Source organism: Petrotoga halophila DSM 16923, from assembly GCF_002924615.1.
The window spans coordinates 1-42,516 of sequence record NZ_JALY01000045.1; the positions used below are offsets into that span (position 1 = coordinate 1).

General features: G+C 33.4%; 30 protein-coding genes. 20 read left to right on the forward strand and 10 right to left on the reverse strand.

The genetic code is table 11. The features are described 5' to 3' along the window. Window positions 1-47: 47 nt before the first annotated feature. From AA81_RS01980 to AA81_RS02015, 8 genes are all read right to left on the reverse strand, one after another. Window positions 48-719: an FAD-dependent oxidoreductase gene (locus AA81_RS01980; protein WP_245863368.1), complete on the reverse strand. Its 672-nt coding sequence runs from the start codon at window positions 717-719 to the stop codon at window positions 48-50. Further along, a complete protein-coding gene (locus tag AA81_RS01985; RefSeq protein WP_103078056.1) occupies window positions 716-2,143 on the reverse strand; it encodes an NAD(P)/FAD-dependent oxidoreductase in 1,428 nt (475 codons plus the stop codon). Before AA81_RS01985 ends, AA81_RS01980 begins: the two co-directional genes overlap by 4 nt. 170 nt (window positions 2,144-2,313) lie before the next feature. Continuing rightward, window positions 2,314-3,810, reverse strand: a complete 1,497-nt coding sequence (gene glpK / locus AA81_RS01990) for a glycerol kinase GlpK (protein WP_103078057.1) — start codon at window positions 3,808-3,810, stop codon at window positions 2,314-2,316. 333 nt (window positions 3,811-4,143) lie between these two features. Continuing rightward, window positions 4,144-6,204 (reverse strand): alpha/beta hydrolase family protein, encoded by a 2,061-nt coding sequence (locus AA81_RS01995; RefSeq protein WP_103078058.1) that lies wholly within the window; start codon window positions 6,202-6,204, stop codon window positions 4,144-4,146. Between the two features lie 702 nt (window positions 6,205-6,906). Then, entirely contained in the window at window positions 6,907-8,325 is a 1,419-nt protein-coding gene (locus AA81_RS02000; RefSeq protein WP_103898021.1) for an MFS transporter, read from the reverse strand. A 45-nt stretch (window positions 8,326-8,370) separates the two neighbouring features. Then, the gene (locus AA81_RS02005; protein WP_169999581.1) at window positions 8,371-11,826 is read right to left on the reverse strand and encodes a DEAD/DEAH box helicase; all 3,456 of its coding nucleotides are present in this window, start codon (window positions 11,824-11,826) and stop codon (window positions 8,371-8,373) included. A gap of 84 nt (window positions 11,827-11,910) precedes the next feature. Beyond that, window positions 11,911-12,921: an ABC transporter ATP-binding protein gene (locus AA81_RS02010; RefSeq protein WP_103898023.1), complete on the reverse strand. Its 1,011-nt coding sequence runs from the start codon at window positions 12,919-12,921 to the stop codon at window positions 11,911-11,913. Between the two features lie 235 nt (window positions 12,922-13,156). After that, window positions 13,157-14,149, reverse strand: coding sequence for an Rpn family recombination-promoting nuclease/putative transposase (locus AA81_RS02015; protein ID WP_103898024.1), 993 nt, complete (start codon window positions 14,147-14,149; stop codon window positions 13,157-13,159). A gap of 286 nt (window positions 14,150-14,435) precedes the next feature. Between AA81_RS02015 and era the strand changes: the two genes are divergently transcribed. Then, window positions 14,436-15,362, forward strand: a complete 927-nt coding sequence (gene era / locus AA81_RS02020) for a GTPase Era (protein ID WP_103898025.1) — start codon at window positions 14,436-14,438, stop codon at window positions 15,360-15,362. A 14-nt stretch (window positions 15,363-15,376) separates the two neighbouring features. On the opposite strand, the gene AA81_RS02025 is transcribed toward era, so the two are convergent. Then, window positions 15,377-15,964 carry an ANTAR domain-containing response regulator gene (locus tag AA81_RS02025; RefSeq protein ID WP_103898026.1) on the reverse strand — a complete coding sequence of 196 codons (588 nt, stop codon included), beginning with the start codon at window positions 15,962-15,964 and terminating at the stop codon, window positions 15,377-15,379. Between the two features lie 19 nt (window positions 15,965-15,983). Then, window positions 15,984-17,855, reverse strand: a complete 1,872-nt coding sequence (locus AA81_RS02030) for an ATP-binding cassette domain-containing protein (protein ID WP_103898027.1) — start codon at window positions 17,853-17,855, stop codon at window positions 15,984-15,986. Between the two features lie 1,198 nt (window positions 17,856-19,053). Here AA81_RS02030 and AA81_RS02035 point away from each other — a divergent pair. The 19 genes from AA81_RS02035 to AA81_RS02120 all read left to right on the forward strand — a co-directional run. After that, complete coding sequence (locus AA81_RS02035; RefSeq protein ID WP_103898028.1) at window positions 19,054-20,160, forward strand: substrate-binding domain-containing protein; 1,107 nt, start codon at window positions 19,054-19,056, stop codon at window positions 20,158-20,160. Between the two features lie 592 nt (window positions 20,161-20,752). After that, complete coding sequence (locus AA81_RS02040) at window positions 20,753-22,837, forward strand: beta-galactosidase (protein WP_103898029.1); 2,085 nt, start codon at window positions 20,753-20,755, stop codon at window positions 22,835-22,837. A gap of 32 nt (window positions 22,838-22,869) precedes the next feature. Further along, window positions 22,870-23,703: a hypothetical protein gene (locus AA81_RS02045; protein WP_103898030.1), complete on the forward strand. Its 834-nt coding sequence runs from the start codon at window positions 22,870-22,872 to the stop codon at window positions 23,701-23,703. Window positions 23,704-23,977: 274 nt separating this feature from the next. After that, window positions 23,978-25,486 carry a sugar ABC transporter ATP-binding protein gene (locus AA81_RS02050; protein WP_342750110.1) on the forward strand — a complete coding sequence of 503 codons (1,509 nt, stop codon included), beginning with the start codon at window positions 23,978-23,980 and terminating at the stop codon, window positions 25,484-25,486. Continuing rightward, window positions 25,467-26,432: an ABC transporter permease gene (locus AA81_RS02055; RefSeq protein ID WP_103898031.1), complete on the forward strand. Its 966-nt coding sequence runs from the start codon at window positions 25,467-25,469 to the stop codon at window positions 26,430-26,432. The genes AA81_RS02050 and AA81_RS02055 overlap by 20 nt, the downstream gene beginning before the upstream one ends. 359 nt (window positions 26,433-26,791) lie before the next feature. Continuing rightward, on the forward strand, window positions 26,792-26,932 hold the full coding sequence (locus AA81_RS14110) for a hypothetical protein (RefSeq protein WP_169999582.1): 141 nt from the start codon (window positions 26,792-26,794) through the stop codon (window positions 26,930-26,932). 304 nt (window positions 26,933-27,236) lie between these two features. After that, window positions 27,237-27,875, forward strand: coding sequence for an L-ribulose-5-phosphate 4-epimerase (locus AA81_RS02060; protein WP_103898032.1), 639 nt, complete (start codon window positions 27,237-27,239; stop codon window positions 27,873-27,875). 32 nt (window positions 27,876-27,907) lie between these two features. Beyond that, window positions 27,908-29,440, forward strand: coding sequence for an FGGY-family carbohydrate kinase (locus AA81_RS02065; RefSeq protein ID WP_103898033.1), 1,533 nt, complete (start codon window positions 27,908-27,910; stop codon window positions 29,438-29,440). Between the two features lie 33 nt (window positions 29,441-29,473). Further along, the gene (locus AA81_RS02070; RefSeq protein ID WP_103898034.1) at window positions 29,474-30,874 is read left to right on the forward strand and encodes an L-fucose/L-arabinose isomerase family protein; all 1,401 of its coding nucleotides are present in this window, start codon (window positions 29,474-29,476) and stop codon (window positions 30,872-30,874) included. A 36-nt stretch (window positions 30,875-30,910) separates the two neighbouring features. After that, window positions 30,911-32,818, forward strand: a complete 1,908-nt coding sequence (locus AA81_RS02075) for an ABC transporter substrate-binding protein (protein WP_103898035.1) — start codon at window positions 30,911-30,913, stop codon at window positions 32,816-32,818. Window positions 32,819-32,902: 84 nt separating this feature from the next. Beyond that, window positions 32,903-33,919 carry an ABC transporter permease gene (locus AA81_RS02080; RefSeq protein ID WP_103898036.1) on the forward strand — a complete coding sequence of 339 codons (1,017 nt, stop codon included), beginning with the start codon at window positions 32,903-32,905 and terminating at the stop codon, window positions 33,917-33,919. A gap of 15 nt (window positions 33,920-33,934) precedes the next feature. Then, window positions 33,935-34,783 carry an ABC transporter permease gene (locus AA81_RS02085; RefSeq protein WP_245863370.1) on the forward strand — a complete coding sequence of 283 codons (849 nt, stop codon included), beginning with the start codon at window positions 33,935-33,937 and terminating at the stop codon, window positions 34,781-34,783. Further along, window positions 34,784-35,770 carry an ABC transporter ATP-binding protein gene (locus AA81_RS02090; protein ID WP_103898037.1) on the forward strand — a complete coding sequence of 329 codons (987 nt, stop codon included), beginning with the start codon at window positions 34,784-34,786 and terminating at the stop codon, window positions 35,768-35,770. Then, on the forward strand, window positions 35,757-36,737 hold the full coding sequence (locus AA81_RS02095; RefSeq protein WP_103898038.1) for an ABC transporter ATP-binding protein: 981 nt from the start codon (window positions 35,757-35,759) through the stop codon (window positions 36,735-36,737). The genes AA81_RS02090 and AA81_RS02095 overlap by 14 nt, the downstream gene beginning before the upstream one ends. A 60-nt stretch (window positions 36,738-36,797) precedes the next feature. After that, complete coding sequence (gene arfA, locus AA81_RS02100) at window positions 36,798-38,297, forward strand: arabinosylfuranosidase ArfA (protein WP_211292628.1); 1,500 nt, start codon at window positions 36,798-36,800, stop codon at window positions 38,295-38,297. Window positions 38,298-38,505: 208 nt separating this feature from the next. Next, a complete protein-coding gene (locus AA81_RS02105) occupies window positions 38,506-39,567 on the forward strand; it encodes a GntR family transcriptional regulator (RefSeq protein ID WP_146050323.1) in 1,062 nt (353 codons plus the stop codon). Window positions 39,568-39,576: 9 nt separating this feature from the next. Beyond that, the gene (locus AA81_RS02110; RefSeq protein WP_103898040.1) at window positions 39,577-40,746 is read left to right on the forward strand and encodes a sn-glycerol-1-phosphate dehydrogenase; all 1,170 of its coding nucleotides are present in this window, start codon (window positions 39,577-39,579) and stop codon (window positions 40,744-40,746) included. Window positions 40,747-41,228: 482 nt separating this feature from the next. Then, window positions 41,229-41,978 carry a GntR family transcriptional regulator gene (locus tag AA81_RS02115; protein ID WP_103898041.1) on the forward strand — a complete coding sequence of 250 codons (750 nt, stop codon included), beginning with the start codon at window positions 41,229-41,231 and terminating at the stop codon, window positions 41,976-41,978. Between the two features lie 29 nt (window positions 41,979-42,007). Beyond that, window positions 42,008-42,516: nucleoside phosphorylase (locus AA81_RS02120; protein ID WP_146050324.1), on the forward strand; the 509-nt coding region annotated here is incomplete at its 3' end.

Genomic DNA, 42,516 nt, shown 5'->3' on the forward strand with positions numbered 1-42,516 from the left:
GTTTTTGGAATGATCTCTCTTTTTCCCCCATCTTTAGTTACGTAAACTTAACTAAATTTTTTTTTCCCATCGCCTCTTTTTATGTTATGGGAAAGTTTCAATGGAATTTTATAATCTCTTAGACACTGTTGAACGTTTCTTTCCAACCCACCTGGGTATGGCAAAATTTCTACAACACCTTTTACTTCTATTCCCTCTAAATGAAGCCGGCGAGCCATTATCAATCCAATATCTCCTGAACCAACTATTAAGGCGCTATTGGCTGGCTTGAGATTTTGAAGGTTGATGTATTTTTGAGCTACTCCTGCGGTAAAAATACCAGCAACCCTATCACCCGGAACCGCAAGTGAATTAAAATGTCTTTCTCTTGCCCCTGTTGCCATAACTAAAGCCTTTGTTTTTATCTCGTGTATCCCTTTATGATTCACAAAAGTCAATTGTTTATCTTTATTCACATTCAACACAAAGGCACTGTTCAATATTTTTATATTCGTATTGGCTAATTCTTCTTGAAGCGTTTCTTTGAATTCTGGGCCAGTTAAATCTTTTCTATAATAATGTATCCCAAAACCATTGTGAATACATTGATTTAAAACTCCACCGTTTTCTTCTTCCCTTTCTATAAGAATAACGTTTGCACCATTTTTATCTGCAGCCTTAGCAGCGGCCATTCCTCCTCCGCCACCACCTAATACAACAACATCTGTTTCGTATTTCATATCGCTCTCACCTCGGAATTTATTATCCACGAACCTTTTTCATTTTGAAGTACTTCTTCTGGTTTTAACCCTGTTTCTTCGGAGATTATTTTCAATATCTTTGGTATGCAAAAACTTCCTTGACATTCTCCAAAGGAAGCTCTCGTAGCAAATTTAACATCATCTAAAGTTCTTGCACCGTTTTTTATAGCCTCTTTAATCTCTTTTTTTGTTATTTTGTTACAATAACAAATCATTTCTCCAGCATCTGGATCTTCTTGAATGACTCTTTCCCAGTAGTCATAATCCTTTTCCACTAAATGTGGAACTTTTTCTATTTGACCGATGTAATTTTTCCTTTTTTGTAAATTAATATGTAACTTTTCTTGAATAAGATATTCTACAACGTATTTAGCGATCGCAGGTGCAGCGGTTAATCCAGGGGATCTTATACCAGAAACATGTATAACATTCCCTCCACCTACATCGATATGAAAATCTTTTTCCTTTGTTTCAGGTCTTAGACCGGCAAACGTTTTAATTACATTCCTTGAAAAATCTAAAGTTGGAACCAACCTCAAAGATTTTTCTCTGACTTCTAAAAGCCCTTCTTGAGTCGTAGAAAGATCTTGTTTTGATTTCACACCATGAGCAGTAGGCCCAGCTAAATAACCCCCATCCACAGTCGGAACCACCAAACAACCTTTCGTCAACTTAGAGGGAGTTGGAAAAATGACAGCATTTGCATACTTTATGTCCTTTCCTAAAAGATAATACTCACCTTTTACAGGGAAAATATAAGGTACCTCATCTCCAAAAAGTTTTGCTACTTCATCTGCATATAATCCTGCAACATTAATAACTAAATCTGCTATATAACTGCTCCCATCTTCAAAGAACAATTCAAACTTGTTATCTTTCTTTTTTACTTCAACAAGTTTCTTATTTTTTAAAACTTTTCCTCCATTGATCTCTACCGATTTTGTAGCTTGCATAGCTACTTCCCATGGCTCAGTCACACCTGCTATAGGGCAATAAAAGGATTTTAAAGCACTCTTATTTAAATTTGGCTCCATTTCTAATAGTTCTACCTTATCTAAAATCTCATATTCTTTGACCCCGTTTTGAATTGCTCTTTCTTCCAACTCATCGATCGCTTTTAACTCATCTTCGTTTAATGCAACAACATGTGATCCAACTCTTTTCACTTCTACAGAAAGTTCCTGGGATATCTCATCGTACAATTTATTACCCTTATAACACAGTTCTGACCTTAAACTTCCAGGAGTATCGTCATACCCCCCGTGAATTATTCCAGAATTTCCTTTTGTGACACCTGTTCCTATTCCGTTTCTTGCCTCAAATATGAAGACATCTTCTATATATTTGTTAATTTCTCTTGCGATTAAACTTCCTACTATTCCAGAACCTATAACCGCTATCAACTTTTACCAACCTCCTGATATTATAAAAAAAACCATACCCTTTACGAAATAATTTCGCTTTAGGATATGGTTTTCTCTTATTCTCCACCATTTTATTATTAACTTTTATTTCACCACACATTCTAACATACTTAAATTAAGTGAAAGTTAACAGACTTACAATTATTTGATTATTTTTCTTCAATCCAATTTTTTGCCCTTTCAACGGCTCTTTTCCAACCAGCGTACAATCTTTCCCTTTCATCCTCATCCATTTGAGGAGTAAAAAGGGCATCCCGTTTCCATTTTCTTAATAATTCCTCCTGACCATTCCAATATCCTACTGCCAAACCCGCCAAATATGCTGCACCTAACGCTGTCGTCTCATTAACTACGGGCCTTTCAACCTCTACACCAAGAATATCAGATTGAAATTGCAAAAGGAAATTATTTAATGCAGCACCACCATCTACTCGGAGAGTTTTAAGTTTTATACCCGAATCGGCCTCCATAGCTTCAAGAACATCTCTTGTTTGATATGCTATAGATTCCAAAGTAGCTCTAATAATGTGTGCTTTTGATGATCCTCTTGTTAAGCCAACGATTGTACCCCTTGCATACATATCCCAATAAGGCGCTCCAAGCCCTGCAAATGCCGGCACAAAATAAACACCACCATTATCTTTGACTTTAGTTGCATAATATTCAGTATCTGCAGCACTATCAACTATCTTTAACTCATCTCTAAGCCATTGAACAGCAGCACCTGTAACGAAAATAGATCCTTCCAAGGCATAGTTAACCTTCCCATCAATTCCGTAAGCTATTGTAGTTAATAAACCATGTTTAGATTCAATAGGATCTTCCCCAGTGTTCATTAACATGAAACAACCGGTGCCATATGTGTTTTTTACCATACCTTTTTCATAGCAAACCTGACCAAACGTAGCAGCTTGCTGATCTCCTGCTATTCCAGCAATGGGTACTTCTGCGCCGAATACATCTACATCGGTATTACCATATATTTGACTCGAAGGTTTTACCTCTGGTAAAAGAGAAAAAGGTATATTTAACTCTTTAAGAAGATCTTCATCCCATTTAAGATCGAAAATATTGTATATCATTGTTCTGGATGCATTGGTATAATCAGTAACGTGAACTTTTCCATTAGTTAGCTTCCAGATTAACCACGTATCTATAGTTCCAAATCTAAGTTTTCCAGCTTCTGCTTTTTCTCTGACTCCTTCAATATTATCCAAAATCCATTTAATTTTAGTTCCAGAAAAGTAAGCATCTACCATAAGACCTGTCTTATGCTTAATAGCTTCTTCTAAACCTTTTTCTTTCAAATTATCACAAATTTTTGAAGTCCTTCTATCTTGCCAAACGATTGCATTGTGAACAGGTTTCCCCGTTTCTGCATCCCAAATAACGGTTGTCTCCCTTTGATTAGTTATACCAATCGCACTGATCTGACTACGTTTAATATTCCCTCGAGCCATAGCATCTGCTATAACTCCCATTGTAGTTGCCCAAATTTCATTGGGATCATGCTCTACCCATCCGGGTTTAGGATAATACTGCATAAATTCTTGCTGTGCTAAACTAACAACATTCCCATCGTGATCAAAAATTATAGCCCGAGAACTTGTAGTCCCTTGATCGATTGATAAAATATACTTTTCCATTACAGTCCTCCTAAAAACTTTTTTATACTCATTTTAGAAATTCTAAAACACGCATTTTAACTAACTTTTAAAATTTTCAATTTTTGTACATTTACTTCCTCACAGTATAATTTATTCGATATCACATCATTATTGTCTCATAAGAGGTCATACAATTGTCGTTATTCAGAAACTCTTTTCAGCTGTAATTCTTTCATGCGTTTTTTTCCAATAATAGTCTAACCACAGAAAGGCGTACTAAAGAAGTTTATCAAACCAACAGGCATATATATAATACATGCCTGTTGGTTTGGTATATACTCCATAATATTAAAGACTCAATTCCCTCAATATTCAAATTAAACCACTATATAAGGTAGTGTTGGCAACCGTAATCATTGTAACTAGGAATGTATTTAAAAATACTCCCGTATATATATTACCAGTTCTTTTAAAAAGAACTTTAGAATAAATAGTGGCAACAAGCAGAGTTGGAATAAGGGCAAACAGTAAGATGCTGCTGAGTGACTGGGAAGGGAAGAGTGCTGTTCCAGTAATAAAAAGTTTCCCGTACTGTAATATCAGATACAGAACCAGACCTCCAACATTCAATACAGAGGCAGCCACGTAACCCTTCCATCCCTTCATATGTCCAGTATTAGCATTAACCGTAATCCCGGTCACATAAAAATACAGGAAAAAGAAAGGAGCATATTTCAAAGCAGCAACCAAATGACTGCTTCCAAAAGTCTTTACAGCCCATGTCCAGATTCTAAAGTCAACTTTGAATACTGTATCAATGATAAACAGAATTAGATATGCAATTAGCACCGCAACCAGGGCTGCTACTAAACTAGCTAAAATAGATTTCCAGTTAACAACAAAACCATACTGCTTGAGAGAAATACTCTGTGAATTTTTATTTAAATAATGGGTGAACAGGCCAATTATTGCTACTACAGATGTTACTACCATGGCCCAATAGAGAATTTGATTTGTAGCTGGTTCATTAAAATAACTGTTCAATTTAAGGACATTTGAAGAATTAATCAAAATCAATAATAAAATAATAGATACGGCAGATAACAGTGCTGGTCCTGTGATGATTGCCTTAAACCCTTCTTTATCTTTCTTTACAAACCCCATAATTACCTTAACTACAGAAAGGGCAATTACAAGCACTGAGAACACCTTAAGAACTGTCATACCCGTTCCGGCTTTATCCATCAGAGTGGGAAAGAATAATGCCGGGAATAAAGCGGAGATACTAAATATAATCCAATAGATGATCTTATCCTTTTTGGTCCCAGGACCTTTAATTTCTGGATTTATCTCTGTTTTTAATTTTGAGAAGAAAGGTAGATCTGATATAAGTAAGACTAACGGGACAAGAAGCAGGAAGAATCCAATCATGGCCACAAATGAAAATAGTTCTTTTAAAAACCATATTTGATTACCAGATGGCAGATTTGCTGAATTCTGATTAGTTGATGTATACTCCTCAAAAGCAACATTATAAAAATCTATCGCATGACCGGTTGTGGTAATTGAAAAATGATTTCTAGGATGAATCTCGCGAGGTGTATAGATAATTCTTTTTCCCCCATTTTCCAGATTATACCAGGTTTCACTCTGTGGCTCAGCAGGATTTCCTAAGAATTTTCGCCCTTCTTCAGTATTAGTATAATCTTTATAGACTACCGTCTCTCCTGATGCAAAAGCTTCCTGATCAAAGAAGAATTCATCATAATGAGCTGCAACTTTACCAACTATTCTGGGACCATAAGCCTGGAAAGCTACATCACCAGTTACACCTAAATAACTCGACCAACTATAATCCGAACCCATGGTTAAACCAGCATGTATTTTTCTTATCCCAGTAGTTGCATAATCCTGTTCATCCTGCACCATAGCCATTGTGGATGAAAATCCACCCATAGAATGACCACCAACAGCAATAATCCCATTCCCTGCCTCATCTTTTAATACATAATCTTGTTCATACATATACTGTACTGCATCATAGATACTAGTGGGCCAAAAAGAGAAGAAGGCGCTAGAGCTAGAAAATTCTGTATTGTTTATTGAATGACCGTGGTCATACATATCCAGAGCCAGGACAACATATCCCCTTCTGGAAAGCTCTATTGCCACTGCATCCTGCATTTCACTAGAATTTAAATACCCATGTGTAGTAATAATTGTCGGTCTTGGATCCTGACTATTAGCACCCTTTGGAATATAAAGCAGACCAGATAATTCACCCTTCTCAGTATCAAAACTTATTCTGCTTACCTTAGTAGAATAAAATGAAGTATTAAATAAATGGGCAAGAACACTTCCAAGCAAAATTAAAATTATGGACAGCATAAGTAATTTTTGATACTTCTTTTTCTTAGCAACAACATCCTTCATCATCTTATCCTCCTTAAGAGAAAATTTTTTTAAACTTCCCTATCTTCACCGTTGTTTCCCCTGCTTCTGCCCATGACAAGAACAATGCTTTGGGCCTTTTAGAAAAGGTTGTTAAGTATTTTGGCTCTTTTTCTTCTTACTTTATTTTACTCTACCTTTCGTTAATAATTGCTTTTGCCCATTTCTGAAGTGGGCATTAAAATGTACCTTCCCAACTTTTCCTGGCGCCAGAGGATACAAATGCTACGCTTTCAGCTACTAACTTTGTTAAAACATCATACTTTCTGCTTTATTGAAACTTTTCTTTACGCGCAAAGAAAATAATTTCATTATTCCCTATTTTTATTGTACTCTTACCCTACTACAAAACAAAAAACCTCAATAAATACTGTTTTTTATCCTCGAGTGGTTCCCCACTTTTAGATATACTAATATTTACTAAGGTTTTCTCTTCTTCTCCACCTTATCACTTTTATTAACTTTAAGTCTTAAGCCTAATTTCAATGTTTCATTATTTTACAAATTACATGATTTAGAAACTTTTGAATTAATTATATATTAATATTTTTCTATTGTCAATGTCAATTATAACCATTTACAACCAATTACAGTCATTTATCTCTGATTAGAGACATTTATCTACTAAATACTTAGTTTTTCTTTCTTTTTATAATTTATAAAAACTGGCTACAACCATTTGCATTAAATCAATTCTTTTTTTAATTCAATTATTTCTTTTTCTAATTCTTCTTTTATTGTTTCATTCTCTCTTTTTGCCTCTAGATATTCTCTTAATTTTTCATGTCTTCGAGGATTTAAAGGATATCTAGCAGCCGCAATTATTCCTAAAACCAATAAAATTATCGGAACGAAAGAGATTATAAATCTCAACGCAAACAAAAAACTCTCAGGTTGAGATTGTTCTATACCGTCTATTGGGTTAACAAATCCCGCTATTCCTAATGAAAAAGTAACTCCAGCAACAGCCAAGCCAGATGCCACTTTCCTCACAAACGTCATCAAACCACTTAAAGTACCCTCTTCTCTTTTACCGAATTTTAATTCAGCAACATCGGTTACATCCCCAAATATAGTATGAGGCATAACTGCAACCCCTGAAACTCCCGCACCTATTGTTGCCGCCATTAAAATTATGTGGAACATAGTTACATCAGGAGGCAACGTAAAAAGAATGAATCCCGCAACACACCATACTAATGCACCTAAAATATATGAGATATTTTTGGATGTCTTTTTAGCAATAAAGGCATAAAATGGGATAAAAACAATTTCGGTTATGAAAAGAGCACCTAACGCTATGGGAAGTAGGCCTTCATTTCCAATATAATACTTAGTATAATAGGCAAAGATAGTTGAAACTACATCTATCGATAAGTATGCAAAAAGATACATAGCGATAAGAAGTCGAAAGCTCTTGATTTTAAAAGGTTCAAAAAACATATTGAAAAAGTTGAAGGTACTTTTTTCTTTAGAGAACTCTTTTCTTTCCTTGGTGAATAGAAAAACACCTATCCATGGAATTGAAAAGATCAAGCCAAAGGTTATTGCCATCATTATATAACCTGTTCTGATATCAGAAAAAGCATTCACAATTAACATTGGAAGCACTGCACAAACCAGCCCCGCCGCCAATGAAAAGGCAAGCCTATAGGAATTTAAAGATGTTCTTTCATGGTAATCTAAGGTTAGTTCTGCCCCTAAAGCAGTGTAAGGAGTCATCACCATTGTATAAACGGTTGTAAAAGCTATGTATGCAATTAGTGCGTAAATGAATTTCCCCAATTGATTAGGAAAACTTGCCGGATACCAAAGAATGAAAAAAGATATAAAGATCAAAAAGGTTCCTGCCAACAAGTAAGGTCTTCTTCTGCCAAACCTAGTTCTTGTATTATCTGTGATGAATCCCATCAAAGGATCTGTAATGGCATCCCAAATCTTACCAATCAAAAGAATGGGAGCAATATACTGCATCTTCAGACCAATGACATCAGTAAGGAAAATAGCGTAGAAAAAATTTATTATATTGAAAGCACCGCCACCAAAAATATCCCCCGATGCATAAAACAACTTAGTTTTCAAAGGTAGTTTTTCACTTTTCACTTTTCCATCTCCTTTATGGAATTAATAAGAAAAGATTTTTAAACCTTAATTACCCAATTTAAATAAGTTCTTTATCTCCTGGTTAGACAACTCAGTTATCCAGCTTTCTCCTGTTTTTATAATATTTTTAGATAACTCTTTCTTTTTTTCCAACATCTCATTTATTTTTTCTTCAAAAGTTTCTAACGTTATGAATCTGTGAACTATGACGTCTTTTGTTTGACCAATCCTGAAAGTTCTATCGGTTGCCTGACTTTCCACTGCCGGATTCCACCAAAGATCGTAATGTATAACATGATTTGCAGCCGTTAAATTCAATCCCGTACCCCCAGCCTTTAAGGACAAGATCATAATTGGATATCTATGCTTTGTTTGAAAATCGTTTATCATTTCGTCTCTCTTTTTCCTGTTGAGGCCACCATGAAAAAATAAAGGTTCTATCTTAAGGTTATCTGTAAGTATCTTCGATAATATATCTCCCATCTCTTTGTATTGAGTGAAAAGTACCGCTTTTTCGTTGTTACCTATAATATTTTGAAGTAGATCCAATAATTTCTCTGTTTTACCAGAATCATCTGGTAAAGGAGTTCCTTTTTTAGTGTAGTTAACAGGATGATTGCAGATCTGTTTGAGTGAAGTCAACATTTTAAGTATCAATCCTTTTCTTTGTATTCCGTCAATTTCTGTTTTTTCTAACTCCTCTTCTACCTGTTCAACAACCTCTTTGTAAAGCGCAATTTGTGATGGTTTCAAGTATACATATTCGTCGTATGTGAACTTTTCTGGAAGGTCTTTTATAATATTTTTATCAGTTTTAACCCTTCTTATTAAAAATGGATTTATCAGACTTTGTAATCTTTTGTTTGCTGTTGTATCCCCATATTTTTCAATAGGTTTTGCGAAGGCTTCAACAAAACTATTTTTCCTCCCCAAATATCCAGGCATAAGGAAATCATATAAACTCCACAATTCGGTTAATCTGTTTTCTACAGGGGTTCCTGTCATTGCGATCCTCTTTGGCGAGCGGAGAGCTTTTACCGCTTTGGCTTGTTGTGTATCAGAATTTTTTATGTTTTGTGCTTCATCTATAACAACCATCGAAAATTCTTTTTGTGTCAGAAATTCAACGTCGTTTCTCACAACACTGTAAGTCGTTATAATCACATCAGAATTATCCTCAAACTTTCTATCACTTCCATGGTAAATACTGATATTCAAAGTAGGTGCAAATTTTTTACACTCTTTGTACCAATTCCCAACAAGTGTCGTTGGGCAAACCACTAAAACCGGATTTTTTAACGCTTTTTCTTCTTTCATTTTGAGAATTACCGATATAACTTGGACAGTTTTACCCAATCCCATATCATCCGCTATACAGACGTTAAAACCTTTTTCCAGGTTCGTGTACATCCATCTGAATCCTGTTTTCTGATAATGCCTTAACTCTGCATTAAGATTTTTTGGCAATATTACTGGAGAAGCCTTTCTAAGATCTTCTAAAAACTTTTGAAGGTTGTTATCCAATATCACGGGAAGACCGTTCATCTCTTGTGAAAGTATAATTTTTAAAGTTTCAAAGTCTGAGGTTAAGTCTATATTCTTGACTTTTTCCATAATAGACTCAAACTCGTTGGCATCTAAAAACACGTAATTTTCTTTTATCTTAACTATCCCTTTTGATTTTTCTGCTAGCTTTTCAAATTCTTCAAGCGAAATTTCTGAATCTCCTATGAGAACAGTGTAATTGAACCGTATGAGATTGGACAAAGATAAAAAGGATACCTGGCTAGTTTTAGAGTTTGCTTTTAGAACAAGTTTTGGCCTTGAAATCTTTTGGAGCCCTTTCGGAGCTAGTATTTCAACGTTCAAAAGCTTCAATATGGGCATAGCTTTTATCATTATTTCAGACAATTGATGTGCATTGACAATTATTTTAGAACTTTTCTTTTTTAAAAACTCTCCAAAAAATTCTGCGTATTTTGCAATAGTTACTATCTCTTTCAAGACCTCTGACTTTCCATCTTCTTGACTTTCAAAGAAACTTTTTATACCTTGGTAAGTATCAAAAGGTTCATCTTTTCTGTAGATATCGAGTGATAGGTTGAAAAACAATTCTCCCATATCCTCTATACTAATAACCAATTGATACTTGCTTTGCCTCAAAAGTAAAGGTTCAAGATAGTTCTTTATACTTTCGTAGGTTCTTTTTTCTTCAAACTTTTCAGCGTTGTAAACTTTGGATTCAAAGAAAACTTCGGTTATTTTATTCTTCACTTCTGATTTGTAATACTTTTTTATGAGAAATTTAATGTACTGGGATACAAGGTACTCAACGATTTTATCTCTTTTCATATATTGACCTTTTTCGTTTATTACTAAGCCCCATGGAACGATAGAACTCAAATAATTAACGTAATCACTTACATAATCATTAAAGTAAACAGGTGTGTAATCGATAACGAATTCGTCTTCGCTTATCTTTTGTGGGGTGGGGATAAATGCCTTCATATCGATAACCCTGTATACGAAAGAAACCAATCTTTTTAAAAATATTGATGCTTCACTATCCTCATTGGTTTCCACAAGGGGGACCGATCCAAACAAATTGAATAAATCCTCGTAATGTACCGTATAAAGGTCATTTTCTTTTTCGCATTCTAATTCTTTTAGCGGTTCACCTTTTAAAATAATATTAGGAGTAATGGGAGAATAAATGAATTTTATCTCTGTCTCTTTGAAATATGGGGTAAACTCTTCATCTACACTTCCATCTTCTTCGTTTATAGCTTTTGATAACTGATTGTACATCCTCAACAGAAGGCTTTTAAAGTTTTTCCCATCGTAAAAATAAGCCTCGCCAGGTAGTAGGTTTATAACCTTTTCTATTTCATAATTTTCATACGAAGGATCTGGTTGTTCCATCGGTTTCGAAGGTTCTTCTTTATCTGTAAAGATAGAATCAGAAGTTTTTTCTGTCTCTTTAGCAATTTCTATCAAATCTTTCTTTTTCATACCGTGCATTTCGAAGATCAAAAAAGGGTCTTTGTCTATCTCATCTGCTATGATATAGTAAACAGCTGCCAAATGTTTACAAGGATTTGCCCAATCTGGACATGAACAATATGCGTATATATCATTCCAACTTTTTGGGAACAACTTTATTCCCATTTTGTCTGTGATATCTAAAAGTTCTTCAGGAAGGTTTCCGCCAATTAACATAGCAGAAAGGTCTAATCTTTCGTTTAGTACCTTTTTGATTTTTTCTTTTTCTTCTTGCGTAAAAGAAGGTAAAGCTATTTTCTCTCTGTAAGGATATGGCCTCGTACCTTGAACCCTTGATGATATTGCTGAGTCTTTTTGAATTTTAATCTCCAAAACCGCCCCTTTTTTTGCGTAACTTCTACCTCGTGGCAACCTGTTAGTATCTCTGTCAATATTTTCTAAAGCCTCTACCCATTTTTTGCCCCACCAGCTTTTTCCAAAAACGTATTTCCCACCCATATTACTTTTATTACCTTCTTTCGCCATACTTTTTAATAAGGGATTTTGGAGAGCAACCTCCAAAATCCCTTATTTTAGCTTTTGTCAATAATATTTAGGATTAGTCGGAATAAAATTAAACTTTTCAGGTGTATTTTTATGTACTAAGAGCCTGACCGGATTTCCATGAAAATCGCATTCTACAAGATTATGTGAAGAATCATAGATATGACTGTCTACCGTTTGAACCTCGAATCCTTCGTCTTTAATAGCTATTTCTTCTGGCCTAAAACATAACTTGTATTTGCCATCTTCTTTATTTACTTTTAGCTTATTTAATACGTTGCCATCTTTGATTTCAACGTCTATTGTGTTCAATCCTAATCTGGAAGTAAGTTCCATAACTTTTAAGTTCGATGGGTTTTTGTAAACATCAAAGGTTTCTCCAAATTGCAAAATTTTTCCATCATCCAGTATAGCAAGGTATTCACTTACCGACAAAGCATCTTCAGGATCACTGAAAACCACGATCGTTGTTTTACCTAACTCTTGTATAAACCTTTTGAGCAAAGCTCTCATTTCTACGTGGATCTTTCTATCCAACTGACTTAGTGGTTCATCAAGGAGCAGCAACCTACAGTCGTGTAATTTTTCTCTTCCAAAGGCGATCAATTGCTTCATACCTTCGGGCAATTCATTGGGCTTTATTTCTAAATAATTTGGTAAGCCATCTAACTCTTCTGCTGCTTTTATCGCTGTCTCATACACTTCTTTTTTCTTTTTTCCACTAATGTACAAAGGAAAACCCAAATTCAATTTGGTATCTAAATGAGGAAAAATGGCATAGTTTTGAAAGACAAAACCTACTTTTCTTTCTCTTGGAGAATACTCTTCTATCCTTTCGTCTCCAAAGATAATTGCTCCAGACTCGGTTTTATTCAAACCAGCAAGGGTTCTTAATAGTACCGTTTTACCCGAACCAGAAGGACCTAAAATAGCTAAAATTTCTCCACCTGGCAATTCAAAAGAGATATTCTTTAGCCTGAACTTACCATTACCAACTTGGGAATTTAGGTTTTCAACCTTTAAAAAAATGTCACTGGTTACTTCAGCCATTATTTTTCACCTCCTTTGCTAGATAATAGAGCAAAGATTGAGGTTACTTTTTCATTAAAATTATACCATATTTAATTGAAAATTAATCATTATCTAACAAGAAATAAAAATTATTAATGAAATACTTGAAAAAAGTATAAAAAAATATCACCCCTTATCTTAAGAGGAGTGATACCTTCAACAACACAATTACGGTACAAATACTTTGAATGAGTAACGGATCAGCCTATTACAACTATTTTAATAGCTCTTTTAGTTCTTCTATTGTTATTTCTAATAAATTATCTCCTATGTAATCTATCGTTTTTTCATCCGCCTTTCTTATCTTACCTTTTATCTCTTCTGTTAATCGGTTACCAAATCTTTTATTGAGGTTTTTTATGATGAATTCTATAAATCTTCCCCTTTCTTCAATTTTTCCTTCCAATTTAGCTTCTTCTCTGTCCCTTTTTGCTATCTTTTCTAATGTGTCAAACATACTTGGCACCTCCATTTTTTCTAACTCTTTGTACCTTTCTATCTCTTTGTACCCGGTCTTCTTTTTGAACAATTCTATAAAGGCATTCCTGTGTTTTTTAAATTTCTCTTGCTCTCCTTTTGGTAAGTTCGGTATTATTTCTTCCCTTATTATTTTTAGCAACTCTTCTATACTTTTTACCCTTATGTTTGGTTTGTCCGTTAATAAAATTATTCCTAGTGCGTTCTTCATGTTTATTAGTGTTTCTTCTTTTATATTATTTAAACTTATTAGTTCATAATCCGCTTTTATTAAATACTCTTCCATGTTTTTTATCTTTGTTATCTTGTCTTTAACATCCCTTGCGGATGTCCATTTCGCTTCCCCATCGTAAAAGACTATTCCTAATATGACTGGTAGCTTGAATCCTTTGTGTTCTGATTCTTTTTTGTGATTCTTTACATATTGTTCCCATATTCTTACCTTGTATGCTAACATCCTGAATGCCATCAGTTGGTCAACCTTACTTTGATGCTCCAATAATAGGTATATGTATACATCTTCCCCGTTTTCCTTTTCTATCTTGTATAGTATGTCCGATCTTTTTGTAGAGAAGTCATTGTTTATTAGTTCAGTTTGCTCACGTTTTAAGTTTGTCTCTTTTATTTGTTGTATGATTTCTTTTGGTAGAAAGGCTTTTAGAAAGTCATAGAATATGGATCTGTCTTCGAATAATTCTTTGAATATTGAATTTTTTATTGGATTAGACATAAGCTTCTCCTTTTGGTTTATTTTTTTGTTGTATGGCGAAGCGTCTTCTTTGTTAATTTAATTATACCATTTATTTGTTTAATTATACTATCTTATTGTAGAAATTTTGATTTGAAAGAACAGCAGGGCGAAGCCATCCCTCCCGCAGTGGACGCGAACTACTATATAACTCTATTTGAGAAAGTGTCGTTCATAACTTGACTTTTACATAACACTACACTACAATAGAAATAGAAGTATAAATAATGAGTGTGAGATTATCAAATATAGTTTTTTGGAGGAAAATATGGAAAACAACGGTTTTAAAAGTGGTTTTGTTGCCTTGGCTGGGAAACCCAATGTTGGGAAATCAACATTGATAAACGCTTTTATGGGTCAAAAAGTGGTTATTGTTTCTGACAAACCACAAACCACAAGAAATAGAGTAAACTGCATTTTAACTGAAGATGATTATCAAATAGTCTTTGTCGACACCCCAGGTATTCACAAACCAATAAGAAAAATCGGGGAATATATGGTTAATATTGCAATTAACGCATTGAGAGGCGTTGACTTGATACTTTTTATGATAGATGCCAAAGATGGGTTAAGAAATTCAGATTTAAGAGTTGCCGAAATAGTTGACAAATCAAAAATTCCTACCATTCTTCTAGTCAACAAAGTGGATCTAATAAAAGACAAAGAAAAAATTAACTTGATGACAGAAAAAATACAAAGTTTGTGTTCAAACATACTTAAAACTTTTGAAATCTCAGCCTTGACAGGTAAAAATCTTTTTGAATTAAAACAAAGTATTATAGATTTACTGCCTGAAGGGCCACAATACTATCCAGAAGATATGATCACCGATAAACCCTCAAGGTTTATCATTTCTGAATTAATTCGGGAAAAAATCTTTCATTTAACAAAGGAAGAGATTCCCCATTCAAGTGGTGTAGTTATAGAAGAACTTAAAGAAAGAGATAATGGCGTTTTATATGTTAGAGCAGAAATCTATGTTGAAAAGAAAAGCCAAAAACCTATTATAATAGGTAAAAACGGAAGTATGATTAAAATGATCGGTCAATTGGCTAGAAAAGACATTGAAGAACTTTTTGAAAGTAAAGTTTACCTTGATCTTTACGTAAAGGTTCGAGACAAATGGAGAGATGACGAAAATATTTTAAATAATACTATGGAATACAAAATTGAAGATATAAAAGATGGAAAATAATCTTCTGTAGCACCTTAATCAATTCTAAAAGCCTTGTCAGCTTCTATAATCTCCTTTGCAACTTCAACTAATTTTTTGTTGGAATTTCTACTCTTTTTTTGCAAAAATTTCATCGATTCCTCTTCGTTCAATTGTAATCTTTCCATTACGATACCTTTGGCTTTTTCTATTAACTTTCTTGATTCCAAAGTTTCTTTCGTTACTTCTAATTCGTCCTTTAAATTCTTAATATCCTCAAATCTAGAAAGAGCAACTTCAATTTCTGCTTTCAAATCTGATTCATCTATGGGCTTTATTAAATATCCCAACACTCCCAATTTTTTTGCTCTATCAATCAATTCTTCATCATCATAGCCACTTACAATCAATGTGGGGATAAAAACCTTCTCACTTATTCTTCTTAATGCCTCCAAACCATCCATAACAGGTAGATTAATATCAGCTATAATCATATCAGGCTTTTTTTCTACAGCTAATTTGACCAACTCTTTACCGTTTGTAGCTTCGCCAACCACTTTACAACCTAGATTTTCTAAGTTACTCCTTAACCCCATTAAAATTAGAGATTCATCCTCGGCAATTAGTACTTTCAAATCTTTCATATTTCAACCCCCGACTTCTTCAAATTTTTTCCAATTCCTCGTCGAAAATATTCGTACCAATCTGTTTTACTGGGATCTCAATTCGTATTTTCGCACCGTTAGAACTTTCTAGATATATTTCTCCTTTTAGTTGTTTAGTAACTATAGAATATACAATTGATAATCCAAGGCCTTGGTTTTTTTTAATATCAAAATTTTGTGTGAATCCCACTCCATTATCTGAAATCTCCAGTCTTATTGATTCGTTATGAAATTTTGAAATAATAGTTATTTCACCGCTTTCTTTACCAACAAATGCATACTTTAGACTGTTATTAATTAGCTCATTGACTACTAAAGCTAATGCGGAAGCCTTGCTATATGAAACAAAAATATCGTCCAAGTCAAAGTTAAATTTGATTTCTTCTCTAGTGCTACTCATAAATTTGACTATCTTAATTATCATTTCTTTGAGATTGATAATACTCCTGCCTAATTTATCTTTCGACAACAAATCATGTACTGCTGCGATACTTTTTATCTTTGACATTAACTCATCTAGCATCCCTATTATGTCTTTATTTGAATCTTTTTTAATAGACATTTTATACAAAGATATCAAACTAATTATAGACTGTAGATTATTCTTGATTCGATGGTGACTCTCTTGCAACAATACAGAACTTCCAACCAACCTTGTATCATGAATTGCTAACGCAGCTTGATGAGCAATAGTTTCTAAATATTTTATCTCTTCTTCCGAATATATATACACTTCTTTATAATATATATGGATTATACCGCTCAACCTTGACCTTATGTATAAAGGAATACATATAAAACTACAGATATCTTTGTTAATTTTGAAGAATTTTTCGAATCCTCTATCCCTTTTTGAAAAATAATAGACTTTTTCATCACCGATTAAATTCAAAATTTCTGATTCATTAGGTACAAATTCGACATTTTTATTTCTTTTGTAAAAAGCCTTGTCTATTATTGAGCTTGTGTCCTCATCCATCAGAGATATTCCACATGCATCTGCTTTCATGGCCTTTGCAACATTTTTCGCAAGTAAATCCATAAGGTCACCTAGCTCATATTCCGAGGCTAAATATTCTGCAGCTTGGAAGACTGATTCGATTAATTGAGTTTCTTCTGAACTAGCCTTATTGTCATCAGTGTTAATTCCCATAATCTTATTTATCAATTTTTTAGGATTATTTTTTGCCTCTTGGGAGTCTAGAATTTCAGTGATCTCACCTTCATTCAATATTGCGATCTTATCGGCGATTCTCAAGGCATTCTCCCATTGCTTGGTTATGTAGATTACACTTCTGCCTTCTTTTTTGTGTGTTCTTATCATACTATGCAGATTCATCAAAGAACTTAAAGAAATGTTTTCAGCTGGTTCGTATAAAATTACAACATCTGGATTGACCGAGAAAGCCCTAGCAAACGCCAAATTTTTCTTTTCTTCTAATGTGAGATCCCCTACTTTCATATATGGTGATAAGTTCAAATTATACTTTTTTAAAATTGCCTCCACTACTTTTTGAATTTTTCTTTTAAAGTAAAAAATTGGTAGCTTTTTCTTAAAAGAAGTGTCTAAAAACAAATTCTCTAAAACTGAAAGATTCTCTAATAACTTAGGTTTTTGAACAATAATTTCAATCTTATTTTTCTTTAAATCATACAAATTGAAAGGGACAAGTTTCCCCATGTGAAACAATTTTCCTTCTGCAGGTAACTTACCAATTAATCCATTGATAATGGCATTCTTACCTGAACCCTCTTGACCAACAATGACTATAATTTCTCCCTTTTGCAATTCTAAAGAGAAATTTTTTAAAATTTCTATGTCTTGTTCTTTTACATAAAAATTATGAATTTCAAAAATTTTTTCCGACATTTATTATCACCACATAATTTAACAATTTCATATTTTATTATATCAAATTTCATATTTATTAGAAAAACCAAGGATTTTCTTATTATTTGGATCTATTTGCTTCTAATTGACTGTAATTGCCTATAATCAGATTTGACATAAAAATGATAATATGATTAAATTATTAGTAAGTCATCCTTAAGAGTGGGGTGACAATATTCAATAAAAAATTTAATAATAAAAGGTCAAGGATGCCTTAATATCTCTGTATAGAGATATTAAGGCATTTTTTGTTTCGATCTACTCTCTTTATCTGGATATGCATATTTTTCTTTAACTAAACACTAACTCTTTTAAAGTTATTTAAATTATTACTTATATTAGTTTACAGAGAAAGAGTAGAAATCTTGATCAGAGAAATAAAAAAACGTGATGTAAATTCAACCATTAAGAAGTTTTGAGATAATGAAGAATTTTAGAATTTTTTAAAGGAATCAAAGAACTTTATAGTCTCCTAGAAATTCAAATTTTTGAAAATTGAACAATGAGTTTAAAAAAATTATAAGTAGAAACGCCTTTCTCAATTTTTTGAAAATTTAATTTTTGAAATTGAGAAACTATGTGAATCTTAAAGATTTAAAATGTTTAAAATACATTACTTAAAGGAGGGTAAAAATTATTTGAATTAAGTTATCAAATAAATATCTAAGGTAGAGACTTAAAAGTGATTCTAAAATAACATCAATAAAGAATGCAGTCTATTTACTTAATAGTTATATAAGAGGAACAGAAAAATTTTCGCATCAGTCAGGTATAAAGGTTTTGAATTATTTCAAAGGAATTTAATAGAGTAATAAAACTAACCTTAGAAGTAATGGTTACCAGAATCATAGTCTTTGATATTTGATTTACACTTGAATTTAATATTTACGAAGCTAAAGTAGAATCTTAGTTAGTAAGAATTATTTGAAAACACTAAAATCTAGACATATTAGAAATCAAAAATTTTCGAAAAGAGAAGGTGGCTTTTATGAGGGTGAGAGGATGAAATAAAACGTCTTGTTTTTCTGAGAATTAATCAAAAAGAGTTTTAAATACTGGAAAAAGCCCATAAGGGGAAAGGAGGTGTTTTGGAAAAATAGCGTTTTTAAAACTAGTATGTAATGCATGTTATAAAGTTTCTAAAGGTAGTAACTAAAATCTAGAAGGAGGTAGGATTATGAAGAGTATAAGTAAGATAAGTTTTTTCGTCTTTTTTGTTTTAACTATTGCATGTACTATAGCTTTTGCTGAAGGAATTTCTGTGAGCCAGGATTTACCTGAAAACCCGGTTATGAGCACAGGACCCTTAGGCGAACAAGCTGTATCCGCAAAAACACTTTCTCTTACCGCTGCGGAAGTTGATAAAATAAAAGCTGGTAATTATACTGCAGCTATTTCTTTTCATTACTCGGGGAATGACTGGTCGAAAGCCCAGGCTCTCGCTTTGCAGGAAACCTTTGAAAAAATGGGTATAAAAGTAGTTGCTATTACTGATGCCCAATTCAAACCGGAAAAGCAGGTATCAGATATTGAAACTATTATGGCTAAAAATCCAGACATTATCGTCAGTATTCCAACAGACCCAACAGCTACCGCACCTGCTTATAAGAGAGCAGCAGAAGCTGGCATAAAGTTAGTATTTATGGATAACGTTCCTGCTAATATGAAACCTGGAATAGATTATGTCAGTGTCGTTTCTGCTGATAACTATGGTAACGGCGTAGTTTCAGCCGAGATTATGGGAGAAGCCTTGAATGGTAAAGGTAAAATAGGGATAATATTTCACGACGCAGACTACTTTGTAACAAAGCAAAGAGCTCAAGGCTTTGAAGATACAATTAAAAAAGAGTTCCCTGATATAACAATTGCAGCGCGTGGAGGATTTGTAGATCCTAATGACTCTGCTGGTGTAGCATCAGCGATGATCACCAGAAATCCAAATTTGGATGGCATTTGGGTAAACTGGGATGTTCCAGCTGAGAGTGCAATTTCTATCTTAAGATCATCAGGAATTAATGATGTTATAATTACAACTTGTGATTTAGGAGAAAATGTAGCAATAAATATGGCACAAGGTGGCATGGTTAAAGGAATAGGAGCTCAGTTACCTTATTGGCAGGGAGTTGCAGAAGCAATAATTGCTGGGTATTCGTTGCTAGGTAAAGATGTTGCCCCATATTACGCTGTCCCTGCTTTGAAAGTTACTAGAGATAACTTACTTGAAGCTTGGAAAATTGTTTACAATGCGGAACCACCTAACACAATAACACGTTATTTCAAATAAAGTCAAAGATAGTCATAACTTTTTTCAAAAAGATCGATTTAATGAGAGCGTTTCCCTTGTAAACTTCTTAGAAGAACTCCTAAGAGGGATGAAAACGATTGAATTGGTTTTCAAATGAACATAATCTTGAATATAGATTAAATCATGTGAGAGATCTGCTGGATCAAACTACCTAATAACTTTTCTAATAGGTTGAAACTATGATTCTTATCTTAGGCAGAGACAGGGGAAAAGAACTGTAAAGATAGGGGCGTTGAGGGAGAATTACTTAAAGAAGTGAATCGACTTCCTTACCACAAATCTCTTAGCATTTAGAATGAAGATAGCCTTAAGCAAAGCTTCACGGAAATACCCTGTTCTGCCTACCTTATTGCTGAAATCTGAGGCAATGGACTAATCTATCATATCGATTAAATCGAGAATATATTTAAATTCAGAATTTTTTATAATAAGATAGTAAAAATGTTGAATCAAATAAATAATATTTGTAGGAAGTAGATGTTTAATATTTAATGTATTAAAAGATGTTTTAAAATACGTATTTTTGAGTTTCTAAAACGGTACAAATATACAAAAAAGGAGGAATACAGTTATGGCTGAACATGTTCAAATCAATGATGGAAATTTTGTTGTTGACGGAGAAGTAATATCCATGTACAGTGGTTCTGTACACTATTGGCGCATTAAACAGGAAAGATGGAACGAAATATTGGATAAAGTAAAAGAATTAGGTTTCAATGGAATAACAACCTACATTCCTTGGGAAATTCACGAAATTTCAAAGGGTGTCTTTGATTTTGGCGAGATTGAACCAAGCAAAGATATTGACAAGTTTCTTTCGTTATGTGATGAAAAAGGAATAACTGTTTCGGTAAGACCCGGCCCACAGATTAATTCGGAATTAACTTGGTTTGGTTTTCCTGAAAGAATCATAAAGAATCCCAATTATCAAGCAAAAAATTCAAAAGGCGGCAAAGTTATTCTTAATCAGGTCCCCAAACCAATACCTGCATTATCTTATACCAATGAAAACTTTCTTGCAGAAGTAGACATTTGGTACGATGCTATTTGTCCAATTTTAGAAAAGCATCAACCTCCAAAAGGTAATCTTGTTGCTGTGCAAATAGACAATGAAATGGCATACTTTTTCCACATTAATCCTTATACAACAGATTACAGTGAAAGTTCAAAATCTTTTTACAGAAACTTTTTGAAAGAAAAATACGAAAGTATCCACAAACTTAATAATAAATATCATTCAAATTACTTGTGTTTCGAAGAAATTGACCCACCCGTTCGTTTCGAAGGATCTTCAAAAGATGATTTGCCATATTATTTAGATTGGATTGAGTATCGTGAGTACTATCTAATAAGTAGTATAAAAGATCTAGGAAATCGGATGAGAACGAGAGGTATAAATGTCCCTCTTTTTCATAACTACCCCCATCCTTTAGGGCCAGGAGGTGCGGCAGGTGCTCCTTCAACTCCTTTTAACCTCCCCAAATTAGAGGAAGAAATAGATTTTGTCGGTTTTGATATTTATTCCAAAAAAGAATTATATAACCATGTGAAAACTATTACCTCATATGTTGCAGGATGTAGTAGATTTCCTTATATACCTGAGTTGGGAACTGGTGTATGGCCATGGTATATAAAACCAGGAAATATTGAGGATGAAGTTTTTACAACAAAAGCAGCATTAATGCACGGAATAAAGGAATTCAATCGATATATGTTGGTGGATAGAAATAAATGGTTAGGCTCTCCAATTTCACATAAAGGAGAAGTCAACAAAAAACCCTACTCTGCTCACGAAAAGATTACTAGGAATTTGATGAAAATTAGATGGAATAACTTTGATAAGCAAACAGATGTGCTTCTGATGGTCAACCGAGACTACGATAGACTCCAAGCAGCGACGACACTACTTCCAGTAGAAGGAGATTTCCTTGAATCAATCTTCGGATTTTCTGAATATCCAGATTCTAGAATCGTGTCAACCAATACTTTTGGTTTTAAAAAACCAATACAAATAGAAAAAAGTAACTGGTTTGATGCTTTCTACAAAGCCTTGAGTACTGGAGGTTTTTCATTCAACCTCGGTGATACTGCCCAGGCTTTTGAAGAATGGAAGAAATATAAAGTCGTTGTAATAACATCATTTGAATATCTAAGTGAAGATATTAGTAAGAAGTTAATTAAATACATCGAAAGTGGAGGGAATCTGATAATTGGTCCAAGTGTTCCTCAATTAAATGAGAGTTTCAAAGATTCTTCATCTTTAAAGTCATTTGTAGAAAAAGCTTCAAAAGACATTACCCAACATTCAACGAATAAAGCTATTGAAAAATTCTCTATGGAGAAAGGAAACTTATTCGTAATTTCCGAAAGAGAAGCTGTTAAAAATTCAATAGAAAATATATTAAATAATTTAAAGGTCTCAAAAATCAAAATGAATAACGAAAAGCTAGACACTGTTCTGTATAAGCACAAGTCAAAGGATGAATTTATTCTTTTTATCGCAAATCCTACTATTGAAGAGATAATTGCAGAAATTGAATTACCATTTGGTACAAATGTGGTGACAGATCTATGGGAAGAAAAAGAAATCAAAATTGGAAATGGAATATTCAAAGATAAATTATCACCTTATGAAATTAAAATATTAAAGCTATAATAAACGAAAATGATCGAAAGGGAGGAATTGAGATGCTAGACAAAAACCCGTTAATGATTGATCTGGATATTGATCAATGGTCAAGGCTTCATAATGAATTTCTGATGGGGGTTAGAGAGAAAAAAAGAATTACTGTAATCCATGAAAAAGGTACAGTTCTGAACATCAGTCATTCGCATGATGAATCCATTAACAGACCAATAAGCGTAGTTGTAGATCCACAACGAGATGCTAAAGAATTGTTTGAAGCAAATAAAGAGACTACAGAACTAGTTATAATTTTAGATAGATGCAGTGTTGAAACCTACTATGATGAAGTTCAATCCGTTTGGACAGCTGAAGAAGATCTCGATAATTACATGTTCAGAATGTATTCAACGCTTGATTCCTATTATCCAGGAATAGTGACATATCCAAGTCCAGCCAGCAGACAACTTGGTCTTCAATGGTTACTTCCAGGAAGGCCGGGTTTTATTGAAGCAAAATCAATAATCAATAATTTTGTTGAGAAAAGTAGTGTTGTTACTGTGGCAATTTTTGAAGATTCTACAAAATTGTGGACTAGTTTAATCCTTGGATTCAATGAAAAAAAGAAGGTATCTTTAATAACATCCGTTAAACAGGGACTGATAGAAAAGTACTGGAGAAATGAATATTCAAAAATTAGCAACTGGGTTAATAACAATTATTGGAAAGTTGGACTTGGCATCTATATGAGTAAAGAAACTTATCAAGAAATTTCACAGAGTAAAGACTGTGGATACAAGTTCAAGCAGCTTTGCTCTGATAATACCATAATTGTGGATCCCAGCAATAATAATCTAGATACATTCATTGCAAAATACAAATTGCACGAATTAAGTTAAGAAAACTCATTAACTTTGATATATCTTCTTCAGAAATTACTAAAAGTAAAGGTTAATGAAGGTTACATAAGTTGTTAAAGTAAGAAGAAGAAATAAAATGATTACAGACCAAGACAAAAATTGACCCGAATTTTTATGATAGAGACAGCTACATTAGTTAGTAGAAGGTAAAATTCTGTAATTTATCTTAAAGAAGCAATACATAAAAATTACTGAAAAAACTAGTTTTAATCTAAGAGACAACTTTTTTCAAAGTTGTCTCTATTTAGAAAGGATGATTAAGGTGAGCGAAGTATTTTTAAAAATGGAGAATATTTCTAAATCATTCAACAAAATAAAAGTCCTCAAAGAAGTAAACTTTGAGTTAAGGAAAGGAGAGATCCATGCTCTGGTCGGAGGAAATGGGGCAGGAAAATCTACTTTAATGAAAATTCTAACTGGAGTTTATAAAAAAGACAGTGGAAAAATATTAATTAATGGCACAAAAGTAGAAATAAACGAGCCAAAAGATGCAAAAGCCAACGGTATAGCAATGGTATTTCAGGAATTCAGCCTTGTACCTACTTTAACAATTGCCCAGAATATATTTTTAAATCAAGAGCCAAAAAGCAGATTAGGATTTATAGATGATAAAAAGTGCCTTAAAAGAGCTCAAGCATTACTAAATAATTTAAACATTGATGTGCCACCAGCAGAAACTATAGACAAATATAGTGTAGCATACTGGCAATTGTTTGAAATTGCAAAGGCGTTGTCTTACAATTCTAAAATTTTAATAATGGATGAACCAACTTCTTCATTAAGTGAAAGTGAAACTGAAATTCTATTTGATTTTATGAAACAACTAAAAGATAAGGGAATTTCAATTATTTATATTTCACATAGAATGGAAGAAGTTTTAAAGATAGCAGATAGAGTAACAATTTTACGAAATGGAGAAAATGTTTTAACCGAAAATAGTAGCAATTTAACTCTTGAACAAATTATAGAAAATATAGTTGGTAGAGAATTAGAGCATTCATTTGAATGGCAGAAAAGAGAAATTGGGAGAAAAGAGCCAATCTTAAAAGTTAAAAATCTTAATTCAAAAAGGTATAACCTAAAAAATATTAGTTTTGAATTATATCCCGGAGAAATTTTAGGTATAGCTGGTTTAATGGGAAGTGGTAGAACAGAGATTGTAGAATCTCTTTTTGGGATAAAGTCATATGATTCAGGAGAAATAATGATAAACAATAAGAAAGTAGGTATCGAGTCTCCTCAAGAGGCTCTGAGGGAGGGCCTAGCATTAGTACCTGAAAACAGAAGAACACAGGGATTGATTTTGGATCATAGTGTAAAAAATAATATACTCCTTCCTATACTTAAAAAACTTAAAGGAAAATTATTTATAAATGATAAGGAGGGAAGAAATATAACAGAAAAATTAATTGAGACAATGAGTATTAAAACTGATGGAATTAATCAGAAGGTAAAATTTTTATCAGGTGGTAATCAACAAAAGGTAGTAATAGGAAAATGGATTGCTCATCAACCAGAGATTTTTCTTATGGATGAACCTACCATAGGGGTAGACATAGGTGCTAAAACTGAAATAATAGAACTAATAAGAAGTCTTGCTAATGAAAATAAAGCAATTATAATCATATCGTCTGAGTTACAAGAACTTATGGCTATTAGTGATAGAATTATAGTTTTAAAAAATGGTAGTATTTCCAGAACTATTAATAGAGAAGATATTTTTTCAGAGGAGGAATTGCAATATGCAATACAAAAAGGATAATAAGTTAGCTATTAAAAATTTCAATTGGCGACAAAATATTGTTTATATTGCCTTTGTAATTGTATTCTTGTTTTTTTCTATTACACTTTTCGATGCAGGGTTTTTATCAAAAGTTAACATCCTAAATATATTTAGACAGACAGCGATAATTGCAGTAATGGGTGTCGGTATGACATTTGTTATATCTACTGGAGAAATAGATTTATCAGTTGGGTCAATTACTGCTTTATCATCTTTAACCACTGCTCTTTCTTTAGAAGCAGGATATGGCATAATTCTTTCCTCAATAATTGGTTTAGGTACAGGTTTACTTATTGGCCTTGCAAATGGATTTTTAACTTCTTCAGTTGGCATTCCTTCTTTCATTGTTACTTTGGGGATGATGGAAGCTGTAAGAGGGGCCGCAATGTGGATTACAAATACTGCACCAGTGCCCATTATGAATGAACGTTATAATTTTTGGTTTGGTTCTGGTAATATTCTTAGTATACCAGTTTTACTTTTTTGGATGCTTTTGATAGCGATAGCAGGAGATTTAGTATATAGAAAGACTGTTTTTGGTAGGTATACCTTAGCCACAGGAGGAAATGAAGAAGCAGCAAGATATACGGGCATTAATACCAATAGAATAAAACTGCTGACTTTTGTGCTTTCTGGTACCTTGGCTGGTTTGGCAGGTATGCTATATGCGGGGAGAATGCAGTCAGGAAGGTTTTCATTCGGTGATGGTGACGAATTAAATGTTATTGCTGCTGTAATACTTGGAGGAACGAGTCTTTTTGGTGGAAAAGGTACGATAGTGGGAACAATTTTTGGCGCCCTGATAATGGGGGTAATTAATAATGGATTGATTCTTGCCGGTTTAGAAGTTAGCCAACAAATGATGGTCAGTGGTTTCATTATAATCTTAGCAGTAGCATTTGGAAGTAAGAAAGAAAAAGAATAACATCACATCAAAAATAGGTAAAACAATGATTAACAAAAGGTAAAATAGGTTAAAAAAGTGATAAGGATTCTCTTCCAAAAAGCGTGATTAGAAAAAAGCGAAATATGATCAGAGAATGAAATAAGATAGCATCAGCCAGAAAAACACAAAATATACCAGTTAAGGAAAGAGTTATTCAAATCCTTTGAACTGATGGTGAATATAAAATATTCACGGTACTATCAAGCATAGATCAACAAGAGATACAATCAACATATATGTGAATTTCAAAACAATTGCAAAGTTAGAATACAATGGTTACTATTAGAGTGTATGCGATATGGTTCAAAGAAGCTTTTGACACCTAAACTTATTGTGATATGAAGTATACATTCGGTGAAGCTAAAGAAAGAATAGATGATGAGGCAAAGAGTGTAGAGATAGCTGAAAAGATGCCTTATTTCACATGCACAATTGGCCCTTATTTTCGTGAGAAATCTAATTTTGAACCACAAAATTGACTTCATAACCTGGTTAGAGGAAAATTCTAACCAGGTTTTTATTTTTTTACATTTTTTCAAAAATTGAGAATTAAGTTGTTAATCCAATTTAATTTCCTCTAAACAGATCAGATCGTCTGTAATTTCTAATAACTGTATTTTGTTTTCAAGAAATATAGATATATAATTAGTATGTACAAATTTAAAATTTACTAAGAATCATATATACATGTTGTAATATTTTTATCATACAAGTTAACCTCACAAATCTTATTTGTAGCAGTTTTGAAATATAAATTTTTATATCAAAAGAGGAGAGTTGAAAATGTACGAAGATTTGAAAAAAGAACTATACAAAGCTCACATGAATCTTGAAAAATACAGATTAGTCGCCTACACCAGTGGAAATGTAAGTGTAAAAGTGAATAATCATGTAATAATCAAACCTTCTGGAATACCATATGATGAATTAAAAGCGGAAGATATGGTAGTTCTAGATATGGAAGGAAACACGATAGAAGGTAAACTAAAACCGTCTGTTGATTCTGCTACTCACCTTTACCTTTACAAAAATTTACCAGATGTAGGGAGTATTATTCATACTCATTCACCTTATGCTTCTGCTTTCGCATTGTTATCACAGCCAATACCTGTTTACAGCACTGCGCATGCTGATGTTTTTGGTGTACAAGTGCCTGTTTCAAACTATGCGCCTGTAGGCACTGAGGCAATTGGTAAAGCTGTGATTGAAGTTGTAAATCAAGCAAAAGCAGTTCTTTTAAGTAAACATGGAGTAATAGTCATGGGAAAAAATATCAAGGAAACTATTAGAAAAGCAATTTTCTTGGAAGAGGTCGCACAAACAGCCTATCTTGCTAGGACTATTGGAAATCCAGAATCTTTAGATGAAAAAGAAGCAAAACGATTATATGAATTTCATCACAGTAACTACGGTCAAAAGTGACAAAATAAATGGTTTAAGGAGGACAACATATTATGTACTTAATAGGCACAGATATAGGAACTACTGGGACAAAAACTGTTATTTTAGATGAAAAAGGAAATCTAATCTCAAAAGCAAGCAAAACATATAAAGTAAGCACACCAAAGGCCTCATGGGCTGAACAAAATGCAGATGTATGGGTAGACGCCTTCATTCAGACCTTAAAAGAAGCCGTAGAAAAAGCTAATATAAACCCTGCTGAGATAGTCGGAATATCTTTAAGTGGATTATATGGCGGAGCTGGTGTACCCGTAGATAAAAACATGAATCCTCTGTATCCCTGCCTTATTTGGATGGATAGAAGGGCATCAAAAGAAACTCAGTGGGTTAAAGACAATGTTTCAAAAGAGAAATTGTTTGAAATAACAGGAAACTATGTGGATTCTTATTTTGGTTTCACCAAAATAATGTGGATAAAAAATAACTTACCTAATGTTTGGAAAAACACTTATAAATTCGTTAGCCCTAAAGATTACGTTATATATAAGCTTACAGGAGAACTTTCAACTGATTACAGCTCAGCTGGGAATTTAGGCGGAGTTTTTGATATCAGGACAAAAAATTGGTCAGAAGAAATGGGTAAGATACTAGGAATCCCCATAGATAAACTACCAGAAAAAATACTAAGATCAAAAGATATTGCAGGTTATTTAAACAAAGATATGGCCGAACTTACTGGATTAAAAAAAGGTACTCCTATAATCTCCGGAGGAATAGATGCACCAATGGCACAATTGAGTGCTGGAGTATTGAACGAAGGAGAACATGTCTTTATGGCAGGGACTTCTACATGTTGGGGAACTCTTCTATATGATAAAAAACCAACTACTCCCCAATTAGTAAATTACCCTTACGTTGTCGATGAAGACCATTTACTCTACACATTTGGCGGTAGTGCCACAACAGGCGCATTAGTAAATTGGTTTATAGATGAATTTGGTCAAATGGAAAAAACTTTTAGTGAACAAACTGACTATTCCCCTTATGATCTTTTAGAAATGAAGGCAAAAAATGTACCGTTGGGAAGCGAGGGTCTCTTAACCTTACCATATTTCATGGGAGAACGATCCCCTATATGGGACCCAGATGCAAGAGGGGTTATTTTTGGAATCACATTGTACCACAAAAAACCGCATATTTATAGGGCTCTTATGGAATCTGCGGCCTTCTCACTAAGACATAACATGCAAACCGCAAAAGAATCTGGCATAAAATTAAATCCAGACTGTTGGATAGTTGGAGGAGTAGCTAATTCTGACCTTTGGACTAAGATATTTGCTGATGTCACGGGCTATAACATGATCAAATTATCCGACAACATTGAAGCACCTTTGGGAGATGCATTCCTCGTTGGACTTGGTACCGGAATATTCAAAAAACCTGAGGAAATTAAAAATTGGATAAAGATAGAAACAACCGTAAGCACAGATAAAAACAATTTCGCTAAATACAATAATTATTACAATCTATTTTTAGAACTATATAACAATACTAAAGAAATAATGCATAAAATTGCTAAATTATAACTTACGAAATAGAACAATCTTTGGAGGTGCAAGATGGTAAATAAGAAAAAACCTACAATTGGTGTATTAGGAATTATGCAACAACTGTACGACAAAACTTATCCAAACATAGTTGAAACTCAATCTAACTACGTTAAAGACGTTATTAAAGAATTAGGAGATATAGCGGTATTCAAATTCATTAAGCCAGCTAGAAAAAGAGAAGACATCGAAGAAATAGTTGAAACATATAACAACGATAAAGAAATAGATGGAATTATGATCATGATGCTAACTTACAGTCCATCTCAAAGAATTGTTTCTGCCTTAAAAAAGAATAATTTGCCAATAATGCTTGCAAATATTCAGCCTTTACCTTCCGTAACAAAAGAATGGAATATGAAACTTTTAACTTACAACCAAGGAATACATGGGGCACAAGATAACATGAATGCCATAGTTAGGTTAGGTATTACATGTCCAGTGGTTACAGGAAATTGGAAAGAAGAAGAATTCAAATGTTTTGTAAAAGATTGGAGTCTTGCGGCCCAAGCAGCAAAAGCTTGTAAAAATTTAAAAATCGCAGTTGTTGGAAGAATGCCAGGGATGGGGGATATTACCTTTGATTCATCAGCATTATTAAAAAAGCTTGGAGTTGAAGTGGTAGACGAAAGCATGGGAAAGATATATTCTTACTTTGAAAAAGTAACAAAGAAAGAAATCGAAGATGTTAAAGCAGAAAATGCCAAGAACTTTGAAATTGATCCTAAACTAAAAGAAGACCAATACGACTTTGCAGCAAAATTTCAGGTCGCCATCGAAAAGTTTCTCGAAGACAACAAATACGACGGATACAGTATCTATTTCGATTCTGTAAAGGATGACGGAAGGTTCAAACAGTTACCGCTAATGGCAGCCTCTAACTTGATGGCGAAAGGATATGGATATGGAGCAGAAGGAGATGCACTTGCAGCTACGGTAGTAAAAATAGGACACATCCTTGGAAATAGCGGTCACTTCACAGAGATGTATGCTATGGATTTTGAAAGGGATTCCGTTTTTATGAGCCATATGGGAGAAGGTAATTGGCAAGTAGCAAGGAAAGACAAACCAATAAAACTCATAGACAGATTTTTAGGTATAGGAGATTTAAACAATCCGCCTACAGTTGTATTCAACGTGCAGCCAGGTGAAGGAACCATAACTTCCTTAGCCCCCTTAAGTGAAGGAAATTTCAGATTAGTTGTTTCAAAAGGAGAAGTTATAGACAGCGAGAATTATCCGAACGTTGAAATGCCATATTTTCATTTCAAACCAGATACAGGAGTAAGGACTACGATGACAAACTGGCTCAAAAACGGAGGAACTCATCACCAATGCTTTAACATCGGAGACATTACAAGGAGGTGGGAACTGTTTGCAAAAATGGTCGGTACTGAGTATGTTAGGGTATGAAGAAGTTTCAAAAACTCATTAGGAGGTGGAAAAATTATGTTAAAGAAAAGTTTGTTTGTTTTAACGTTTTTGATCATTTTAAGTTCTTTTCTTTTCGCACAGACAGAATATATGCCAGGAGTACCGCGTGACCAACTAATAATTATTGAAAATCCCGACGGAAGAGCTACAGATCCAGGTAATTTCAATATATGGGCTCCAGGTTCTCCTTCATGGTCGAGAGGACTACAACAGATTTGTATGGATGCATTATGGTATATAGACCCAGATGCTGGAATTGAAGGAGATCCTTGGTTAAATTCCTTAGCAGCGGAACCACCTATTTATAATGATGATTATACTATGATGACCATTAAATTGAGAGAAGGGATTTATTGGAGCGATGGAATAGAATTTACTGCGGATGATGTTGTCTTCACAATTGAAACTTTAAAAGCTCATCCTACCATGGGTTGGGGAGCAAATTTTGAAATATATGTCGACCAAGTCTACAAAACTGATGATTACACAGTTGTATTGAAATTAAAAGAACCAAATTCTAGGATGCACGCTACGTTTACTGTAAGATGGTCTGGTTGTTACATAATGCCTAAACATATTTTTGAAAAAGTAGAAAATCCAGAAGCTTATAAATTTAATCCACCTGTTAGTTTAGGCCCTTATGTTTTGGAATCTTATGATCCAAACGGATACTGGAATTTATGGAAAAAACGAGATGACTGGGAGAGAACTACCTTAGGTAAATTATACGGAGAACCAGGTCCAAATTATGTTTTATATATTGGACTATCGCAAGAACGTAGATTTTTAGATCAAATGAAACATGAACTGGATATTGTTCACGATTTAGCACCCGAAGCTGCTATATCGTTAATACAAAATAATCCTTACTCTGTAACGTGGTTCGAAGATTTTCCTTGGGCTCATCCAGATCCAACCCTAATCGCTTTATTACTTAATCATGAAAAATATCCTTACAATATTCCCGAAGTTAGATGGGCTCTTACACTCAGTTTAAATATGCCAGAGATAGCGTTGGCTTCTTACAATGGTGCTGCAACTATTTCTCCAATTGCTGTTCCACCTACTGGTAACCATTTAAAATGGTATTTTGACCCATTAGAAGAATGGTTGAAAGAATTTTATATTGAAGTAGATGGTGAAAAGTTCTTTCCATATGATGAAACAATACCATTCCAGGTTGCTGATTTAGCGAAAAAACAATTTGGATATGAAGTACCTGATGATCCAGAGAAAATTAGAGGATCATTAGGGTACGGGTGGTGGAAATATTCGCCTGAAACAGCGGAAAAGTTACTTATAAGTCAAGGTTTTACTAAAGATAATCGTGGACGTTGGAGACTTCCAAATGGTGATCTATGGAGAATTAACATAATTTGTGAAGCGGAAGGAAGACCTATAGCAACAAGAGGAGCAGAAAAAGTTGCCGAACAGTGGAGAAGATTTGGAATTGATGCACAAATTCAAGGTGTTAGTACTGCGGTTCTTTGGCCAAACTATTTAAATCCTGGTAATTTTGAAGTAGGTTATGCTTGGAATATAGAAACTTGGGGAGGACATCCGGACCTTTCTTTCTTTCTCCGTACATGGCATTCTGATTTTTATAAAACAAGTGGAGAGCTAGCCTCAGGTTCTAATTATATTAGGTATAAAAGCGAAGAATTGGACAAAATAATAGAAGATCTTATAAAAACTGACTTTTTTGATTATGAAGAAAGCATATCTATTGGTTTGGATTTTCTAAAACTAATGGTTAGAGATATGCCTGAAATCCCCCTCATGTCTTATAATGTATTTACAATTTGTGATGGATATTACTGGACAGGCTATCCTACATCAGAAGATCCTTACACTAACCCCGTACCTAACTGGGCGAACAGTAAGTATATGTTCCCAAAACTTAAGCCCACTGGTAGAAAATAGAATTAATTTATTGCTTTTGCCTGCCTAAGATTTTCTTAGGCAGGCTATCCTTGAAAAGACTCATATGTTTTAGGAGGATAAATAATGAAAAAAAATTTAGCGAATTATATTGTGAGAAGACTTTTACAGTTTATAATACTTGTTTTTATTAGTACATCTATTATCTTTATACTTCCCAGATTATCTACGGATACTGGACCGGTAGAACAAGCTATTGGACGTGCGATGAGTCAAGGTCAATATACAGATCCTCAGGCTGTAGAAAAATTAAGAAAAAATTTAGAAATCACTTATGGATTAGAAGGAAACATTTTACAACAATACTTTAATTTTTGGAAAAACTTTTTAAAAGGTGATCTTGGACCTTCTTTTGCCTATTTTCCCACACCTGTAACTGATTTGATATTTAATGCCTTACCTTGGACAATAGGACTTTTAGGTACAACAACTATCTTATCTTGGCTGATTGGAAACTGGTTAGGTGGTGTAGTGGGTTGTAACCGAGATAAAAAATGGGCTAGAAGTATCGAAGTTATTATTAACGGATTCAGGCCTATTCCTCATTATATACTAGCTTTAGTACTTTTAATTTTCTTTTCTTATACTTTACCGATTTTTCCCTCAGGTGCAGCATATTCTCCTGGTACAATCCCAGATTTGAGTTGGAATTTTTTTCTTACTGTAATTAAACACGCCTTTTTGCCAGCACTTTCCCTTTTAATTCTAGGAATAGGAGGATGGTTCCAAGGCATGAGAACACTAGTTTCCCATATTATTAAGGAGGATTATGTAGTTTATGCAAAATTTGCAGCTATCAATAAAACAGAAGTATTTAGAAATTATATTTTGAGAAATGCTATGTTACCTCAAATAACTGGATTAGCTCTTCAATTAGGAATGCTTTTTAGTGGCACGCTTATAGTTGAAATTGTTTTCAATTACCCAGGTATTGGATTTTTGGCTTATCAAGCAATTTTAAGATCAGACTACAATTTAATTATGGGAGTTACAATTTTTTCTATAGTTGCTGTTGCTTTAGGCACCTTGATAGTCGATTTATTATATCCTTTAATTGATCCTAGAATAACTTATGGTAACTGAAAAGGTGGTGAAATTGTGAATTTAGTAAATTTAATAAAAAATGATGTAAGATTTAAAATTGGTTTCATTTTAATTATTATCATAATTTTTTTCTCTATGCTTTCTTTTTTTAGTCCTATAGACCCTTTTTCAACATATTATGCACCTGTTAATCGTCCTCCAAGTAGAGATTATCTTTTTGGTACCAATTCTAAAGGCCAAGATCTTTTCTGGATGACTTCTTATGCTTTTCGAAACTCTATAATTTTTGGTTTAATAACTGCCTCTATTTCAAGGATAATAGCTTTGTTTGTTGGTACTGTTTCTGGTTATAGAGGAGGAAGAACTGATAACATTCTTATGATTATTAATGACAGTTTTATTACTCTTCCTATTTTACTTGTTATGATATTAATCGCAATGGTATTTCGAAGACTTCCCTTCTTTTTATTAGCAGTGGTTTTAGGACTTTTTGGATGGCCTTGGGATGCAAGATTGTTCAGATCTCAAATATTAAGTCTAAGAGAAAGAAAGTTGACTTATACTGCAAGATTTTCAGGAATGAAGACTCTTAATATCATTTCCAAAATATATTTCCCTCATTTGACTCCTGTTTTCTTTTCCACTTTTATTAATAATATGATATGGTCCTTAGGCTTAGAGGTAACTTTATCTGTTTTAGGCTTAACTAGTCTTCAAACTCCAACCATTGGTACTACAATTTATTGGGCAAATCAACATCAGGCACTAATAATGGGCATTTGGTGGTGGTTAGCTGTACCAATAATAGGAGCCATTATACTTTTTACTTCTTTATATCTTTTAACAATAAGTGTGAATGAATATGTAGATCCTAGAATGCGTGTCCAAGGAGGAAATTATTAAATGGCATTGTTAGAAATTAATAAAATTAATGCTTATTACATGCATAATACCCAAAAAACAAGAGCAGTGGAAAATGTCTCTCTTTCCGTTGAAGATAATGAAATTATTGGTATTGCTGGTGAATCTGGTTGTGGAAAATCAACGTTGGTGAAAACAATCTATGGTGCTATTGAACCGCCGCTTTATTTGGAAAATGGGTCGATTATTTATAACTTCAAAAATTTAAGTTCTAATACAAAGATAACTAATGAGAATATTCCCTTTTATTGGTGGAAAAAAATTTCCTATATTCCCCAAGCTTCAATGAACGTACTAAATCCAGTAAGAAAAATTAAAAAATTTTTTGAAAACTTGTGGAGAGCTCACAGACAAGATTTGAGTTATAAAAATTATCAAAAATTATTAAGTACCCATCTACAACATCTTGGACTTCCTGTAAGTATTTTAGAATATTATCCTCACCAATTATCTGGTGGAATGAAACAAAGAGTTATTATAGGAGCTGCTTCTTTGTTCCATCCTGAATTAATAATCGCAGACGAACCTACTTCTGCGCTGGATGTAGGTGTGCAATTAGATGTATTGCGCTTACTATTAAAAATACAAAATGAATGTAAAAATACTATTATAGTAGTAGCTCATGATATGTCGGTAATGGCCAATTTTTGTATGAAAATCGCCATTATGTACGCTGGGAATATTGTTGAAATTGGCAAAACACTGGATATTTTTAGCCATCCTTTGCATCCTTATACCAAACTTTTAATTGATTCTTTACCAAAAATAGGAGATAAAAGAGGATTAAAAGGAATACCGGGAAGCCCTCCAGACTTAGTTTCACCTCCTTCAGGGTGTCGATTTCATCCACGTTGCCCACATTCCTTTGAATTGTGCAAAAAAGTATCACCTACGATGAAGGAATTCTCCGCAGGACATCAAGCCGCTTGCCATTTGCTTGAAAGGGGTGAAACAAATGAAAGAAAATAAAGAACTTTCAATTCAAAATGTCACAAAAATTTTTTCTCAAAGAGTACTTCTTTCTAAAGAAGAATTTAAAGCTGTTGATGACGTTACTTTAGAAATATCATTAGATTCTCCTGAAATTTTCGGATTAGTAGGAGAAAGCGGAAGTGGAAAAAGTACTTTAGCAAATATTATTCTTCAAATAATTTATCCAGAGATTGGAAAGATTTATTTAAATGGCAAAAATATAGCTGACTTTGAAATTACGGAGTTTATGAAATATGTCCAACCAATATTTCAAGATCCTTTTGATTCATTTGATCCTATGAAAAAAACAGATCTTTTTATTTATGAAACGATCAAAAATTTTAATATTGTAAAGGATAGGTCTTCAATAGAATCTCTTATAAATGAATCCTTGAAAAATGTTGGTTTGGATTACAAATCAGTTAAAGGAAAATATCCTCATGAATTTTCCGGTGGGCAACTTCAGAGAATTGCAATTGCTAGAGCCTTAGTTGTGCATCCCTTACTCTTAGTAGCTGATGAGCCAGTTTCTATGCTAGATGCATCTTTACGAATTTCCATAGTCAATTTATTTAAAGAACTAAAAGAAAAACATAATTTAAGTGTTTTGTATATTACTCATGATTTATCTACAGCTTATTATATAAGTGATAGGATAGGAGTTATGTTAAGAGGTAATTTGGTAGAAATAGGAAATGCAAAAGAAATTTTAGATGAACCTTTACATCCTTACACTCAGTTTTTGAAGGAAGCAGTACTCGAACCTGATCCTACTAAGAAAAAAATCGCCTTAGAAGAGTCGGAAGAGCAAAGAATGACTGTTATCTCAGAGTATCAACAAAAAGGATGTAAATTTGTTAATAGATGCCCGAAGGCTACAGATATTTGTAAAGAAAAAGAACCTGGATATTATTCAATTAAAGGTAGAAAAGTCAAATGTTTTTTATATGAAAGTTTCAAATAATTTGGTTTATCTAATTAAATTCAAAAACATAAAAAATCATCAAAAATGGAGGTATTTAAAATGAAAAAATCAAAAATGTACATAGACAAAAACTTTGTAATTGATAAAGTAGATAACAGACTTTTTGGTTCTTTTATAGAACACCTTGGTAGAGCAGTTTATACAGGTATATATGAGCCTGATCATCCTAAAGCAGATGAAAAAGGGTTCAGAAAAGATGTGATAGATTTAGTCAAAGAATTAAATGTTTCTATTGTTAGGTATCCTGGGGGAAACTTCGTTTCAGGATACAACTGGGAGGATGGTGTAGGTCCAAAAGAGAAAAGACCTAAAAAGCTTGAATTAGCCTGGCGTTCATTAGAACCAAACGAATTTGGTACCAACGAGTTTATTGAATGGTGTAAGTTAGTTAATACAGAACCCATGACGTCCATTAATTTAGGTACAAGAGGAATAGACGAAGCTAGAAATTTTGTTGAGTATTGCAACTTCCCTGGAGGAAGTTATTTCAGTGATTTAAGAAAGCAACATGGTTACAATGATCCACACAATATAAAAGTATGGTGTTTGGGAAATGAAATGGACGGTCCATGGCAAATCGGGCACAAAACCGCCTTAGAGTACGCCAGACTGGCTGAAGAAACCGCTAAAGTAATGAAATTAGTTGATCCAAATCTGAGTTTGGTTGCTTCTGGAAGCTCAGGATGGCACATCCCAACTTTTGGTGAATGGGAGGCAACTGTACTTGAGCATACTTATGATTATGTTGATTTTATTTCTTTGCATGCCTACTACGACAATTATGAAAATAACATAGAAAACTTCTTAGCAAAGTCTATTGATATGGATTCATATATAAAATCAGCTGTAGCTGCATGTGATTACGTAAAAGGTCGCAAGAAAACTAACAAAACGATTTATATATCATTTGATGAATGGAATGTCTGGTTTCATTCAAGAAAAGAAGATGAGAAAGTTGAACCCTGGCAAATTGCCCCACCATTACTAGAAGATGTATACACTTTTGAAGATGCTTTGTTAGTAGGTTTAATGCTAATTACGCTCCTAAAACATGCTGATAGAGTTAAGATAGCTTGTTTAGCCCAGTTAGTTAATGTAATTGCACCTATTATGACAAGAAAAGGTGGAGGTGCATGGAGGCAAACAATATTCTATCCATTCATGCATGCTTCTAATTTTGGAAGAGGCACAGTTTTACAACCAGTCATTTCAGCTGAAACATATGACACTAAAGATTTTAAAGGTGTTCCATTTGTTGATGCTGTTCCCGTTTTTAACGAAGAGAAAAACGAATTAACGATATTTGCAGTAAATAGAGCACAAGATAAGATAGAGTTTGATTGCGAATTAAAAGGTTTTGAAGATTATTCTGTGACAGAGCACATAATTTTAGAAAACAATGATCTTAAAGCTGTAAATACAGAAGATAACCCAGACAACGTTAAACCCCACAACAATGGAAATGCCAGAAATGAAGATGGAAAAGTAAAAGCTGAATTATCACCACTTTCTTGGAATGTTATTCGATTAAAAAAGTAATAAAATTAAAAACAAACGGATACTATGAGGATTTACTAAATTGGGAGAGAAAGTTGTACTCACAAACTGGAAGAATAAAAGGAGCAAATAGAGAAGAAGGACCAATGGCAGTTTGGATCAGGAAGTGAAATCTTTTCAAAATTATAGCAATTTTTAAATAAAATGTATTATACTAGTTATAACAACACACTACGGAGGAGTTTTGGCAGTGAAAAAGACCAAGCAATCTATCATAAAAGATTACATCCTTGATCAATTGAAGAGTGGAGAATTAAAAAAAGGAGATAGAATTCTATCTGAAAATAAATTGGCTGAATTTTTTTCCGTCAGCAGGCAGACAGTTAGAAAAGCTATCTACGATTTGGAAAAAGAAGGGTATTTGGTTACCAGAAGAGGCAGTGGAACATACGTTAAATCTATGAGAAAAGATAAAGAAAACATAGGCATTTTAACTCAATCTTTGACTGACTATATATTTCCTTTTATAGTCATGGGGGCAGAAGAGACATTAAAAAATACTAAATTTAATTCTTTTATAGGTAACGCAAAGAACGATCCTGTTGTTGAAAGGGAGACCTTAGAAAGGTGGATGGATCTTGGATTAAAAGGTATGATAGTAGATCCAGTGGTAAGTGCCACTAAACAAGCCAATGTAACTCTTTTAAAAGAAATAAGTGAACAGATCCCAACCGTGATTATAAATAGTGATCTAAATATTCCATACGCTGGAACGTTGGTATTGAATGACTATGAATGTGGATCTTTTGCAGCGAAAAAATTTATCGAGTTAGGACATAAAAGGGTCGCTGTGATATATAAAGCTGTTCATAAAGCAGCAAATGAAAGAGCTAATGGATTTATAGATACAATAAATGAACATAAGCAAATATTGCTGTACGAATTGCCTTTTCACGGACAAGAAACATCCGATGAAGTTTTTAATTTAATCATGTCGCTTTTGAGCCTACCAAAAAACAATTTACCCACTGCAATTTTTTGTTCAAACGATTTGGTGGCTATGCAGGTAATAATGGCTGCAAAAAAGTTGAACCTTGATATACCAAACGATATTTCGTTAATAGGTTTTGATGATGCGGATTTTGCACAGGCACTTGAAATTTCTACTTTTAGGCATCCAAAACAGCAATTCGGTGAAAAAGCTGCTCAAATGCTGCTTAAAATGATCGAAGAAAACAACAATGGAAAACCTGAAAAAATTGTCGAGAAAGCTGAGTTTATAGAAAGAAATAGCCTTATTCAAAAAAAGTGAGGAAAAAAGATGGTTGATCTTTTAAATCTTAAAATAGAACTAATGGCTGGTTTGAATTTCAAATGTGAATGTGGAAGAACTCATAAAGTAGATATTGAAAAAATAATTGTGGGAAGTAATATTCTGAACGATAAAAATAGTTTTATAGATATTATTGAGTCTGAAAATTTATTTGTTGTGGCTGATAAAAATACCTATAAGAGTTGGGGGAAAGAACTAATCAGACTCTTAAAAAGAGAAAATTACCAAATAACTGAGTTTATTTTTCAAAATGAAAATCATTTGATTCCAAATGAAAAAAGCGTTGGAAGATTATTGATAGAAATCCCTAAGAATACATCGTTAATAATTGGCGTTGGCTCTGGGACCATAAATGATCTTTGTAGATTTTTAAGTTACAAACTTAATATCCCTTATATAATCTTCGCAACCGCTCCTTCAATGGACGGATATGCCTCGATGGTCTCTCCTTTAATTGTAGAAGGTTTTAAGAGAACGTATGAAGCAACTTATGCAAAAGCAATTGTAGCAGATACACAAGTTCTAAGAAATGCACCTTTAGAAATGATTCATGCAGGATTTGGAGACATTCTTGGAAAGTTTACTTCTTTGACGGATTGGAAACTTTCTAAATTAATCAACGATGAATATTATTGTGAAAAAACCGTTGAATTTGTGGAAAAAGCAAGGGATCTTTGTGTAAAAAACGCTGAGAAAATAAGTCAAAGAAGTGAAGAAGTCACTAAACAAATAATGGAAGCGTTAATTATCTCTGGAATAGCCATTGGATTTGTAGGTTACTCTAGGCCAGCGTCAGGAGCAGAACATCATTTAGCTCATTATTGGGAAATGGATGCCATATCAAAAAATATACCACACCCTTTACATGGAAATTCTGTTGGAGTAGGGACGGTTGTTGTTTCGATGATCTATCAATTAATGAAAGATAAACTTCCTAAAGGATTAACTCCACCAGATCCTGAGTATTTAATTTCAATTCACAAAAAGGTAGGTTCGATATATAGCCCAAAAGAATTAGGCATTCCAAAAGATGTCTTTCAAGATAGTATCATACATGCCAGAGAAATCAGAAATAGATACACTATTCTTCAATTAGCTCATGAGTTTAACCTTTTAGAAAAGATATCAACAATTCTTACAGAAAAATTTTATGGTTAATTTTTATCTTTGACAGCTCGGCTAAAAAATATTTAGCCGAGTTTTTGTTTTCAATCATAATACTTTTTCCATACGAAAAAAGCTCAATTTATGTTGCCGACTTAATTCTAATGTTGATTCACTTGTTTTTATATATCCTAACTTTTCATAAAACTTGAGAGCTATAGTATTTTCTTTTTCTACATCCATTATCTTTGCTTTCCTTCGTAGTTGCTTTCTCTATACCTACCATTTTATGCCCCCTTGAATGTATTTTACCAGATCATAGTACGATGTTTAGAAAGAGCATTTTTAAGAATTTTCAACGTAATCGGCTATAAAAGCTCTTAATTACTCTTAATCATCTCAAATCACGAATAATTAAGTTTGCAAAATATAAAAATTAAAGTTATAATTAGAATAAAGATATGAAGTATGATATGTTATTTAATTTTAACTTAAAAGTTATTTTATTTTCATATTTTGATCTGAGGAGGTGCTAAATGATTTCAAAAGCTGGTAGATCCCTATATAAAGAAATATTGAAAGAATTGAGAACAAAAATTACTAAACTCCCTGAAGGATATAAATTACCCTCTCAACAGGAACTGTGTGAAAATTTAGGGGTTAGTAGAACTTTAATCAGAGAAGTACTAGTAAGCCTTGAACGAGAAGGTCTGATCATAAGAAAACAAGGGTTAGGTACATTTGTGGTGAAAAAAGATGGCATTGTTCAAACAGGCTTAGATTATTTAAGGGGAGTTTCAACTATAATTTCGACCTCAGGGAAAGTACCTGACCTTATTTTAAACGAGTTTGAGGAAGTAGCAGCGTCCCCTTCACTCTCAAAAAAATTGGAAATCGCTCCTAAAGACCCATTAATCAAAATTAAAAGAGTTTATACGGCTGATGGTATCCCCGTTATATACGCTGAAACGTATATGGTTATCAACAGGATTCCCGGTGGGAAAGACGCAATAATTTCCGTTTTAAAAGATGAAAATAGTAAAAATGAGGAGATTTTTACCTATTTAGACAAATATTTTATGAGACCCATTAAACATGCTATCTCAGAAATAGAAGCTATTGATGCTGATAAGAAACTTGCCAACTTATTGAAAATTCCCGAGAAAAAAGCAGTCACTCTTTTATTAGAAGTTCACTACGATGAAAATAATATTCCCTTACTTCACTCATTGGATTACATAAATACCTCTATTTTCAAATTGAGTGTATTCAGAAGAAAAATATAACGTATTTAAAACTACAAGGAGGAGATTCTGTGTTTAAACAAGATTTTAGAGTTCCAACAGGATTAGAAAATCAAATTCAATATCATATTCAATGTGGGCCCGGTGACGTTGCTCCTGTAGTGATAGTTCCCGGTGATCAAGGGAGAGTAGAAAGTATTATCAGTAAACTACACGATCCCGAAAAAGTTTCAGAAAACAGAGGACTTATTACTTATACGGGTTATTATGAAGATTACCCTGTATCAGTCACTTCAACAGGAATGGGTGGGCCTTCTGCAAGCATTGTCTACGAAGAGCTTATAAATATTGGGGCAAAGATACTAATTAGGATTGGAAGTGTTGCTGGATTGCAAGAAGAAATTGAAGAAGGAGATGTCATAATTCCCCATGCTTGCGTGAGAGATGATGGCGCTAGTCAATATTATGTACCACAGAATTTCCCTGCGGTAGCTTCACCAGAAGTATATTTAAGACTTATTTCTGCAGCAAAAAGCCTAAATCTTGATTTCAAAACAGGAATAAATTGGAGTCATTCTTG

What these genes read in the sequence shown, in the direction of transcription:
- AA81_RS01980 (WP_245863368.1), bottom strand. Translation starts at nt 719, where the DNA reads ATGAAATACGAAACAGATGTTGTTGTATTAGGTGGTGGCGGAGGAGGA.
- glpK (WP_103078057.1), bottom strand. Translation starts at nt 3,810, where the DNA reads ATGGAAAAGTATATTTTATCAATCGATCAAGGGACTACAAGTTCTCGG.
- AA81_RS01995 (WP_103078058.1), bottom strand. Translation starts at nt 6,204, where the DNA reads ATGAAGGATGTTGTTGCTAAGAAAAAGAAGTATCAAAAATTACTTATG.
- AA81_RS02005 (WP_169999581.1), bottom strand. Translation starts at nt 11,826, where the DNA reads ATGGGTGGGAAATACGTTTTTGGAAAAAGCTGGTGGGGCAAAAAATGG.
- AA81_RS02010 (WP_103898023.1), bottom strand. Translation starts at nt 12,921, where the DNA reads ATGGCTGAAGTAACCAGTGACATTTTTTTAAAGGTTGAAAACCTAAAT.
- AA81_RS02015 (WP_103898024.1), bottom strand. Translation starts at nt 14,149, where the DNA reads ATGTCTAATCCAATAAAAAATTCAATATTCAAAGAATTATTCGAAGAC.
- era (WP_103898025.1), top strand. Translation starts at nt 14,436, where the DNA reads ATGGAAAACAACGGTTTTAAAAGTGGTTTTGTTGCCTTGGCTGGGAAA.
- AA81_RS02025 (WP_103898026.1), bottom strand. Translation starts at nt 15,964, where the DNA reads ATGAAAGATTTGAAAGTACTAATTGCCGAGGATGAATCTCTAATTTTA.
- AA81_RS02030 (WP_103898027.1), bottom strand. Translation starts at nt 17,855, where the DNA reads ATGTCGGAAAAAATTTTTGAAATTCATAATTTTTATGTAAAAGAACAA.
- AA81_RS02035 (WP_103898028.1), top strand. Translation starts at nt 19,054, where the DNA reads ATGAAGAGTATAAGTAAGATAAGTTTTTTCGTCTTTTTTGTTTTAACT.
- AA81_RS02040 (WP_103898029.1), top strand. Translation starts at nt 20,753, where the DNA reads ATGGCTGAACATGTTCAAATCAATGATGGAAATTTTGTTGTTGACGGA.
- AA81_RS02045 (WP_103898030.1), top strand. Translation starts at nt 22,870, where the DNA reads ATGCTAGACAAAAACCCGTTAATGATTGATCTGGATATTGATCAATGG.
- AA81_RS02050 (WP_342750110.1), top strand. Translation starts at nt 23,978, where the DNA reads ATGATTAAGGTGAGCGAAGTATTTTTAAAAATGGAGAATATTTCTAAA.
- AA81_RS02055 (WP_103898031.1), top strand. Translation starts at nt 25,467, where the DNA reads ATGCAATACAAAAAGGATAATAAGTTAGCTATTAAAAATTTCAATTGG.
- AA81_RS14110 (WP_169999582.1), top strand. Translation starts at nt 26,792, where the DNA reads ATGAAGTATACATTCGGTGAAGCTAAAGAAAGAATAGATGATGAGGCA.
- AA81_RS02060 (WP_103898032.1), top strand. Translation starts at nt 27,237, where the DNA reads ATGTACGAAGATTTGAAAAAAGAACTATACAAAGCTCACATGAATCTT.
- AA81_RS02065 (WP_103898033.1), top strand. Translation starts at nt 27,908, where the DNA reads ATGTACTTAATAGGCACAGATATAGGAACTACTGGGACAAAAACTGTT.
- AA81_RS02070 (WP_103898034.1), top strand. Translation starts at nt 29,474, where the DNA reads ATGGTAAATAAGAAAAAACCTACAATTGGTGTATTAGGAATTATGCAA.
- AA81_RS02075 (WP_103898035.1), top strand. Translation starts at nt 30,911, where the DNA reads ATGTTAAAGAAAAGTTTGTTTGTTTTAACGTTTTTGATCATTTTAAGT.
- AA81_RS02080 (WP_103898036.1), top strand. Translation starts at nt 32,903, where the DNA reads ATGAAAAAAAATTTAGCGAATTATATTGTGAGAAGACTTTTACAGTTT.
- AA81_RS02090 (WP_103898037.1), top strand. Translation starts at nt 34,784, where the DNA reads ATGGCATTGTTAGAAATTAATAAAATTAATGCTTATTACATGCATAAT.
- AA81_RS02095 (WP_103898038.1), top strand. Translation starts at nt 35,757, where the DNA reads ATGAAAGAAAATAAAGAACTTTCAATTCAAAATGTCACAAAAATTTTT.
- arfA (WP_211292628.1), top strand. Translation starts at nt 36,798, where the DNA reads ATGAAAAAATCAAAAATGTACATAGACAAAAACTTTGTAATTGATAAA.
- AA81_RS02110 (WP_103898040.1), top strand. Translation starts at nt 39,577, where the DNA reads ATGGTTGATCTTTTAAATCTTAAAATAGAACTAATGGCTGGTTTGAAT.
- AA81_RS02115 (WP_103898041.1), top strand. Translation starts at nt 41,229, where the DNA reads ATGATTTCAAAAGCTGGTAGATCCCTATATAAAGAAATATTGAAAGAA.